We start from the raw sequence: 55,479 nt of genomic DNA on the forward strand, positions 1-55,479 counted from the left end.
AACAGCGTCGTGACGCCCGGCACCGCGCCGGGCGCGGCCGTCAGCACGGTCGGCAGCGTGAGCCCGAAGCCCTGCAGCAGCGACTGCAGGTAGCCCGACCAGCCGACCGACACGGCCGACGACGCAAGGCCGTACTCGAGCATCAGATCCCAGCCGATGATCCACGCGACGAGTTCGCCGAGCGTCGCGTACGAATACGTGTAGATCGACCCCGCAACCGGAATCGTCGACGCGAACTCGGCATACGACAGCGCTGCGAGCCCGCATGCGATCGCGGCGATCACGAACGACAGCATCAGCGCGGGACCGGCCTGCACGGCGCCGGTGCCGGTCAGCACGAAGATGCCGGTGCCGATGATCGCGCCGATGCCGAGGAAGGTCAGGTCGATCGCGCCGAGCGCTTTCTTGAGCCCGGCGCTGTGCGCGCCGGCGATCATGCGATCGACGTTTTTCTTGCGGAAGAGGGACATTGCGATGGATCGATCGCCAGCGCGCGCAAGCGCGGGACGCTGACTGAGTGAAAACCCGGAATTTTAGCCGATTTGGCGCGAAAGACTCGCTGCGGCGCAGCGGCGCGGCATGGAATCGTCAGATAAAACAAGCGCTTGCGCGCAACGCGCGGCGGCCGGGAACGGCGCGATGCCATTGCGGCGGCCAGGCGGGCGACATCGGGGCGATGTCGGGGCGATACGGGAGGCGTGCGGTTCGGCGAATCAGGCGCCCGATGCGGGCGCCATGTCGACGAGCTGGTTGCTCATCACGTAGAACGTGAGTTCCGCGTTGTTCGACAGCCGCATCTTCTCGAGCAGTCGCGACCGGTACACGCTGACCGTCTTCACCGACAGCGACAGCGTGTTCGCGATGTCGGTGAGCCGCTTGCCCGACGCGAGCATGCAGAGCGTCTGGTATTCGCGGTCGGACAGCTTCTCGTGCGGCAGCGGCTCGTTCTCGAACGACACGTATTCGGCGAGCGCCTCGGCCATCGCCGGGCTCACGTACTTGCGGCCAGCCGCGACCTGCTGGATCGCGCCGATCATCTGCGCGGCGTTCACCGTCTTCGACAGGTAGCCGGCCGCGCCGGCCTTCAGCGCGCGCACCGCGTACTGATCCTCGCGGTACATCGAGAACATCAGCACCGGCGTGCCCGGCAGCTTGCGCTTGATGCGCTTGAGCACCTCGATGCCGTTCGTGTCGGGCAGCGAGATGTCGAGCAGGATCACGTCGAACGTCTGCCGGTCGACGGCGGCCACCGCGTCGCTGCCGTTCTCGGCCTCGGTCACGTCGCGGGCGACGCCGCGGTCGATCAGCAGGTGGCGGATGCCTTGCCGGACGATCGCATGATCGTCCACGAGCAGAATGTTCAGGCTCATGACGACCTCACGAACGCGACGCGTGGCGCGCCGCGGCGGGCACCGCGAACAGCGAGTCCCACGCCAGCCGCGCGGCGACGCGCGTGCCGCGGCCGGATGCCGGCGCGGCCGCTTCGAAGCTGCCGCCGAACGCTTCGCAGCGTGCACGCATGCCGGCGAGGCCGTAGCCGGTGCGACGGCCGCGGGCGAAACCGGTCCCATCGTCGGTTACGATCAGCGCCAGATGCGTGCGGTTCGTCTCGATCCGCACGTCGACGGACGTGGCGCGCGCGTGCTTCGCGACGTTCGACAGCGCTTCCTGCGCGACGCGGAAGATCGCGAGCGCGCTGGCGCCGGCGAGTTGCGTGAGCCGCGCATCGGCCGCGCACACGAAGCTCGTGCGCAGGCCGGTGCGGGCCGCGTGGCTGTCGACCCAGGCCGACAGCGCGCCGACGAGCCCGCCGTCGAGCGCGGGCGTGTCGCGTTCGTCGATCAGCCGGCGATTCGCATCGGTCGCGGAGTCGAGCGCGCGCTGCGCCAGCTCGAGCGCGCGCAGGCAGCCTTCCGGCGCGTCGGCCGGCAACCACGTGTGGATATTGGCGAGCGCGAAACGCGCAGCGGTGAGTTCGGCGCCGAGGCCGTCGTGCAGTTCGCCGGCCAGATGGCGGCGGGCCGCTTCGTCGGCGACCATCAGTTGCGCGGACAGCGCCGCGACGCGTGCGTCGCACGCATCGGGTTCGGGCAGGGCGTCGGCCATGGGCACAGTCGCGGCGCAACCGTGCGCGAGCTGTCGCGACGGGAACGGGGCGTGGGCGCCCGGGGGCGCGTTGAGCGACGTATCCATGACTCTCCCTGCTGTCAGAAAGCGGTTCAGGCACCGGCCGGCTGCGCGGGTCGGCTGCCGTTTCGACGACGGCACCGCCGGAGAATCGTCGCGACCCGAGGTAACAAAAGTTACATCTTGTAACGACTAATTCCGACCCTTAAATGGTCGTTCCGGTCACGACCGCGCGGGCCGAATAATATCTCAAAAATGCGGAAAAGGTCATGTCAGGCGGACATTTAAGGGTAAATGTGAATAATCGGAATGAAGATTCTGTAGGAAAAACACCGACATGAAAGCGCCGCCCGGCGCGTATCCAAATGTAACTATTTGAGATGACATGGTCCCAGTTTGTTACGAATTCGCCAAGCAGGGACGAAAAAAAACCGGAGCTTTTGCTCCGGTTCTTGATGCGGCACAAATAGGGCCTGTTCCCGCTAATAACGGGCTTGCGAACGTGCCTTGCCGGCTGTAGTGCAAGGAGTGAGGAGCGCCGTTTGGCCGAGCCAAACAAGCGACGAACGACGCCGCAATACGGCCGGCAAGGCGCGTTCCCCTGTTGGAAAATTCATTCGTGGGGCTGGCCGTCAGAAGGGCCGATCGCTGCGTCATGCTCCTCGCGAATACGTCGAGTATTCGCTTCGTCGCAATCCTGGCGCTCGGCCCTTCTGACGGCCAGCGCAAGCCCGTTATTAGCGGGAACAGGCCCTTAGGGAACGATCAGTCCACGAAGGCGCGCTCGATCACGTAGTGACCCGGCGCGCTGTTCTTGCCTTCAACCAGGCCGGCCTGCTTCAGCAGATCGGTCGTGTCCTTCAGCATCGCGGTGCTGCCGCACAGCATCACGCGGTCGTTTTCCGGCGAGAACGGCGGCACGTCGAGATCCGTGAACAGCTTGCCCGTCGCGATCAGGTCGGTGATCCGGCCCTCGTTGTCGAACGCTTCGCGCGTGACGGTCGGGTAGTAGACGAGCTTTTCCTTGATGATGTCACCCAGGTACTCGTGGCCCGGCAGGTCGTGCTTGATGAAGTCCATGTACGCCAGCTCGCCCTTCAGGCGGCAGGTGTGCGTCAGGATCACCTTGTCGAAGCGTTCGTAGATGTCCGGGTCGCGGATGATCGACATGAACGGCGCGAGGCCGGTGCCGGTCGACAGCATCCACAGCGTCTTGCCGGGCAGCAGGTTGTCGGCGACGAGCGTGCCGGTCGGCTTCTTGCCGATCAGCACCGGGTCGCCCACCTTCAGATGCTGCAGGCGCGACGTCAGCGGGCCGTTCTGGACCTTGATGCTGAAGAATTCGAGATGCTCTTCGTAGTTCGGGCTGACGATCGAGTAGGCGCGCGCGAGCGGCTTGCCGTCGACTTCGAGCCCGACCATCGTGAATTCGCCGTTGTTGAAGCGCAGGCTCGGCTCACGGGTGCAGGTGAAGCTGAAAAGCGTGTCGGTCCAGTGATGGACGGATTGGACGGTGGCGGTGTCGTATTTGCTCATGGCTTTGAAAACGGACGCGCGTGGCGAACGCGTGTAACGGGCCCAAAAACGGGCAAAAAAAACCGAGTGCGTCGGCCCGATCACGGATCGGCCGGCCGGCGCGTCGGACACGCGCCTCTCGATGACAGACGTTTGAGGAACCCCTTATTTTACCCTGCTTGGGGCAGATGCGGGCTTGACCCGCGCGGCTGCGCGGATTTAGCGCAACGCATTATTTCAATCAGCTTTCAACGATCGGCCGCGAGCTTCGCGCCGAGGCCGACGAGCGCGGCGCCGCACAGTGCGTCGAGCGGGCGCCGCACGCGCCGGTAGCCGCGCTGCGCGCGCGGGCTCGCGAACAGGAATGCGACGCACGAATACCAGCCGGCCGACAGCACGCCGATCGTCACCAGCACCGCGCCGTTGAACCACAGCGGCACGTGCGCGGGCAGCATCGCCGCGAACACGCTGGTCCAGAACGCGCACGACTTCGGATTGGTCAGGCAGGTGACGAGGCCGCTGCGATACGCGCGCAGGTAGTCGCGCGCCTGCAGCGCGGCCAGCGGCGTACCGTCGTCCGGCGTGTCGGCCGGCGGCGGATCGCGACGCACGCCCGAGCGCAGCAGCTTGAAGCCGAAATACACGAGATACACGGCGCCGCCGATCCGGATCGTCTCGTACAGCCATTCGACCTGGTGCAGCACGGCCGCGAGGCCGAGCATCGCGAGCGTCGCCCACGCAACCGAGGCGGTGCCGACGCCGAGCGCCGAGGCGGCGCCCAGGCTGCGCCGCCCGGCGAGCGACAGCTGCGAGATCATGAAGAAGTTCGGGCCGGGCGTGATCGCCGCGACGAGATAGACGACGGCGATTTGCAGCAGGATCGGCAGGTAGGTCATGGCGGCGCGGCGACAAGGCGGGAAGACGACAAACCGTTACTGTAGCGCGCGTCGCGCGGCCGCGCTGCGCGTTACCGCGGATCGAGGCGCAGGCGCGCGATATACGGCAGGTGATCCGACAGCCACGCGGTTTCGCCGGACGGCGCCTGCCATTCGAGCGGCGTCAGCCCGCGCACGAACATCTTGTCGAGCGCGAGCGCCGGCGAGAACGCGGGGAAGGTGCGGCCCGACTGGCCGAGCAGCGTCGCGACTTCGGACATCCCGATTTCGCCGAACAGCGCGACCGAATCGTTGCGCCAGTCGTTGAAGTCGCCGGCGAGCACGAGCGGGCCGTCGCCTGCGTTGCGCACGATCCAGTGCGCGATCCAGTGCATCTGGCGCAGCCGCGCCGCGCGCGTGAGCGCGAGGTGTGCGCACAGCAGCGTGACGGGCCGCGAGCCGGCAAGCGTCGCGCGCGCGACCAGCAGCCCGCGCCGCTCGAAGCGGTGCGCGGAGATGTCCCAGCGGCCGCCGAGGTCGAGCGGGTGCGGCGACAGGATCGCATTGCCGTGCCGCCACGACGGCTTGAACACGTTCGGACCGAGTGCGATCTTCCAGTCGAGCGCGTGCGCGATCTCGGTGGCCTGGCAGTGCCACACGTCGTCGCCCGCGTCGTCCATCGGCGCGCCGAAGCCGGGCGCGAGCACCGGGCGCGGCATGCGGCGCGCCATCGCTTCCTGCAGAAAATACACGTCGGCGTGCGTCGACTGCATCCAGTTGCGCATCGCGTTCCACGCGGTGAAGCCGAGCGGCGAGCGGCCCTTGTGCAGGTTCCAGCTCACCGCGGTGATTTCGTCGGGCGCGCTGTGCGGTTCGGCGAACGGCAGGGACAAGGCGTCGGCGGACATGGCGTTCAGTCCTTCGCGACGTGCGCTCGCACGCGGTAGACGAGGTGCGGATGCTGCTCGACGAGGGTCCAGTCGGTCCACGCATCGCTGCCGACCGCGAGGCCCGGATGGCTCGCGACGATCTGCCGCGGCGACACGGGCAGGCACGGATCGCTGCGCGTCGCGGTTTCGTCGTCGAGCGTTTCCTGCACGTCGAGCGCGAGCGACACGGTATGCGCGGCGTCGTCGACCGACAGCGGCGCGACGGTCACCGAGCGCGAGCGCTCGGTCGGCACGACGCGCGCGGCATTGCCGCAGCCGACGGGCACGGCGGACGGATAGCGATGGGTGTCGGTGCGGGTCTGACCCACGGTGGTGCGCTGCTGGAACGTGTCGATCGTCTGACCGTCGCGCACCACCTGGATCTCCCACGCGACGACGGCCGGTGCGGGGCTCTGCGCATGGGCCGCGAGCGCGACGCTCGCGAGCAGGACGGCCAGGCCGTGTTTCAGCATGAAACTTCTCCGGAAACGCGGGGTAGCGGGGAACGGACGCACATCTTACGCCCGATCGATTTCGACGGTGGTGTGACCGGGCGCGTCGCGACAGGTTCGTCGCACGATCCGGTCCTGATCGAAAGGTCGGTGCGCGTCACGTGTTTTCAAGCCAGAAAGCGCGCGAACTCCGCAACGGGCGCGCGTTCGGTGACGAGGCGGTTCTCGATCGCGTCCGGATCCGCATGGCCGAGCGACATCCCGCAGACGAGCTGTTCGTTGGCCGGCATCCCGAGATGCTCGGCGACGATCCGGTGAAACGGCACGAACGCGGCCTGCGGGCAGGTGTCGAGGCTGCGGGCGCGCGCGGCCGTCATCACGCCCTGCAGGAACATGCCGCAGTCGAGCCATGCGCCGTGCGTCATCACGCGATCGAGCGCGAAGAACAGCGCGACCGGCGCATCGAAGAAGCGGAAGTTACGCGCGTGCTGCGCGTGCATGCGCGTCTTTTCGTCGCGGCCGATGTTCAATAACCCATACAGGTCCCAGCCGACCTTGCGGCGCCGGTCGATATACGGCGACACCCATTCACGCGGGTAGTAATCGTATTCGGCGACGTATTTCTCGTCGCGGGCCGGATCCTCGTAGGCCGTCGTGAGCGCGGCCGCGAGTGCGTCGCGGGTCGCGCCGGTCGCGACATAGACGCGCCACGGCTGGATGTTGGTGCCCGACGGCGCGCGGCTCGCGGCTTCGAGGATCGCCTCGAGCGTGTCGCGCGGCACGGGCGTCGGCAGGAACGCGCGAATCGCGCGGCGCGACTTGAGCGCGGCGTCGACCGGATGAGTGGCGTCGGTATCGACGTGCGGGGAGGCGGCGGGGACGGACATCGGCAACCCTTCGGAACGAGGCGCGCGGCGCCGCGCGGGCGCCGTCGGCGAAGCCGGCGCGAAGGCCGGTGAACTTTCGATCATACGCCGCGCCGCACGACGCTGCAGTGCGCACGCGGTGTTAGCAGCAGACTCGGTCGGCTGCTTGCTTGCACGCGGATGCGGGATCGCTACACTGAAATCGTAAGGGTCTGATGGTTGTGTGACGGCAGCGGTAGCGAGGTTGGTATGACGACGGCGATGGTGAAGCAGGAACTGGCGGTGGCGTCCTTCAGCACGGTGTACGACCTCGAACAGGTCGAGACGGCGCTGAGTGACCTGAACGAAAGCGCGAGCGACGCACTGCGCGCGACCTACGAGCGAATGCTCAAGACCGGCAATCTGCGCTTTTGCATGAAGCCGAACCGGATGCCGTCGTTCGACGAGCTGGAGGACGCGCTGCCCAATTTCGTCGAGCCGCTCGGCGACGTGCGCAAGCAGGTCGCGCTGTGTCTCGAGACGGAGGACCGGCTCGAACTGATGCCGATCCTGCTGCTCGGGCCGCCCGGCATCGGCAAGACGCATTTCGCGAAAGCGCTCGCGCAACTGCTCGGCACCGCGTACCACTACGTGCCGATGAGTTCGCTCACGGCCGGCTGGATCCTGTCGGGCGCCTCGTCGCAATGGAAGAACGCGAAGCCCGGCAAGGTGTTCGAGGCGCTCGTCAACGGCAGCTACGCGAACCCGGTGATCGCGGTCGACGAAATCGACAAGGCCGGCAGCGACGCGCAATACGATCCGCTCGGTGCGCTGTACGCGCTGCTCGAGCACGACACCGCACGCGCGTTCGTCGACGAATTCGCCGAAGTGCCGATCGATGCGGGCAACGTGATCTGGATCGCGACCGCGAACGATGCGCAGTCGATTCCCGAGCCGCTGCTGAACCGGATGAACGTGTACGAGATCGCGCCGCCCGACGCGGCCGGCGCGCGCCGGATCGCGCAGACGATCTACGACGAGATCCGCACGTCGCACGCGTGGGGGCGGCGCTTCCCCGCCACGCTCGACGACGACGCGCTCGACGTGCTGGCCGCGACGCCGCCGCGTACCATGCGCCGCGCGCTGCTGCATGCGTTCGGCGCCGCGCGGCTCGACGGCCGCGACGTGATCGCGCCGTCCGACATCCGCGCGGACGAGGGGGCGGCGAAGCGCCGGCCGATCGGATTCTGAGCCGGCGCCGCGCGTCGGCGGGGGACGCACCGGGGATCCCGGCGCGCCCGCGTGTGCCGATGCACATGCGTTCTGCAGGCGGGCTAACCGGGACGTACAATTCCTTTCTCTCCCCTCGACGCGTCAGCGACGCGAAACGCCATGGAGCAGACGGATTGTGTGGTGATCGGTGCGGGTGTCGTCGGTCTCGCGATTGCGCGGGAACTGGCCGCACGCGGGCGCGAGACGATCGTGCTCGAGGCGGCCGACGCGATCGGCACGGGCACGAGTTCGCGCAACAGCGAGGTGATCCATGCGGGGCTCTACTACCCGCGCGGTTCGCTGAAGGCGACGTCGTGCGTGCGCGGGCGCGATCTGCTGTACGAATTCTGCGACACGCATCATGTGCCGCATCGGCGCGTGGGCAAGCTGCTCGTCGCGACGAACGCGGCGCAGGTGAAGCAACTGAAGGCGATCGCCGCGCGCGCGGCGGAAAATGGCGTGTTCGACCTGCTGCCGCTCACGCGCACGGACGCGCAGGCACTCGAGCCCGCGCTCGAATGCGTGGAGGCGCTGTTCTCGCCCGCCACCGGCATCGTCGACAGCCATCAGCTGATGCTCGCGCTGCTCGGCGACGCGCAGCGCCACGGCGCGATGTGCGCGCTGAAATCCCCGGTCGAGTCGATCGACGTGCTGCGCGGCGGCCGTTTCGTCGTGCGCACCGGCGGCGATGCACCGACCGAAATCGAGGCGGCGTGCGTGATCAACAGCGCGGGCCTCGGCGCGCAGGCGCTCGCACGTCGCACGCGCGGGCTCGATCCGCGCTGGGTGCCGCCGCTCTATCTCGCGCGCGGCAACTACTTCAGCCTGTCCGGGCGCGCGCCGTTCTCGCATCTCGTCTACCCGATGCCCGACCGTGTGGGGCTCGGCGTGCACCTGACGCTCGACCTGGCCGGGCAGGCGCGCTTCGGCCCGGACGTCGAATGGGTCGACGCGCTGCGCTACGAAGTCGATCCGGCGCGCGCGCAGGCGTTCTACGCGTCGATCCGCGCGTACTGGCCGGCATTGCCCGACGACGCGCTGCGGCCGGCCTATGCGGGGATCCGGCCGAAGCTCGCGGGGCCCGGCGAGCCGCCGGCCGACTTCATCGTGCAGGGTGCGGCGCAGCACGGCGTGCGCGGGCTCGTGAACCTGTTCGGCATCGAGTCGCCGGGGCTGACCGCATCGCTCGCGCTCGCACAGCGAGTGGGCGACATGACGTCGCATGCATGACGCCGCGGCCCGCAGCCGTGTGAAGCCGGGCGTGCGAAATCCCGTGCGGCGCCCCGTGTGAAATCCCTTATCTCCGGCATTTCGGCGCGCACATTTGTGCGCTTGAGCGTTATTCTGTTGAACGGCCGTCGCCAGAGCGGCTTTCAAACCAATAACGTTGGAGCGAGTCCCCCATGAAAACAACCCGTCGGAGTTTCCTGATCACGAGCATTGGTGCCGTGTCCGCGCTGGCGCTGTCGCGTGAAGCGCTGGCCGATGCGCCGATGCTGTCGGAAACGGATCCGACCGCCGTGGCGCTCGGCTACAAGGCCGATGCCACGAAGGTCGACAAGGCGAAGTATCCGAAGTACGCAGCGGGCCAGGATTGCGCGGCCTGCATGCTGTACCAGGGCAAGAAGGGTTCGGCTTCGGGCCCGTGCGGCGCTTTCCCCGGCAAGCAGGTGTCGGCGAAGGGCTGGTGCAGCGCATTCTCGAAGATGGGCTGACGTCCGGCGGCATCGTGCGATGCCGCAATGTGGCGAAAACCGCAAAACGCCTGCCGTCGAAAGACGGCGGGCGTTTTTATTGCTTGAAAACGGTTCCGTCGCTTTCTACACTCGCTGCAAACCAGCGCGGCGCGGCCACCCCGCGGGCTGCGCCACTCGACATGGCGAATTCACGAGGACGAGGCACGCATGGCGACGATTGCGAATTCATCGAAAACGATCCGGCCTGAGCGTGCGCTGAACCGGCGCGCGGTGGCGGCGGCCGTGATCGGCAATGCGCTCGAATGGTACGACTTCACGGTGTTCGGCTTCATGACGGTCGTGATCGCCGAGCTGTTCTTCCCGACGTCCAGTGAATATTCATCGCTGTTGCTGACCACCGCGACGTTCGGCGTCGCGTTCTTCATGCGCCCGATCGGCGGCATCGTGTTCGGGCTGTACGCGGACCGTGCAGGCCGCAAGGCCGCGCTGTCGCTCGTGATCCTGCTGATGACGGCCGGCATCTTCCTGCTCGCCGTTGCGCCGCCGTATGCGGCGATCGGCATCGGCGGCCCGATCATGATCGTGCTCGGCCGCCTGCTGCAGGGCTTCTCCGCCGGCGGCGAATTCGGCAGTGCGACGGCATTGCTGATCGAGGCCGCCCCGTTCTCGAAACGCGGTTTCTACGGCAGCTGGCAGATGGCGAGCCAGGCTGCCGCGCTGCTGATCGGCGCGCTCGTCGGCGCGGCCGTCACGCGCGGGCTGTCGCCCGACGCGCTGCGCAGCTGGGGCTGGCGCGTGCCGTTCGTCCTCGGGCTCGTGATCGGCCCGATCGGTTTCTACATCCGCCGTCATCTCGCCGATTCCGAAGCGTTCCTGCACGCACAGCAAAGCGCGCGCCGCGCGACGCTCGGCGAGGTGTTCACGCGCCATCCGCGCGAAGTGCTGTGCGGGCTCGGCTCGGTGATCGCGCTGACCGTGACGATCTACGTGCTGATCAGCTATCTGCCGACCTTCGCGGTGAAGCAGCTGAAGCTGCCGTATGCGCAATCGTTCTACGCTGTGATCGTCGGCAACCTGCTGCTGATGGTGCTGTCGCCGATCGCCGGTGCATGGTCGGACCGCATCGGCCGCAAGGGGCTGTCGCTGTGGTCGCTCGTGCTGACGCTCGCACTGATGTATCCGCTCTTCGCATGGCTCGACGCGGCGCCGAGCATCGGCCGGCTGATCGCGGTGCAGGCCGTGCTGTCGGTCACGCTCGCGGGCTATTACGGGCCGTTCGGCGCGATGATCGCCGAGCTGTTTCCGGCGAACGTGCGCTCGACCGGGCTGTCGATCGCCTACAACGTCGCGGTGATGCTGTTCGGCGGCTTCGGCCAGTTCATCGTCACGTGGCTGATCAAGGTCACGGGCACGCCGCTCGCGCCGACCTATTACGTGATGGCGGGGCTCGCGCTGTCGATCGTCGCGGTCGCGTTCGTCCCCGCGCGCAGCGCGGATCTCGACGCGCCGGCGTGACGGTCGATTGCCGTTCCGCCATCGTTGCGAAAGCTGCAACGATGGGCGGCTGCGGCCGGGAAAATGCGTGGCGCGCGTTCGCGTACACGTATGAAATGTTTAGTTGTCGAAGGAAACATGCGCGGGATGAACGAAACGGTCGTTGGCGCGCGCAGAGGCACTTTTCGCGTGTGCAAAACATCCGCAAAAACCCGTGTGGGCGCGGCGAGAAGAGTTTTTTCTCCAGCTTGTTGCAGCATCGGTAGCTCAAGTAATATCCGCGTACCCGGCCCCCTGGGGGACCGGTTCCGATCTGGAGACCTGGAGGAAACATGGAATACAACCGTCTGTTGCACACCCTGCGTGTTACCGCCATTGCAGGCGTGGCAGCGGCATCGCTCGGCGTCGCGGGTTCTGCATTCGCACAGATCCCGAACAAAACGCTCGTCTACTGCTCAGAAGGCAGCCCGGCGGGTTTTGATTCCGCGCAATTCACGACCGGCGTCGATTTCACGGCGTCGACGTTCACGATCTACAACCGCCTCGTCGAATTCGAACGCGGCGGCACCAAGGTCGAGCCGGGCCTCGCCGAGAAGTGGGACGTGTCGCCGGACGGCAAGGTCTACACGTTCCATCTGCGTCATGGCGTGAAGTTCCACACGACCGACTTCTTCAAGCCGACGCGCGAATTCAACGCGGACGACGTCGTGTTCACGTTCGAGCGCATGCTCGATCCGAACCAGCCGTTCCGCAAGGCCTACCCGGTGTCGTTCCCGTACTTCACCGACATGGGCCTCGACAAGCTGATCACGAAGGTCGAGAAGGTCGATCCGTACACCGTGAAGTTCACGCTGGCCCAGCCGAATGCGCCGTTCATCCAGAACATGGCGATGGAATTCGCGTCGATCCTGTCGGCCGAATACGCGGATCAGCTGATGAAGGCAGGCAAGGCCGCCGACATCAACCAGAAGCCGATCGGCACGGGCCCGTTCATCTTCCGCAGCTACACGAAGGACGCGACGATCCGTTTCGACGGCAATCCTGATTACTGGAAGAAGGGCGCCGTGAAGATCTCGAAGCTGATCTTCTCGATCACGCCCGACCCGGGCGTGCGCGTGCAGAAGATCAAGCGCGACGAATGCCAGGTGATGAGCTACCCGCGTCCGGCCGACATCGCGACGCTGAAGGCCGACTCGGGCATCGACATGCCGTCGCAGCCGGGCTTCAACCTCGGCTACCTCGCGTACAACGTCGAGCACAAGCCGGTCGACAAGCTCGAAGTGCGTGAAGCGCTCGACATGGCGATCAACAAGAAGGCGATCCTCGAGTCCGTCTACCAGGGTGCAGGCCAGGCCGCGACCGCGCCGATGCCGCCGACCCAATGGTCGTACGACAAGAACCTGAAGATGCCCGCATACGACACCGCGAAGGCGAAGGCGCTGCTCGCGAAGGCCGGCTATCCGAACGGTTTCGACATCTCGCTGTGGGCGATGCCGGTGCAGCGCGCATACAACCCGAACGCGCGCCTGATGGCCGAGATGATCCAGGCCGACTGGGCGAAGATCGGCGTGAAGGCGAAGATCGTCACGTACGAGTGGGGTGAGTACATCAAGCGTGCGCACTCGGGCGAGCAGGACACGATGCTGATCGGCTGGACGGGCGACAACGGCGACCCCGACAACTGGCTCGGCACGCTGCTCGGCTGCGAAGCGATCAAGGGCAACAACTTCTCGCACTGGTGCTACAAGCCGTTCGACGACCTGATCCAGAAGGGGCGCACGACGACGGGCCAGGACGCGCGCACGAAGATCTACATGCAGGCTCAGCAGATCTTCGCGCAGCAGCTGCCGTTCTCGCCGATCGCGAACTCGACGGTCTACCAGCCGGTACGCAAGAACGTGGTCGACATGCGCATCGAGCCGCTCGGCTATGCCCGCTTCGACGGTGTCGGCGTGAAGTAATACGGCCCGTATAAGCTGTCTACGAAGACTGGCTAACTCATCCGGCGGCGGGAAGCCAAAAGCTTCCCGTCGCCGGTCGCACATTTCCCACGAGAAAATACGAGACGCATCATGTTCAGATTCGTGTTGCGCCGCGTGGGCATGGTGATCCCGACGTTCATCGGCATCACCATCCTGGCGTTTGCGCTGATTCACCTGATACCGGGCGACCCCATCGAAGTGATGATGGGCGAGCGCGGCGTCGATCCCGCGATGCATGCGGAGGCAATGAAACGCCTCGGGCTCGACCAGCCGCTGCCGATGCAGTATCTCCACTACATCGGCCGTGCGCTGCACGGCGATCTCGGCACGTCGATCATCACCAACACGAGCGTCGCGGGCGAATTCTTCGCACGCTTCCCGGCGACCGTCGAATTGTCGCTGTGCGCGCTCGTGTTCGCGCTTGCCGTCGGCCTGCCGGCCGGCGTGATCGCCGCGCTGCGGCGCGGCTCGATCGTCGATCACGGCGTGATGGGCACCGCGCTCACCGGCTACTCGATGCCGATCTTCTGGTGGGGGCTGATCCTCATCATGGTGTTTTCGTCGTACCTCGGCTGGACGCCCGTGTCGGGCCGTATCGCGGTCGAATACGACTTCCCGCACCCGACGGGCTTCATGCTGATCGACGCGTTGCTCGCGCCGGACGAAGGCTCGTTCAAGTCGGCGGTCAGCCACCTGATCCTGCCCGCGATCGTGCTCGGCACGATTCCGCTCGCGGTGATCGCGCGGATGACGCGCTCGTCGATGCTCGAAGTGCTGCGCGAGGACTACATCCGCACCGCCCGCGCGAAAGGGCTGTCGCCCGTGCGCGTGGTCGTCGTGCATGCGCTGCGCAATGCGCTGATCCCGGTCGTCACCGTGATCGGCCTGCAGGTCGGCACGCTGCTTGCTGGCGCGGTGCTGACCGAAACGCTCTTTTCGTGGCCCGGAGTCGGCAAGTGGCTGATCGATGCGATCAGCCGCCGCGACTATCCGGTCGTGCAGGGCGGCATCCTGTTGATCGCGACGCTCGTGATCGTCGTGAACCTGATCGTCGACCTGATGTACGGCGTGCTGAATCCGCGCATCCGCCACACGAGGTAATTCCATGAGCAATCTGCAAAATACCCTGCCGACCGAGTCCGCGCCGGCCGGCGGCCGTGCGCTCGCGCTGCGCGAGTTCTGGGCCAACTTCTCGCGCAACCGCGGCGCCGTCGGCGCCGGCGTCATCGTGCTCGTGCTGGTCCTGGTCGCGCTCCTCGCGCCGCTGATCGCGCCGCACAGCCCGATCGAGCAATACCGCGACTACGTGAAGATCCCGCCCGCATGGCTCGACGGCGGCAACTGGAAGTTCATCCTCGGCACCGACGAAGCGGGACGCGACATCCTTTCGCGGCTGATGTTCGGCGCACGGATGTCGTTCTGGATCGGCTTCGTATCGGTCGTGCTCGCGCTGATTCCCGGCATCGTGCTCGGGCTGGTCGCCGCGTTCTTCCAGAAGTGGGCCGACACGGCGGTGATGCGCATCATGGACGTGCTGCTCGCGCTGCCGTCGCTGCTGCTCGCGGTCGCGGTCGTCGCGATCATCGGCCCGGGCCTCACCAACACGATGTTCGCGATCGCGATCGTCGCGCTGCCGGCCTACGTGCGCCTCACGCGCGCATCGGCGCTCGGCGAACTGCAGAAGGAGTACGTGACGGCGTCGCGCGTGGCCGGTGCCGGCACGCTGCGCCTGATGTTCTCGCAGGTGCTGCCCAACTGCACGGCGCCGCTGATCGTGCAGGCGACGCTCGGCTTCTCGTCGGCGATTCTGGATGCGGCCGCACTCGGCTTCCTCGGCCTCGGCGTACAGCCGCCGACCGCCGAGTGGGGCGCGATGCTGGCCTCCGCACGCGACTACATCGACAACGCGTGGTGGATCGTGACGATGCCCGGCCTGTCGATCCTGATTTCGGTGCTCGCGATCAACCTGCTCGGCGACGGGCTGCGCGACGCGCTCGATCCCAAACTGAAGCGGATGGCCTGACCATGAGCCAAGATCTACTGACTATCCGCAATCTCGCGGTGAACTTCAACGGCCTGCCTGCTGTCGACCGGATCAACCTGTCGATCGCGCCGGGCGAGGTGGTGGGCGTCGTCGGCGAATCGGGCTCGGGCAAGAGCGTGACGATGATGGCGTTGATGGGCCTGATCGACGCGCCGGGCAAGGTGACGGCCGACGAGGTGTCGTTCAACGGTGTCGACCTGCTGAAGGCGTCGCCGAAGGCGCGCCGCAAGATCGTCGGCAAGGACATCGCGATGGTGTTCCAGGACGCGCTGACGAGCCTGAACCCGAGCTACACGGTCGGCTACCAGATCAAGGAGGTGCTGAAGCTGCACGAAGGCCTGCGCGGCGACGCGCTGCACCGGCGCGCGCTCGAACTGCTCGACCAGGTCGGCATTCCGGACGCGAAGAACCGCATTGCGTCGTTTCCGCACCAGATGTCGGGCGGGATGAACCAGCGCGTGATGATCGCGATGGCGGTCGCGTGCAACCCGAAGCTGCTGATCGCCGACGAGCCGACCACCGCGCTCGACGTGACGATCCAGGCGCAGATCATGGATCTGCTCGTGAAGCTGCAGAAGGAGCGCGGGATGGCGCTCGTGCTGATCTCGCACGATCTGGCCGTGGTGTCGGAGGTCGCGCAGCGCGTCGCGGTGATGTACGCGGGCGAGATCATCGAGACCAACAGCGTGCCGGACATCTTCCGTGCGCCGCATCATCCGTACACCGAAGCGCTGCTTGCCGCGATTCCCGAGCACAATAAAGGGGCGCGTCGCCTTGCCGCATTGCCCGGCATGGTGCCGGGCCGCGATGATCGCCCGTCCGGGTGCCTGTTCGCGCCGCGCTGCAAGTACGTCGTCGACGACTGCCGCAAGGCGCGTCCGGCGCTCGATGCGCTCGCGCCGGGCAACGACGCGATGCGTGCGCGCTGCATCAAGCCGCTCAATGTTTCCAACCTCGACCTGACGGGAGGCGCACGATGAATGCAGTCCATGAAACGCGTGCCACGCCGCACGACGAGGACGTCCTGGTGGCCGACGGCCTCGCGAAGCACTACACGGTCAAGCGCGGGATGTTCGGGCAGGGCACGGTGAAGGCGCTGAACGGCGTGTCGTTTTCGCTCAAGCGCGGCAAGACGCTCGCCGTCGTCGGCGAGTCGGGCTGCGGGAAATCGACGCTCGCGCGCCAGCTCACGATGATCGAGACGCCCACCGCGGGCAGTCTCGTGATCGACGGCAAGAACGTCGCCGGCGCGAACCGCGAGACGGTCGCCGACCTGCGCCGCCGCGTGCAGATGGTGTTCCAGAACCCGTTCGCGTCGCTGAACCCGCGCAAGACCGTCGAACAGACGCTGTCCGAGCCGCTCGAGATCAACGCGAACCAGACGGCCGCCGAGCGCGCGCAGCGCGTCGCGCAGATCATGCGCACGGTCGGCCTGCGGCCCGAGCACGCGAAGCGCTATCCGCACATGTTCTCGGGCGGCCAGCGCCAGCGCGTCGCGATCGCGCGCGCGATGATCCTCGATCCGCGCATCGTCGTCGCCGACGAGCCGGTGTCCGCGCTCGACGTGTCGATCCAGGCGCAGATCCTGAACCTGTTCATGGATCTGCAGGAGCAGTTCAAGACGAGCTACGTGTTCATCTCGCATAATCTGTCGGTGGTCGAACACGTTGCGGACGACGTGATGGTGATGTACTTCGGCAGCGTCGCCGAGCTCGGCGACAAGGCGACGATCTACGCACGGCCGCGCCATCCGTACACGCGTGCGCTGATGTCGGCGACGCCGGCGATCTTCGAGGAAGACCGCCGCGTCCAGATCAAGCTGCAGGGCGAGCTGCCGTCGCCGCTCAATCCGCCGTCGGGCTGCGCGTTTCACCAGCGCTGCCCGTACGCGGTCGAGCGTTGCCGCGTCGAGGAACCGCAGCTGCGCGACGTCGACGGACGCCGCGTGGCCTGCCATCGCGCCGAGGAGGTGGGGGAGGCGAATGCCTGATGTTTTGGCGGCGCGCGCGCCTGGCGTGCGCCGTTCGGGGGCTGGCAGCGCGCGCGTGATGCGCGCATGCCGCAACGCACGGCGCTGGAGCGTGCGCACGGTCACGGGCGCGGCGCTGGCTGGCGCGTGCGTGGCCGCCAGCGTGCTGGTTCCCGTCGACGCCGCGCATGCCGAAGGGCGTGCGCCGGCGAGTTCGCCGATTCGTCCGTCGCAGGTTCCGCCGCCCGGCATGAACCTGCCGGGCTTTCATGGCCCGTCCGTGTCGAACGGGACGGTCGCGCGCGGCACCGTGCGCGTGCAGCCGGCGCGCATGCCGTTCTACGTCGCGACCAAGGGCAACGTCACGCTGTACGTGCTCGGCACGCTGCACACCGGCGACCCGGTCGACTATCCGAGCCAGCAGCCGTTCCGGCCGCGCATCCTCGCGGCGCTCGCCGCGTCGCCGACGCTCGCGCTCGAACTGTCGCCGGACGATCTGCTCGAGTCGCAGGACGATGTGTCGAAGTACGGCGTGTGCCGCTACCCGTGCCTGCAGCGGCTGCTGCCCGAGCCGCTGTGGCAGCGGCTCGCGGCGCGCCTGCATGGCAATCCGGCCGCGCTCGCCGAGATCCGCCGGATGCGGCCGTGGCTCGCGGCGCTGGTCGTCGAGACCTACGATTCGCTGTCGGCCGGCCTGCAGACCGAGTTCGGCACCGAGGCGCAGTTGCAGAACGTGTACCTGAAGAAGAAGGGTGGCCGTGTGATCGGGCTCGAGACGCTCGCCGAGCAGATGCGCGCGTTCACCGGGCTGACGCTGGCCGAGCAGCGCGAAATGCTCGCGCAGGACATGGTGCAGACTCCGGCTCAGAACGCCGACGACATCAAGTCGCTGCACCGACTGTGGCAAATTGGCGACGCCGACGCGATCTCCGCGTGGGCGGTCGCGAAGAGCGAACGGCTGGCCCGTTCGAAGGCGCTGTCGGCGTCGATCGACAACAAGATCCTGTACGAGCGCAACCGGCGCTTCGTTGCACGGATGACGGCAATCGCCGCGCCGAACCGGCCGCTGTTCGTCGCGATCGGCGCGCTGCATTTGGGCGGCCCGCGCGGCGTGCTCGAATTGTTGCGCCAGCAAGGATACCGGGTCGACGCGAACTGATCGCGCCGGTCGGTCGGCGCCGATCCTCCCCTGTTTGATTGGACGTGCGCACGCGGTGTGAGAGGCCTGCGCGGCCGTGCGGGCCGATAAGGAAAACCCTTGAAGCCTCAGAAAATAGCGTTTAAAACGATTGACATCCCGTTCTGCCAATATCTATTCTTCACCCCACAAGTTGAAAAAATGAAAAGAATAGAAAAAGTTCTACGGGGTAGCAGAAATAAAGCGCGGGGTTAGCGCGTTGCCGGCACGTGATGTACGTGCCGGCCGCGGAGTGTCTGCATGTACGGCGGGGCCACCATCGTCGGACAACAAGAATGCATGCAGGCTGACTTGCGAATAAGCGACGTTCCGTCGTCCAACCGGGGTGAAGTCAATCGGGCGGCGGCGGACGTTTTTTAATCCGGAATAGTGTTCCGGTCTCCGTCGAAAGACGGTTTCGGGGGGCTGAATCGACAGACGGCGAAGCCGCAGCGATCAAGCCAACAGAAAAGCGCCACGAGGGCGCTTTTTTCTTTGGTGCAGTGGTTTTGCGACGACGCGTGGCGTCATGCGTCTTCGTCGGCCTGCAGCGCGCCGGGCGCAACCAGCTCGACGCCGGCCGCTTCGAGCGCCGTGCGGATCCGCTTCGCGAATGCGAGCGCATGCGGGCCGTCGCCGTGCAGGCAGACGGTCTGCGCATTGAGCGGCACCCACTCGCCGCTCACCGCGCGCACCTGCCGGTTGCGCACCATGTCGAGCGTGCGCGCGAGCACCGCATCTTCGTCGTCGATCAGTGCGCCGGGCTGGCTGCGCGGCACGAGCGAGCCGTCCGCGCGGTAGCCGCGATCGGCGAACACTTCCTCCACCGCGGCCAGGCCCGCATGCCGCGCGGCCGCGACGAACACGCTGTTCGCGAGCCCGAACACGGCGAGCGACGGATCGAAGTCGTGGATCGCGGACACCACTGCATCGGCGATCATCGGATCGCGCGCGGCCTGGTTGTACAGCGCGCCGTGCGGCTTTACGTGCGCGATGCGGCCGCCTTCGGCCTGCGCGATCGCCGACAGCGCGCCGAGCTGATACAGCACGCCCGCGTAGATATCACCGGCCGGCAGCTGCATTTCCTTGCGGCCGAAGTTCTCCGGATCGTGAAAGCTCGGGTGCGCGCCGATCGACACGCCTTTCTGCACGGCCCAGCGCACGCAGTCGCGCATCGCATTGGCGCCGCCTGCATGCCAGCCGCACGCGATGTTGGCCGACGTGACGAGGTCGAGCAGCGCCTCGTCCGATCCGCATCCTTCGCCGAGATCGGCATTGAGATCGATTTCCATTGATGTTCCTCGTCCACGGATTGCGTGGCACGTCCTCTGCCCAGCTCCCGCCATTGTCACGCCGCGCGCGATTGCGTGCGGCGGCGCGTTTCCTCGCGCATCTCGATCGCGACGTCGATCTGACGCAGATAGGCACGTTCTGCGGTCAGCGCGGCGCGCGCGACGTCGGGTGTCGTCCGCACGAAGCGGATCGGCAGGTTGAGCCGCGCCTGTGCGAGTTTCCATAGATCCGCGCGGATCACCGTGCCGATCTTCGGATAGCCGCCGGTGGTCTGCGCGTCGTGCATCAGCACGATCGGCTGGCCGTTCGGCGGTACCTGGATCGTGCCGGGCAGCACCGCGTGCGACAGCAGCTCGGCCGGCCGCTCGCGCACGAGCTCGGTGCCGGCGAGGCGATAGCCCATCCGGTTGCTGTTCGCGGTGACGAGCCATTCCTCGTCCCAGAACGCCTGCTGCGCATCGGCGGCGAACGACGCGTAGTCGGGGCCCGGCAGCACGCGCACGGGCATCGCCCATGGCGCATGTGCGGGGCGGTGGCGGCGCGGCGGTTCGTCGACGCGCACGAACGCGCACCACGCGGGCGCTTTCACGCCGAATTCGGGCGCGTCGGCCGCGAGGCAGCCGGCGCCGGCCGGCGGCACGCCGACCGGGAGCCGGTCGCCGTCGCGCAGCGCGCGGCCGCCGAGGCCGCCGAAGCGCGATGCGAGATCGGTGCTGCGCGAGCCGAGCATCGGCAGCACGTCGATGCCCCCCGCGATGCACAGGTAGCCGCGCATGCCGCGCTTCGCGGCCGGCAGCACGAGTGTCTGCCCGGCTTCGACCGGCAGGCTCCACCACGAATACACGGGCTTGCCGTCGAGCGTTGCGCCGAATTCGGTGCCGGTGATCGCGATGCGCGTCGCGCGCGTGAAGCGGAACGTGGCCGGGCCGATGGTGATTTCGACGGCGGCCGCGTCGGCGCGGTTGCCGACGAGCCGGTTGCCGACTTCGAGCGCGAGGCCGTCGAGCGCGCCGCCCTGCGCGACGCCGAGATGGCGCGTGCCGCGGCGGCCGAGATCCTGCACGGTCGACAGCGGGCCGGCCCGCAGCACCTCGACGGTGCCCGGTGCGGTGTTCTGGCTCATGTCGCGTCGACTCCCGCAATGGTGAAGCGCACGCGATCGCCGGGCAGCAGCAGCGTCGGCTGTTGCCGCGCCGGATCGAACAGCACGTGCGACGTGCGGCCGATCAGTTGCCAGCCGCCGGGCGAGGTGGTCGGGTAGATGCCGGTTTGCGCGCCGCCGATGCCGACCGAGCCGGCCGGCACTTCGAGCCGCGGCGCCGCGCGGCGCGGCGTGTGCAGCGACGCATCGAGGCCGCCGAGATACGCGAAACCCGGCTGGAAGCCGAGGAAGAACACGACGTATTCGCCGGCCGCGTGACGCGCGACGACCTCGTCGACCGACAGCCCCGTGTGCGCGGCGACGGCCGGCAGGTCGGGGCCGGCGGCACCGCCGTATTCGACCGGGATCTCGACCGTCTGGCCGTCGGCGTGCTCGACGTCGGCCGTCTCCCACGCGTCGTGCAGCGCCGGCGTGAACGAGTCGGCCGTCGCGGCGAGCGCGTCGAACACGATCGTCAGATTGTTCATGCCGGGCACGACGTCGATCACGTCGGGCCACGCGCGCGCGACCTCGGCGACGGCCCAGACGCGGCGCTGGCAATCGAGCGTGGCGGGCGGCGGCACTTCGCAGACAAGGGCGGCGTCGCCGAGCGGATAAATGCGGGGTAGCGTCATCGGACTGGCACGGTTCGGACGGCAATGTTAGCGCACATTGTCAATAAAATATTGATAACTTACCAATAAGCGTTTTTGCCTAGCTCGTATCCCGATGCTTCTGGCGTACACTCGGCACACCCTGACATCCTGCTTGCGCCGCCTTTCCATGAAGCGTCCTCCGACCAAGATCGTGTCATCCGAACACCTCGTTTCCGATTCGAGTGCGGAGCTGTCGGAACTCGAATACGGGCTCATCATGGCCGGCAACGCGTTCAACCGATGGATGGTGCGCTGCATGTCGGCCGCCGGTGCGAAGGACATGACGGCGGTCGAAGTGTCGCTGCTGCATCACGTCAGCCATCGCGAACGCAAGAAGAAACTCGCCGACATCTGCTTCGTGCTCAATATCGAGGATACGCACGTCGCGACCTATGCGCTGAAAAAACTGATCGCGCGCGGCTATGTGAAGAGCGAGAAGAACGGCAAGGAGGTGTTCTTCTTCGCGACCGACGCGGGCCGCGATCTGTGCCTGAAGTATCGGGAGGTGCGCGAGCACTGCCTGATCGAGACGCTGAAGGACAGCGGCCTCACCAACCAGCAGATCGGCGATGCGGCGCAGTTGCTGCGCCATGCATCGGGGCTCTACGACACGGCCGCGCGGGCGGCGGCATCGCTGTAAACGATTGCGAACGGAGCGGCGCATGGCGTGCGGCTGACGCGCGTGCGGCAGCGGCCGCGGCGCCGTGCACCACGTCATCCGGCGGCCGGGTAGAGCGCGCCGTCGGTCACGATCCAGCGCATCGCGAGATCGTGCGCTTCGGCCGGCAACGCATCGACGCGACATGCTTCATACGCAATGCCGACCGTCACCGGCAGCGTGTCGCCCGGCCACACGGCGAGCGTGCGGTCGTAATAGCCGCCGCCATAGCCGAGCCGGTAGCGCTGCAGGTCGAATCCCACACACGGAATCAGTAATAGATCGGGCACGACGACGATCCCCGACGCCGGTTCCGGAATCCGGTGATGGCCTTCGCGCATCGGCGTCGCCGCATCCCACGCGTGGAACGCGAGCGGCGTATGGCGTTCGCCGATCACCGGCAGCGCGGCGCGGCGGCCCGCGCCTGCCGCGGACCACGCGAGCACGGCATCACGGGCGTCGAACTCGCCCGGCAGCGGCCAGTAGAAGCCGACGGTGCGCGGCGCGAGCCGCTCGAGCAACGCGCGCAGCCGCGCATCGAGCGCGGCATTCGCGGCGGGCTGCGACGCGGCGTCGCGACGCGCGCCGGACAGCGTTTTGCGCAGCGCAACCTTCGGGTTCGGCACAGGGTTGCATGCTATGCTTTCGCTCACTTCGTGCTCCATTCAAAACGATGTCGAACAGCCTTTTTCGAGTATATCGCGCGGTCGCGCTGACGCTTTCGGCCGCCGCGCTCGTGGCGGGCACGGCGGCGTGCGCCGCACCGAGCGACGACACGCTCGCCGGGGATGACCAGATCTTCGTCCAGCTTCGTGAAGCCGCGCGCCGCAATGACGCCGCGAAGGCCGCGCAGCTCGCGTCGATGATCCCGAACTATCCGGTCCCGTCCTACGTCGAGTATTTCCAGATCAAGCCGCAGCTGTTCGATTCGACGGGCCGCGCGCGTGTCGACGCGCCCGACGCGCCCGTGCAGTCGTTCCTGCAGCGCTACGACGGCCAGGCGATCGCCGACCGCCTGCGCAACGACTATCTGCTCGTGCTCGGCGCGCGCCACGACTGGCGCAGCTTCGACGACCAGTACAAGCGTTTCGTGCTCGACGACGACACGCAGGTCAAGTGCTACGCGCTCGAATCGCGTGCGGCGCGCGGCGAGAACGTCGCCGATGCGGCGCGTGCGCTGCTCGTCGAGCCGAAATACTACGGCGACGCCTGTGTCGACCTGATTACGGCACTCACCGTCAATCAGCAGTTCACGAGCGACGACGTGTGGCAGCAGGCACGCCTCGCGTTCGAGCAGAACTACACGACGCTCGGCGGCAAGATCGTCGACGCGCTCGGCCCGCGCCCGGTCGGCTTCGACCAGGCGACCAGCGCGCCGCCGCTGTACCTCGCGCGCGGCGTCGGCCCCGACGCCGCCTCGCACCAGCTCGCGCTGATCGCGCTCGGCCGCATGGCGCGCAACGATCCGGATGCGGCGGCGGGGATGCTGACGACGGTCGCCGCCTCGCTGACGAAGCAGGAGCAGGCGATCGCGTGGGGCGCGATCGGCTACCAGGGTGCGATCAAGCGCTCGCCGCTCGCGTCGGTCTGGTATGCGAAATCCGCGAACGCGCCGCTGTCGAACCCGGGCTACGAATGGCGCACGCGCGCCGCGCTGCTCGCCGGCAACTGGCCGATGGTGCGCTGGTCGATCGAGCAGATGCCGCCGTCGCTGCGCGACGATCAGGCCTGGATCTACTGGCATGCCCGCGCGCTCAAGCAGAGCGGCGACACGCTGCAGGCGAACCAGGAATTCGAGCAGGTCGCCGGCCAGTTCAACTTCTACGGGCAGCTTGCCGGCGAAGAGCTCGGCCAGCGCACGACGATCCCGCCGCGCACCAAGGTGAGCGACGCCGACGTCGACGCGATGAGCAAGATCCCGGGCTTCGCGCTCGCGCAGCGCTTCTATGCGCTGAACCTGCGTCTCGAAGGCAACCGCGAATGGAACTGGCCGCTGCGCGGGATGACCGATCGCCAGCTGCTCGCGGCCGCCGAATACGGCAAGCGCATCGACCTGCTCGACCGCACGGTCAACACCGCCGACCGCACGAAGGCCGAGCACGACTTCACGCTGCGCTACCCGTCGCCGTACCGCGACATCGTCGAGCGCTATGCGCAGTCGACCGGCCTCGACATCGAATGGGCGTACGGGCTGATCCGCCAGGAATCGCGCTTCATCACGACCGCGCGCTCGTCGGTCGGTGCGGGCGGCCTGATGCAGCTGATGCCGGCCACCGCGCAGATGGTCGCGAAGAAGCTCGGCATGGGCACGATCTCGCGCGCGCAGATGCACGACATCGATACCAACATCCAGCTCGGCACCTGGTATCTGGCGGACATCTACAACACCTTCGACAGCTCGCCGGTGCTCGCCACCGCCGGCTACAACGCGGGCCCGGGCCGGCCGCGCCAGTGGCGCCAGGTGTTGACGCAGCCGGTCGAAGGCGCGATTTTCGCGGAGACGATTCCGTTCAACGAGACGCGCGACTACGTGAAGAACGTCCTGTCGAACACCGTCTATTACGCGGCGCTCTTCGAGGGCAAACCGCAGTCGTTGAAGAAACGTCTCGGCATGATCTCGCCCTGATCCGCAATCTTCACACTGCCGCGCGAGACGCGGCAGTGTTTATTCAGGGGCGGTTCACGCGCATGACGGGCAGGGCGCGTTCCCCTGACCGGAAAAATCATCAACGGGGCTGGCCGCCAGGCGGGTCGATCGCTGCGTCATGCGCGTTGCGCCCGGCTTTTCCGGCGGCCCGCGCCCGCCCGTCATGCGCGTGAACAGCCCCTCGGAGGTCCACACATGGATGGCCAGACCGTCGCGCTGCTGGGCGGCACCGGCTTCATCGGCAGCCGGCTCGTCAATGCCCTGATCGACGCCGGCAAGCAGGTACGCATCGGCACGCGGAGACGCGAGCACGCGCGCCACCTGCAGATGCTGCCGGTGGAAATCGTTGAACTCGACGCACTCGACACGCGCACGCTGGCCCGGTTCGTGGCCGGCGCGCACGCGGCAATCAATCTGGTCGGCGTGCTGCACGGTGGCCGAGGCACGCCTTACGGGCCTGGCTTCGAGCGCGCCCACGTCGCGCTGCCGGCTGCGCTGGCCGCCGCATGCATCGAGGTTGGCGTGCGACGCGTGCTGCACATGAGCGCGCTCGGCGCGGATTCGCACGGCGCGAGCATGTACCAGCGCTCGAAGGGCGATGGCGAGGCCGCGCTGCATGCGGTCGCAGCGACCGATTCGCTCGCGCTGACGATCTTCCGGCCGTCGGTTGTGTTCGGCCCCGGCGACGCGTTCCTCAACACGTTCGCGAAGCTGCAGCGCACGGTGCCCGTGCTGCCGCTCGCGATGCCCGATGCGCGCTTCCAGCCGGTATTCGTCGGCGACGTCGTGCGCGCGTTCGTCAACACGCTCGACCTCGCGGCCGCGCACGGCAAGACCTACGAACTCGGCGGCCCGACCGTCTACACGCTCGAGCAACTGGTGCGCTATTGCGGCACGCTGGTCGGCCGGCAGGCCCGCATCGTGCGCCTGCCCGACGCGCTCGCGCGGCTGCAGGCGCGCGTGTTCGAAAGCCTGCCCGGCGAGCCGGTGCTCACGCGCGACAATCTCGCGTCGATGTCGGTGCCGAACGTGCTGTCCGGGCCGCTCGCGCCGGAACTCGGGCTGTCGCCCGCGAGTCTCGAAAGCATCGCGCCCGCGTATCTCGGCAACGCCGCGCAGCGCTCGCGCTTCGACTGGTTCCGCTCGCGCCGCTAGGGCGCCGCACGTGGCCGCTTTCGTCCTTCATTTTTGCGCTTTTCGGAACACCGCCATGAAACTCGTCATTGGAGACAAGAACTACTCGTCGTGGTCGATGCGGCCGTGGCTGCTGCTCACGCACTTCGGCATCCCGTTCGACGAGATCGCGATCGAGCTGCGCCGCGACGACACCGCCGCGCGCATCCGCGAGTATTCGCCGAGCGGCAAGGTGCCGTGCCTGCTCGACGCGCAGGGCGCCGCGATCTGGGATTCGCTCGCGATCGCCGAGACGCTCGCCGAGCGCTATCCGCAGTTGCCGATGTGGCCGGCAGATCCGGCGCGGCGCGCGCAGGCACGCTGCATCTCGGCCGAGATGCATTCGGGCTTCGCCGCGCTGCGCACGCAGATGGGGATGAACGTGCGCGCGTCGATGCCCGGGCGCGGCGCGACGCCCGACGCGCTCGCCGACGTGGCGCGCATCGACGCGCTGTGGAGCGCGTGCATCGAGGCATCGGGCGGGCCGTTCCTGTTCGGGGAATTCGGGATCGCCGACGCGATGTATGCGCCCGTCGTGATGCGCTTCAACACGTATGCGCCGGCGCTGTCGCCGGAGGCGGCAGGCTACGCGGCGCGCGTGACGGCGCTGCCGGCGGTGCAGCAGTGGATGGAGGCCGCGCGCCGCGAAACCAACGTGATTGCCGAATACGAACCCCAGCCATGAACATCTACGCAGTAGGCGGAGCGATCCGTGACGAATTGCTCGGCGTGCCGGTTCAGGACCGCGACTACGTGGTGGTGGGCGCGACGCCCGAGCAGATGGCCGCGCAGGGCTTCCGGCCGGTCGGCAAGGATTTCCCCGTGTTCCTGCATCCGGACACGCAGGAGGAATATGCGCTGGCGCGCACCGAGCGCAAGACGGCGGCCGGCTATCGCGGCTTCCAGTTCTACTACGCGCCGGACGTGACGCTCGAAGAGGATCTCGCGCGGCGCGACCTGACGATCAACGCGATGGCGCGCGAGGTGAGCCCGGAGGGCGCGCTGGTCGGCCCCGTGATCGACCCGTTCGACGGGCAGGCCGACGTGCGCGCACGCGTGTTCCGGCACGTGAGCGACGCGTTCGTCGAGGATCCGGTGCGGATCCTGCGGATCGCGCGCTTCGCCGCGCGCTTCACGGATTTCACGATCGCGGACGAAACGCTCGCGCTGATGCGGCGGATGGTCGACGCGGGCGAGGTCGATGCGCTGGTGCCTGAGCGCGTGTGGCAGGAGATCGCGCGCGGGCTGATGGAAGCGAGGCCGTCGCGGATGTTCGCGGTGCTGCGCGAGTGCGGCGCGCTCGCGCGCATCGTGCCGGAGGTCGACGCGTTGTGGGGCGTGCCGCAGCGCGCCGACTACCACCCGGAAGTCGACACGGGCGTGCACGTGATGATGGTCGTCGACTATGCGGCGAAGCAGGGCTATTCGCTGCCAGTGCGCTTTGCGGCGCTCACGCACGATCTGGGCAAGGCGACGACGCCCGCGGACGTGCTGCCGCGCCACGTCGGCCACGAGGGCCGCAGCGTCGACCTGATCAAGCCGTTGTGCGAGCGGCTGCGTGTGCCGAACGAATGCCGCGATCTCGCGCTGGTGGTCGCGCGCGAGCACGGCAACCTGCATCGCGTGATGGAGATGGGCGCAGCCGCGCTGGTGCGGTTCTTCGAGCGCAGCGACGCGCTGCGCAAGCCGGCGCGCTTCGCCGAGCTGCTGCAGGCGTGTGAATCGGATGCGCGCGGCCGGCTCGGGCTCGAGGCCCAGCCGTATCCGCAGGCCGAGCGGCTGCGCGTGGCGCTGGTGGCGGCGCGCAGCGTCGATGCGGGCGCGATCGCACGCGGGGTCGGCAACGACGCGATGCAGATCAAGGACGCAGTGCATCGCGCGCGCGTCGAGGCCGTCAAGCAGGCGCTCGCGATCGCCGAATAGGGTGGACGGGCCGGCGCGCGGCCCGGCTGCACGGCGTTATTTCTGCTTCGTGCGGGATGCGGTGCGGCGGGCCGGCGTGGCGGCAGCCGGGCGTTTGCCGGCCGGCGTGCGCGGTTTCGCGGCAGGCGGTTTTTCCGCGGTGCGGGCCGGTTGGCCGGCGGGTGCCGCGGCCTGCGCGTCGCGCTCGCGTTTGGCCGCCGGTTCGCGCCGGCTCACGCGCGGCTCGCCGGGCACCGCGTCGGCATCGTGTCCGGCCGGCCGGATGCCCAGCGTCGCCGAAACGAGTTCGGCGCAGCGGTCGTCGAAGAGCGGCAGCGTGCCGACCGCGATCAGCTCGGCGGGCCCGTCGCCGACGTTCGCGACGCGATGGCGCTTGCGTGCGTCGAAGTGCAGCGAATCGCCGGGCGCGAGCGGGTAGTCCTGCTTGCCGATCGTGTAGCAGAGCCGGCCGGTTAGCACGTACACGAACTCGTCGCCGCCGTGCGCGACCCATTCCGACCGGTAGCCTTCCATCATCCGGACCTTCAGCGCGTTGATCTGGCTGCCGTCGAACGTGGTGGACAGCCGCTCGTACCATTGCGACATCGCGTCGACCGCGTACGGTTCGCGGCTGCCTTCGTGCGAGTCGGGCTGCGCCTGGCGCGGCTGGTCGATCAGCGCGCCGAGCGGCACGTTCAGCGCCTTCGCGACGTTGACGAGCGACGACAGGGAGATGCCCGTGAGATGGCGCTCGACCTGGGACAGGAATCCGACCGACAGATTCGCTTCGGTCGCGACTTCCAGCAGCGTCTTCTTCGCTTCCCGGCGCAGGCGCCGAATGCGCTGGCCGATACGCATGATGTCTGAATCCATGAATCTCTTTCGTGGCAACGAGTCGGAAGGCGAGCGGAGGGGCAGTGCAGTCGCCGGGCCGTTGTTTTGACGCGAATCGCACGAAACATGGCCGTCCGGCCGACGATGCGCGCGCATTGTACCGTCGGCATCGACCGCGCGGCGTACCGTGCCGGCAATTTTAGCTACACCAAAATTTTAGCTTGACCTCAATTTCGGCGTGCTCTAGATTCTGTCGCGCTGCATCAGGAATTTTAGTGAGACAAAAATTCCGAGCCTTGCCGCGCGACCGACGCGGCGGGCGGCCCGACGGTGCGCCGGACGCACGCTACGCCACGCTGCGTGGCGGCCGCGTATCGCATGGCGCCGCGGGCGGCCGATAACAACGAATCACGCGAGCATCCGATGATCGATCGACTGAAATACACCTTCTCCGGCCTTCCCCCGTACGATGCCTCCGTCGCCGACGCGCAGGCGGGCCTGTCGCACGTGCTCGACGCGCTGCGACTCGACGCCGTGGTCGTTACGTCGCAGGACGAATACATCACCGAATACCTGCCGCGCCGCAACAACCCGCGCTATGCGCTGTCGGGCTTCGACGGTTCGGCCGGCTGCGGGCTGTTCCTGAGCGACGCGGCCGCGCGTGCGCTCGGCGTGCCGCGCTTCGTGCTGTTCGTCGACGGCCGCTATCACCTGCAGGCCGACCAGCAGTGCGATCCGGCACGCGTGCAGATCGAGAAGCTCGGCATGAACGTGACGATCTGGCAGGCGCTGGCCGACTGGCTGGTCGCGCGTGCGGGCCGGCTCGAACGGATCGGCTACGACGCGCTGCGGATCAGCGTCGGGCAGCGCGACCGGCTGGTCGAGCAGACCCGGGCCGCGCGGCTGGAATGGGCGAGCCTCGTCGAGCGCGAGATCGACCGCGCAATCGCGCTGCCGGGCTGGGTGGTCGAGCGGCCGATCTTCGAGCTGCCGGAAGCCATGACCGGCGCGAGCGTCGCGCAGAACCTCGCCACGCTGAACGGGCGGCTTGCCGCGCACACCGGCGCCGCGCACGGGACGACCGCATTCTTCACCTGTGCATCGGACGACCTCGCGTATCTGCTGAACAGCCGCGGTTATCACATCCCGAATGCGTCGTCGCACCTGGGCTTCCTGTTCGCGATCGGCGAGCAGGTCGCGCTGTTCCTGCCGGAAGGCTGCGACCGGTGCCCGGTCGAGCTGGCGTCGTATCCGGCACTGCACGTGATCCGGCGCGACTTCGCCGAACTCGAACGCTTCCTCGCGCAATTCGCGGTCGACCACGTGTGCTACGGCTTCGAATCGGTCAACTGCGCGCTCGTCGAGTCGGTGAGCCGCGTATGGCCGCAGGCGCGCCACGCCGATTTCAATCCGGTCGAGGCGATGCGCGCCAGCAAGACGCCGGCCGTGCTCGAGCGCTTCCGCGATGCGTTCGCTCGCAGTTCGGCGGCGATCGCCGAGACGATGCGCTGGGCGAAGGCCGGCGAGCCGGGGCGAAACCCGACCGAATACGATCTCGCGCGTACGATCAACGATGCCTACGGCGCACGCTCGGCGCTCGCGCTGACGTTCCCGTCGATCGCCGCGAACGGTGCGAACAGCGCGTTCGCCCACTACACGGCGGCGAGCGCCGAGGTCGAGCTGACCGAAGGCGAACTGGTGCTGCTCGACAGCGGTGCGTACTACGACGCCGGCTTCGCGACGGACTGCACGCGCGTCGTGCTGCGCCGCACGCGGGCGGAGACGGTGGCGCAGCCGTGGCAGCGCGAGATCTACACCGTCGCGCTGAAGGCCTGCATCAAGGGGCTCGTCACGCGCTTCCCGAAAGCGGCGACGGGCGGCGACGTCGATGCGACCGTGCGGCAGGTGTGCCGCGACCACGGCTACGATTTCGGCCACGGTACCGGGCACGGTGTCGGGATCCACGTGCACGAAGGCGGTGTGCGGTTCGCGCCGGGCGCGAAGTACGGGCTGGTGCCGAATGCGGTGATTTCGGTCGAGCCGGGCATCTACGTGCCGGGCAAGGGCGGCGTGCGGATCGAGAACATCGTGATCGTGCACGCGGACGACGCGTCGGATACCGTCGCGTTCGAGAACATCGTGACGGTCGGCTACGACTGGGACCTGATCGATCTGGCGCTGCTGGACGACGACGAGCGCGCGTATCTGCGCGACTACGAACGGCTTTGCGTGGAACGCGGCACGCAGGTCACGGCATGTCCGCTGCTGTGAGGGGGTGAGTCAGGCGGGAGGCGGCGCGCGGCGACTGGCGCGCCGCGCGGTGCGTTTGCGCATCAGCGCATCAGCGCCGACACGCGCCCGTCGGGCCCGTAGACGCCGCTCGGCGCGGGCGCCGAGCGCAGCACCGCGAGCGCGCGCTCGTTGTAGTCCATCCGGATCCGGATCAGCATCCCGTTGTTCGCGTTGGCCTGGCGCGCGCGTTCGGCGGCCTGCAGCAGCAACTGCCAGCGGCCGGCGAGGCGTGCATCACGCTCGGCGGCCTGATCCATCCCTTTCTTGCCGGCCGGAAAGCCGAGCGCGGACAACTGCGTGTCGCGCGTGCGTTCGAGCAGCGCGAGCCGGTCGAGCAGCGCGGTTTTCTTCTCGACAATGCCGGGCAGCATGTCCAGCGGCTCGGGGGTCGTCAGCGCCTTTTCCTCGTAGGCGAGCAGCGACGCGAACGCCTCGACCGTCGCGTGTTCGTCGTTGACCGTGGCCAGCAGCTCTTCTCTCATCGCGTCATGCTCGTCGCGCCGGCGCGCGCGTGGGCGCACCGGCAAACCGGGGGACCGGCCGGGGCGTGACAGGCCCCAATCCGGCTCAGTTGCCCTGCGGACGCTGCTGTTGCAGCAGGTCGCGGGCGGTATTCAATACACCGTCGGCAATCTTGTTCACGTCGACCGTCAGCGTGCCGTTGTTCAGCGCGTCCTTGATCGACTGGACGAGTGCCGTGTCGATGTCGGCGTCGCCCGATGCCGACGCCGAGCGCAGCTGGCCGGACAGACCCGACAGGTTCACGGTCGTGTCGCCGCCGGTCGATCCTGCGTCGGCCGCCTGCGCGGACGTCGACGAAGCCGCGCCGGATTGCGCGCGGGTCGCGCCGTTGCCGGTCGGCGCAAGTGGGCTCGGGTTCGGAGTGGAATCGATCTTCACGATGGGTTTCCTGTACGGTTTGACCCAGATAACGGCCGGGCCGGCCCGAACTTTAGCATCGCGAGCCCGAAATTCTTCGAATAAACAATTCTTTGCAATCTTGCGGGGTCATCCGTCCCTACAACGGAATCTCCACGGTGCCGGCGTCCTTGACGATTGCCGTGACGATCTGGCCCGCGGCCATCCTGACCCGCACCGACTGGCCCGGCGCCGCATTCGCGAGCACGCTGCCCTCGGCCGAGATCGTGAAGCCGGGCCCGGCTGCCACCACCCGCACGGTCTGGCCGGCCGACACGGATGCCGCGCTCTTCAGCATGTCCTGGCGCAGCGGCAGCCCGGCCGAGATGCGGGCGAGCGCGGTTGCGCCGACCGCCTGCGCGGGATCGGTGATCACCGCGAGCGGCAGCACCGTCAGGTCGCCGTCGCGCGCGACGAGGTCGGCCGCGGTGAGCGGCTCGCCGGGCGTGATCTGCCGCGCGGCGACGTAGTAGGTGGCCTGTACCGTGACCTTCGCCTGCAGATAGACGGTCCACGGCCGTTCGCCCGCGCAGCGCACGCCCACCGTCGTGCGGCCCCACAGGCGCGCGCCGGTCGGCAGGAACGGCTCGAGCGTCGTGCACGCGACGAGCCCGCGCGGAAACGCGGTCGCGACGGTTGCGGTGGTCTTGCCCGGCAGGCCGGCGATCTGCTGCTGCAGGAATGCGAGCGCCGTGCGCCGGATCGCTTCGGGGTCTTGCTGGCCCGGCAGCGGGGCGGGATGAGGCGCGGCGGCGGGCGCCGCTGCGTTGGCGGAAATCGCCGGCGCGCGCGGCGCCGTGGCGGCGCGTGCGTCGATCGCCGGCTGTCGCGCGAGCCGCGCCGCGTTCGACGCGGGCTCGGCCGTGCCGGCCACGACCGTCGCGACGCCAGCGGGATCGACGGCGCGCGGCGGCGTGTTGGCATAACCGGCGTTCGCGCGGGCCGCCGCGTAGGTTGAGGCCGGCGGCGGATTCGTCGCGACCGTCGCGACGCCCGGTTGTACCGCGTAGCCGGCTCCGGCCGCCCCGGCCGTGCCGGGCGCCGGCCGGTAGGCATTGCCTGCCGGGTCGGACGCGATGCCCGCTCCGGCGGCATTCACCGTATTTCCGCCGAACTGCCCGCCGCTCGCCGCGTTCGCATGCGCGAGGGCGGTTTCGGCCGTCTCGCCGCGTCCGGGAATCACGATCATCCCGTCGTCCGCGCGCGCGGCCGGCACGGCGAGCCACAGCGCCGCGGCGAATGCGAACGCTAGCGGCACGCGTATGCCGCGCCGGTCGTTCCCGCGAAGTGCGCTGCCTGTCATCGCCGTGTCCTCGATCCGTTGATCCGATTCGCATTCTAGGGAGCGGGGCCGCCGCGCAAACGATGAATAGAGGGGGCCTTTGCCGCGTTATTCGCCCGATTGCCGGTTGCGCGCGCCGCCTACCATCGCTGTCATGGAAAAAAGCCCCTTGGGTCGCCATCCGGCCCGACGGGCGTGCAGCGCTTCATACGGAGAGACGCACACATGCTGGACAAACTCGATGCCGAATTCGCGTTCGGCCGGCAGGCGCTCGACGTGCGCGCCTACCGGCAGGAACTGCTGTCGTCGAACATCGCGAACGCCGACACGCCCGGCTACCAGGCCCGCGACGTCAATTTCGCGTCGACCCTCGCGCGCTCGCTGAAGCAGGCCGACGGCGGCGTCGCGCCGAGCAACGCCGCGCAGCTGCCGATGGCGCAGCCGGCCGGCGTGACGAGCGGGATGACGATGGTGTCCACGGCGCCCGGCCACATGGCCGGCGCCGCGAAGCTGATTCCGACCGGCGGCCCGGCCGACGACTACGGTCGCGCGCAGTACCGGATGCCGCTGCAGCCGTCGCTCGACGGCAACACGGTCGATCTCGACGTCGAGCGCGTGCAGTTCGCGGACAACGCGCTGCACTACGAAACCGGGATGACCGTGATGACCCAGCAGATCAAGGCGATGATCGCCGCGATCTCGACGAACTCGTAAGCGCGCGCCGCTTCCGAACCCGAGCACAAGGAGCCTCCATGCCCTCGTTGATGAACATCTTCGGCGTCGCCGGTTCGGCGCTGTCCGCGCAATCGCAGCGCCTGAACGTCACCGCGTCGAACCTCGCGAACGCCGACAGCGCGACCGGCCCCGACGGCAAGCCGTACAAGGCCAAGCAGGTCGTGTTTGAAACCGACCCGCTCGGCGGCGTGCGCACCGCGTCCGGCCAGGGCGTGGGCGGCGTGCGCGTGTCGAAGGTGGTGGACGACCCGTCGCCGATGAAGTCGACCTACGACCCGGCGAACCCGGCCGCCGATGCGAACGGCTACGTGCAGATGCCGAACGTCGACCCGGTGCAGGAAATGGTGAACATGATTTCGGCGTCGCGCTCGTACCAGGCGAACGTCGAGACGCTGAACACCGCGAAGACGCTGATGCTCAAGACGCTGACGATCGGCTCCTGAGCCGCGCGCGCGACCTTACAGACCCGACAGTTCCGACAGAAGGCCACCCAGGATGACATCCTCCAGCACGACGATCGGCGGCAACGGCACCAACGTGTCGACGTTGCCGACCGACACGATGAACACCAACAACGTGTCGAGCACCGGCACGTCGGCGAGCGACCTGCAGTCGACGTTCCTGAAGCTGCTCGTCACGCAGTTGCAGAACCAGGATCCGACGAGCCCCGTCGACAGTTCGCAGATGACGTCGCAGCTCGCGCAGATCAACACGGTGAGCGGCATCGCGCAGCTGAACACGTCGCTCACGTCGCTGTCGACGCAGCTCGCGGCCGGCCAGCAGACGCAGGCCGCGCTGCTGATCGGCACGAACGTGCTCGCGCCGGGCAACAGCGTCGCGGTGAAGGACGGCGCGTCGTCGCCGTTCGGCGTGTCGCTCGCGAACAACGTGTCGAACCTGACGATCACCGTGAAGAACAGCTCGGGCGCGGTCGTCAACACGATCAACGCGGGCGCGCAGTCGGCCGGCACGGTGCCGTTCAACTGGACGCCGACCGACGCGGCCGGCAACACGCTGCCCGACGGCGCGTATACGGTCAGCGCGACCTACACCGACAGCACCGGCACGCAGCAGACCGCGACGACGCTCGCGGCCGCGCAGGTGCAGAGCGTGATCAAGCAGGCGGACGGGACCGCCGGGCTCATGCTGTCGAACGGCACGACCGTGGGGCTTTCCCAGGTCGCGTCGATCTACCCGAACACCACGTCGTCTTCGTCGTCCACGTCGTCGTCCGGCGGCACCACTACCAACTGATCCAGATTTCTCGAAACGGAGACCGAAATGGGTTATCAACAGGGTCTGAGCGGCCTCGCCGGCGCATCGAACGCGCTGGACGTGATCGGCAACAACATCGCGAACGCGAACACGGTCGGCTTCAAGTCGAGCACCGCGCAGTTCGCCGACATGTACGCGAACTCGATCGCGACATCGGTCAACACGCAGATCGGGATCGGCACGTCGCTCGCATCGGTGCAGCAGCAGTTCAGCCAGGGCGCGATCAATACGACGAGCTCGTCGCTCGACGTCGCGATCAACGGCAACGGCTTCTTCCAGATGTCGAACAACGGCGTGACGACGTACACGCGCGACGGCACGTTCCAGCGCGACAAGAACGGCTACATCGTCAACGCGCAGGGCATGAACCTGATGGGCTATGCCGCTGACAAGAACGGCGTGATCAACACGTCGCAGACGGTGGCGCTGCAGGCGCCGACGACCAACATCGCGCCGACCGCGACGACCAGGATCTCGGCCCAGTTCAACCTGAACTCGCAGGACACGACGCCGACGAAATCGCCGATCGATCCGTCGGACAACACGACGTACAACTACTCGACGTCGATCCAGGTGTACGACTCGCTCGGCGGCTCGCAGGCCGTCAGCATGTATTTCGTGAAGTCGGGCGCCGGCACGTGGGAGGCGTACGCGGGCGTGCAGGGCAGCGGCACCCCGACGGATCTCGGTACGGTCACGTTCGATTCGTCGGGCGCGATCCAGGGCACGACGCTCGCGAACTCGGGCACGCCGGCCACGCCGACCGCATCGCTCGGCCAGTTCCAGTTCACCGTGCCGAACACGGACGGCTCGGCGACGCCGCAGACCATGACGCTCGACCTGACCGGCACCACGCAGTACGGCGGCAAGGACGGCGTGAACAACCTCGCGCAGGACGGCTACGCGAGCGGCACGCTGACGACCTACTCGATCGGCACCGACGGCAAGCTGACCGGCAACTACTCGAACGGCCAGACGGCGGTGCTCGGCCAGATCGCGCTCGCGAACTTCAACAACCCGAACGGGCTGATCAGCCTCGGCGGCAACCAGTATGCGGAAAGCGCCGATTCGGGCGTGCCGCAGATCTCCGCGCCGGGCACCACGAACCACGGTTCGCTGCAGGGCAGCGCGCTCGAGAACTCGAACGTCGACCTGACGTCGGAGCTGGTCAACCTGATCACCGCGCAGCGCAACTACCAGGCGAACGCGCAGACGATCAAGACGCAGCAGACCGTCGACCAGACGCTCATCAACCTGTAACGCGCGGATAACCGGCAGCCATGGACCGACTGATCTACACGGCGATGACGGGCGCGTCGCAGTCGCTCGACCAGCAGGCGATCGTCGCGAACAACCTCGCGAATGCATCGACGACGGGTTTTCGCGCGCAGCTCGCGACCTACCGCGCGGTGCCGATGAATTTCGGCGACGGCAGCAACGTCGACCCGACGACGACGCGGACCTACGTGCTCGCGTCGACGCCCGGCGCGGATTACACGCCGGGTCCGATCACGCGCACCGGCAACCCGCTCGACGTCGCCGTGCAGGGCCCCGGCTGGCTGTCGGTGCAGACGGCCGACGGCAGCGAGGCGTACACGCGCGCGGGCAACCTGCACGTCGATGAAAACGGCCAGCTCGTGAACGCGAGCAACCTGCCGGTGATCGGCAACGGCGGCCCGATCTCGGTGCCGCCGAACGCGGAAGTGACGATCGGCAAGGACGGCACGGTGTCCGCGCTGATGCCGGGCGACCCGCCGACGGCGGTCGCGATCGTCGACCAGATGAAGCTCGTCAATCCCGATCCGGCCACGCTCGCGCGCGGCAACGACGGGCTGTTCCGCACCGCCGACGGCAATCCGGCCGACGCCGACCCGAACGTGGTCGTCACGCCGAATTCGCTCGAAGGCAGCAACGTGAACCCGGTGACCGCGATGGTCGCGATGATCGACAACGCGCGGGCGTTCCAGCTGCAGTCCAAGCTGATCCAGACGGCCGACCAGAACGAGCAGTCGGCGAACCAGCTGCTCAACTTCAGCTGAGCGGCACGGTCCGCGCTACCAGGAGAAGATTCAACATGAACCGTTCGCTTTACATCGCCGCCACCGGCATGAATGCGCAGCAGGCGCAGATGGACGTGATCTCGAACAACCTCGCGAACACCAGCACGAACGGCTTCAAGGCGTCGCGCGCGGTGTTCGAGGATCTGCTGTACCAGACCATCCGCCAGCCGGGCGCGAACTCGACGCAGCAGACCGAACTGCCGTCGGGCCTGCAGCTCGGCACCGGCGTGCAGCAGGTCGCGACCGAGCGCCTGTACACGCAGGGCAGCCTCACGCAGACCGGCAACTCGAAGGACGTCGCGATCAACGGCGCGGGCTTCTTCCAGGTGCTGATGCCGGACGGCACGAACGCGTACACGCGCGACGGCTCGTTCCAGACCAACGCGCAGGGCCAGCTCGTCACGTCGAGCGGCTACCAGATCCTGCCGGCGATTACGGTGCCGCAGAACGCGACGTCGCTGACGATCGGCAAGGACGGCGTCGTGTCGATCACGCAGGCGGGGTCGACCAACGCGGTGCAGATCGGCTCGCTGCAGATCGCCACCTTCATCAACCCGGCCGGCCTCGAGGCGAAGGGCGAGAACCTGTTCGCGGAAACGACGTCGTCGGGCGCGCCGAACGTGTCGCAGCCGGGGCTGAACGGCGCGGGCGCGCTCAACCAGGGCTATGTCGAGGCGTCGAACGTGAACGTCGTGCAGGAGCTCGTCAACATGATCCAGACCCAGCGTGCATACGAGATCAACAGCAAGGCCGTGACGACGTCCGACCAGATGCTGCAGACCGTCACGCAGATGAAGAGCTAACCGGAAAGTCCCGTCGTTGCCATGAAGCAGGTTCGCCTCTCCCCGTCAGCCACCGTCCGCGCCGCGTGCGCGGTCGCGGTGGCCGCGCTCGCCGGCTGCGCGCAGATTCCGCACGATCCGATCATCCAGCAGCCGATGACCGCCCAGCCGCCGATGCCGATGTCGATGCAGGCGCCCGGCTCGATCTACAACCCGGGGTATGCGGGCCGGCCGCTGTTCGAGGATCAGCGCCCGCGCAACATCGGCGACATCCTGACGATCGTGATCGCCGAGAACATCAACGCGACCAAGTCGTCGGGCGCCAACACCAACCGGCAGGGCAATACCGACTTCAACGTGCCGACCGCCGGCTTCCTCGGCGGGCTGTTCTCGAAGGCGAACCTGTCGGCCAGCGGCGACAACAAGTTCGCGGCGACGGGCGGCGCGAGCGCGGCGAACACGTTCAACGGCACGATCACGGTGACCGTCACCAATGTGCTGCCGAACGGCAACCTCGTCGTGAGCGGCGAGAAGCAGATGCTGATCAACCAGGGCAACGAATTCGTGCGCTTCTCGGGCGTCGTGAACCCGAACACGATCTCGGGCGCGAACTCCGTGTACTCGACGCAGGTCGCCGACGCGCGGATCGAATACTCGGCGAAGGGCTACATCAACGAAGCCGAGACGATGGGCTGGCTGCAGCGCTTCTTCCTCAACATCGCACCGTGGTGATGACGATGCCGCCCACCGTATTTCATCGCCTGTCCGCCAGCCTGTCGCGCCGCGCGCCCGGCTTCGCGCGGATCGCCGCCGCATTCGCGCTGGTCGCGTGCGCGTTCGGCGCCGCGCCGGCGCACGCCGAGCGCCTGAAGGACCTCGTGCAGATCCAGGGCGTGCGCGACAACCCGCTGATCGGCTATGGCCTCGTCGTCGGTCTCGACGGCACGGGCGACCAGACGATGCAGACGCCGTTCACCACGCAGACGCTCGCGAACATGCTCGCGAACCTCGGCATCTCGATCAACAACGGTTCGGCGAACGGCGGTGCGTCGTCGCTGAACAACATGCAGCTGAAGAACGTCGCGGCCGTGATGGTGACGGCCACGCTGCCGCCGTTCGCGCGGCCGGGCGAGGCGCTCGACGTGACCGTGTCGTCGCTCGGCAACGCGAAGAGCCTGCGCGGCGGCACGCTGCTGCTCACGCCGCTGAAGGGCGCGGACGGGCAGGTGTATGCGCTCTCGCAGGGCAACATGGCGGTGGGCGGCGCGGGCGCGAGCGCCAACGGCAGCCGCGTGCAGGTGAACCAGCTCGCGGCCGGCCGGATCGTCGGCGGCGCGATCGTCGAGCGTGCGGTGCCGAATGCGATCGCGCAGATGCACGGCGCGCTGCAGCTGCAACTGAACGACATGGATTACGGCACCGCGGAGCGGATCGTGTCCGCGGTCAACGCGAACTTCGGCCCCGGCACCGCGACCGCGCTCGACGGTCGCACGATCCAGCTCGCGGCGCCGGTCGACTCCGCGCAGCAGGTCGCGTTCATGGCGCGCCTGCAGAATATCGACGTGAGCCCGGACCGGGCCGCCGCGAAGGTGATCCTGAACGCGCGCACCGGTTCGATCGTGATGAACCAGATGGTCACGCTGCAAAGCTGCGCGGTCGCGCACGGCAACCTGTCGGTGGTCGTCAACACGCAGCCGGTGGTGTCGCAGCCGGGGCCGTTCTCGAACGGGCAGACCGTGGTCGCGCAGCAGTCGCAGATCCAGTTGAAGCAGGACAACGGCTCGCTGAAGATGGTGACGGCCGGCGCGAACCTCGCCGACGTCGTGAAGGCGCTGAACACGCTCGGCGCGACGCCGGCCGACCTGATGTCGATCCTGCAGGCGATGAAGGCGGCCGGCGCGCTGCGCGCGGACCTGGAGGTCATCTAAATGTCAGCGAACCTTCCCGATGCAAACGACCTCACGCAGCGCTTCGCGCTCGACGTGCAGGGTTTCGACGCGCTGCGCGCGCAGGCGAAGCAGTCGCCGCAGGCCGGCGCGAAGGCGGTCGCCGGCCAGTTCGACGCGATGTTCACGCAGATGATGCTCAAGAGCATGCGCGATGCGACGCCCGACGGCGGGCTGCTCGATTCGCACACGTCGAAGATGTACACGTCGATGCTCGACCAGCAGCTCGCGCAGCAGATGTCGAAGCGCGGGATCGGCGTCGCCGACGCGCTGATGAAGCAACTGCTACGCAACGCGGGGCAGGGGGCGGGCAGCGACTCGGCGGCCGACGTCGGCGCGGCAGGGCTGGGCGCGGCCGGCTCAGGCGCGTCGGGCAACGAAGGCAGCCTCGCCGCGATGAGCGCGATGGCCCGCGCCTACGCGAGCGCGGCGAACAACGGCGCGCTCGCCGGCTCGCGCGGCTACTCGGCCGGCAGCGCGCTGACGCCGCCGCTGAAGGGCGCGAGCGGGGTGCAGGACGCCGACGCCTTCGTCGACCGGCTCGCCGCGCCGGCGCAGGCGGCGAGCGCGACCACCGGCATCCCGGCGCGCTTCATCGTCGGCCAGGCCGCGCTCGAATCGGGCTGGGGCAAGCGCGAGATCCGCGCGAGCGACGGCTCGACCAGCTACAACGTGTTCGGCATCAAGGCGAACAAGGGCTGGACGGGCCGCACGGTGTCGGCGCTGACGACCGAATACGTGAACGGCACGCCGCGCCGTGTGGTCGCGAAGTTCCGCGCGTACGATTCGTACGAGCATGCGATGACCGACTACGCGAACCTGCTGAAGAACAATCCGCGCTACGCGGGCGTGCTGAGCGCGAGCCGCAGCGTCGAGGGCTTTGCGCACGGGATGCAGAAGGCCGGTTATGCGACCGACCCGAATTATGCGAAGAAGCTGATCTCGATCATGCAGCAGATCGGCTGAGCGGGCGTGCCGGAACCGGCCTGCCGCCCACTCGCCGTCCTTTGGACCGCGCCCGGCTCCCCGCCGCGCGCGGTTTCAACGTTTGCGCAAAAAAAAGCGGCAATTCGATCTAAACTTTCGGTGAGCACTGCCGCTAAGTGTGTGAGACCAGTAACCGGGCCCATGTTCTGGCCCGGTTTTATTGCGCACCGGTTGCCCCGGGCGCCCAAGACTAGAAAACCGGCTAGCCATGAATATCGAAACGTCGTCCGCTCCGAGTCAGGATGCGGGCCATTCCGGGCCCGATTACGCCCGCCGCAATCCGCTGGAGATCGGCGTGCAGCTGCGCAACCTCGTGAACCGAGGCGATTTCCTGACCGTCCAGTATCCGGGCGGCCAGCTTGTCACGCGCCTGCTGGAGGTCGACGTCGGGGCGCGCACGTTCACGTTCGACTGGGGCGCGCTGTCCGAGCAGAACGCCGGCATTCTTGCCGCGTCACACTGCACGTTCTCGGCCGCGCCGGACGGCGTGCGTGTCGAATTCGCCACGAGCACGCCGCGCGAGACGCGCTACGAGGGGCTGCCCGCGTTCGTCGCCGATTTCCCCGATGTGCTCGTGTGCATCCAGCGTCGCGAGTATTTTCGTGTCGATGCACCGGTGATCGATCCGTTCCTGTGCCGCGGCAAGCTGCCGGACGGCGAGGGCTTCGTGTTCGAGGTGCACAACCTGTCGCTCGGCGGCATCGGCCTGCGCACGGCCGACGAGCGCGTGGAGGCGCTCGAGGTCGGCACGCTGCTGCCGGACGTCGAGCTCGAGCTGACCGGCCACGGCAAGCTGTCGCTCGACCTGTGCCTCGTGTCGCAGCGTTCGACCCAGATGCCGAACGGCTCGCGGCGCTACCAGCTCGGCTTTCGCTTCATGTCGTTGCCGGGCAGCGCGGAGAACACGCTGCAGCGCCTGATCACGCAGCTCGAAATGAAGCGCCGCTCGCTCGCGCGGGCCTGACGCCCGCGCTGCCGGCCCGCCGCGCGGGCCGCTTTCACACTGGGCGCCGCCAGGGCCCGCCAGTCTCCCCGAACGCGACGCGCGCCCGCGCGTCGCGCGTGCATTTTTTCCTCAATTTTTCCGCTCGGCAGCCGTTATACCGGGAGTTACGCAACCCGGCGGCCGCAGCTCGGCCGGCTCATCAGGATCGCGCATGTCCAACTCTCTCTTGAACCTCGGTGTCAGCGGCCTGAATGCCGCACTCTGGGGCCTCACGACGACCGGCCAGAACATCAGCAACGCCGCGACGCCGGGCTATTCGGTCGAGCGTCCCGTCTACGCCGAGGCGAGCGGCCAGTACACGTCGAGCGGCTACATGCCGCAGGGCGTGAACACCGTCACCGTGCAGCGGCAGTACAGCCAGTACCTGAACGACCAGCTGAACAGCGCGCAGTCGCAAAGCGGCGCGTTGTCGACCTGGTATTCGCTCGTCGCACAGCTGAACAACTACGTCGGCAGCCCGACGGCCGGGATCTCGACCGCGATCACCAACTACTTCACCGGGCTGCAGGGCGTCGCGAACAATGCGTCCGATCCGTCGGTGCGGCAGACCGCGATGAGCAACGCGCAGACGCTGGCCGACCAGATCACGGCGGCCGGCCAGCAGTACGACGCGCTGCGCCAGAGCGTGAATACGCAGCTCACCAGCACGGTGTCGCAAATCAACACGTACACCGCGCAGATCGCGCAGCTGAACCAGCAGATCTCGGCCGCGAACAGCCAGGGGCAGCCGCCGAACCAGCTGATGGACCAGCGCGACCTCGCGCTGTCGAACCTGTCGGGCCTCGCCGGCGTGCAGGTGGTGCGCAACGACAGCGGCTACAGCGTGTTCCTCGCGGGCGGCCAGCCGCTCGTCGTCGCCGACAAGAGCTACCAGCTCGCGACCGTGGCGTCGTCGTCCGATCCGAGCGAGCTGACGGTCGTGTCGCAGGGCATCGCCGGCGCGAATCCGCAGGGCCCGAACCAGACGCTGTCCGATTCGTCGCTGTCGGGCGGCACGCTCGGCGGCCTGCTCGCGTTCCGCAACCAGACGCTCGACCCGGCGCAGGCGCAGCTCGGCGCGATCGCGGCCAGCTTCGCCGCGCAGGTCAACGGGCAGAACGCACTCGGCGTCGACCTGTCGGGCATGCCGGGCGGCAAGCTGTTCACGATCCCGGATCCGGCCGTCTACGCGAACCAGGGCAATACGGGCAATGCGTCGCTGAGCGTGTCGTTCACCAACGCGTCGCAGCCGACCACGAGCGACTACACGCTGTCGTACGACGGCACGAACTACACGCTGACCGATCGCGCGAGCGGCACGGTGGTCGGCCAGTCGACGTCGATGCCGGCGTCGATCGGCGGCCTGGACTTCTCGTTCGGGGCCAACACGCAGATGAATGCCGGCGACCAGTTCACCGTGCTGCCGACGCGTGGCGCGCTGGACGGCTTCGCCCTCGCGACGTCGAGCGGCTCGGCGATCGCGGCCGCGTCGCCGGTGGTGGCATCGGCCGCCACGACGAACTCGGGTACCGCCACCATCACGCAGGGCGGGGTGAGCGCCGGCTACCAGGTGCCGTCGACCACGCTGACCTACGACGCGGCGAGCAAGTCGCTGTCGGGTTTCCCGGCCGGCACCACGGTGACGATCGGGAGCACGCCGCCGCAGACGGTGAAGATTACCGACGGGACGACGCAGGTGCCGTACGACCCGTCCGTGGGGGCGACGCTGACGATGTCGGGCACGGCGCAGGGCGCGATGAACGGCGTGACCGTGTCGCTGGCGGGCACGCCGGCGGACGGCGATGCGTTCAAGATCGGCCCGTACGCGGGCGGCACGAACGACGGCTCCAACGCGCTCGCGCTGTCGCAGCTCGTCAGCGCGAAATCGTTCGGCAACGGCTCGACCACGCTGACCGGCGCGTACGCCGGCTACGTGAACGGCATCGGCAACTCGGCGAGCCAGCTGAAGTCGTCGAGCGCCGCGCAGACGTCGCTCGTCGGCCAAATCACGACCGCGCAGCAGTCGGTGTCGGGCGTGAACCAGAACGAGGAAGCGGCGAACCTGATGCAGTACCAGCAGCTCTACCAGGCTAACGCGAAGGTCATCCAGACGGCCGCGACGCTGTTCCAGACCGTGCTCGGCCTGTTCAACTGATTCCGGGGATCGAAGCGATGCGGATTTCCACTTCCCAGTTTTACCAGCTCAACGTCGCGCAGATGAGCGACCAGCAGGCGCAGCTCGCGCAGCTGTACCAGCAGATTTCGAGCGGCGTGAGCCTGTCCACGGCCGCCGACAACCCGCTCGGCGCCGCGCAGGCGGTGCAGCTGTCGATGAGCTCGGCGACGCTGTCGCAGTACGCCACGAACCAGAACGTCGCGCTGTCGTCGCTCCAGAAGGAAGACCAGACGCTGACGAGCGTGAACAACCTGCTGAACAGCATCCATACGGTCGTCATGCAGGCCGGCGACGGCTCGCTGTCCGACAGCGACCGGGCGGCGCTCGGGACGCAGTTGCAGGGCTATCGCGACCAGCTGATGACGCTCGCGAATACCGCGGACGGCGCGGGCAACTATCTGTTCGCGGGCACGCAGTCGACTTCGGCGCCGTTCTCGAACGCGGCGGGCGGCGGCGCGGTGTACAGCGGCGACAGCGGCACGCGCGAGGTGCAGATCGCCGATACGCGCTCGATTTCGCAGGGCGACAGCGGGGCCAGCGTGTTCATGTCGGTGCCGATGCTCGGCAGCCAGCCGGTGCCGGCCGCCGGCACGGGCGCGACGGGCACGGGCAATACCGGCACCGCCACGATCGGCGCGGTGTCGATCACGAACCCGGCGGCGGCGACCAACGGCCACCAGTTCACGATCACGTTCGGCGGCACGGCGGATGCGCCGACCTACACGGTGACCGACAACACGATCGGGCCGTCGAGCGAGACCCAGCCGCAGCCGTATTCGGAAGGTGGCGCGATCGCGCTCGGCAACGGCCTGACGGTGCCGGTGTCGGGTACGCCGGCCACCGGCGACACGTTCACGGTCACGCCCGCGCCGCAGGCGGGCACCGACGTGTTCGCGACGCTCGACACGATGATCTCCGCGCTGAAGACGCCGGTCGGCAGCAGTACGTCCGCGGCGGCCGCGCTCGCGAACACGATGACGACCGGCACGACCAAGCTGAACAACACGATGACGAACATCCTCACCGTGCAGGCGTCGGTCGGCGGCCGCGAGCAGGAAATCCAGGCGATGCAGGCGGTGAACCAGAACAATTCGCTGCAGATCACCAACAACCTGTCGGATCTGACGAGCACCAACATGGTGTCGACGATCAGCCAGTTCCTGCAGATGCAGAACGCGCTGTCGGGCGCGCAAAAGGCCTACGCGCAACTGCAGAACCTGTCGCTGTTCCAGTACATCAATTCGTGATGCCCGCGATGACCGTCGCGATGTGAGCGTTCGCTTACGTCGCGCGGCGCATCGGCCGGCTGCTATCGGCCGCCATCGGCCGCCGCAAGCCCGCGGCTCCGCAGCGCACGCTTCGGCGGGCCCGACCGTCGCATCGACGGTTCGCGCTTGCCAGCCCCATTTCCGCTCCGTAAACTCGCGCCAGATTCCAGACCGGCGCACCGTCCGCAGCCGGCGACCGACAGGAGCCCTTTTCCCCATGTCCGATTCCTACTTCCCGCGCTGGCGGGTGCAATCGACCGGCGCGGCCTCGCGCGTGGTCGGCCCCGACGAGCGCCTGGCGTGGCCGCAGATGGTCGCGATGGGCGTGCAGCACGTCGTCGCGATGTTCGGCTCGACCGTGCTCGCACCGCTGCTGATGGGCTTCGACCCGAACCTGTGCATTTTCATGTCGGGGATCGGCACGCTGCTGTTCTTCGTGCTGGTCGGCGGCCGCGTGCCGAGCTATCTCGGCTCGAGCTTCGCGTTCATCGGCCTGGTGATCGCGGTGACAGGCTATGGCGGCAGCGGCCCGAACCCGAACATCCCGGTCGCGCTCGGCGGGATCATCGCGTGCGGCGTCGTGTACGTCGCGCTCGGCGCGCTGGTGCAGGCGATCGGCACGCGCTGGATCGAGACGCTGATGCCGCCCGTCGTCACCGGTGCGGTGGTCGCGGTGATCGGGCTGAACCTCGCGCCGATCGCGGTCAAGGGGGTGTCCGGGTCGACCTTCGAATCGGTGATGGCGCTCGTCACGGTGCTGTGCGTCGGCGGCGTCGCGGTGTTCGCGCGCGGGATGATGCAGCGCTTGCTGATCCTGGTCGGGCTCGTGATCGCCTACGTGATCTATGCGATCGCGACCAACGGGATGGGCCTCGGCAAGCCGGTCGACTTCTCGATCGTCGCGCATGCCGCGTGGTTCGGGATGCCGGCGTTCAAGGCGCCGGTGTTCGATCCGCACGCGATGCTGATGCTCGCGCCGGTCGCGGTGATCCTGGTTGCCGAGAACCTCGGCCACATCAAGGCCGTCAGCGCGATGACGGGCACCAACCTCGACCGCTACGTCGGCCGTGCGTTCATCGGCGACGGCCTTGCGACGATCGTGTCGGGCAGCGTCGGCGGCACGGGCGTCACGACGTACTCGGAGAACATCGGCGTGATGGCCGTCACGCGGATCTACTCGACGCTCGTGTTCGCGGTCGCCGCGGTGATCGCGATCGTGCTCGGCTTCTCGCCGAAGTTCGGCGCGGTGATCCAGACGATTCCGGGCCCGGTGCTCGGCGGCGTGTCGATCGTCGTGTTCGGGCTGATCGCGGTGACGGGCGCGCGGATCTGGGTCGTCAACAAGGTCGACTTCTCCGACAACCGCAACCTGATCGTCGCGGCCGTCACGCTCGTGCTCGGCGCGGGCGACTTTTCGCTGAAGATCGGCGGTTTCGGGCTTGGCGGGATCGGCACCGCGACGTTCGGCGCGATCATCCTGTACGCGATCCTGCGCAAGGAGCAGGAACCGGGCCCCGTGGTCTGAACGAAAGCGGGCGGTGCAACGCCGCCCGCTGCTTTACGCCGCGCTTACGCGCCCGTATTCGACTGCCCCTGCAGCCACGCGCAGAACTGCGCGACGAGCGGATCGTCGGCCGGCGCGCGCGGCGCGATCCACCAGTAGCTGCGCGTCGCGATGCGCGGCCCGTCGAGCGGCATCACCAGCCGCCCGCTCGCGAGCTCGTCGTCGATCAGCGGCAGCGGGCCGAGCGCGACGCCCAGCCCGTCGACGGCCGCCTGCAGCGCCAGGTAGAAGTGGTCGAACGACTGCCGCTTGCGCCCCTTCATCGTCACGCCGGCCGCCGCGAACCAGTCGCGCCAGCCTTCCGGCCGTGTATCCGAATGCAGCAGCACGTGCCGCGCGAGATCGTCCGCGCGGGCAATCGGCGCGCGCCTGAGCAGCGCGGGGCTGCAGACCGGGATCACGCTTTCGTCGAGAAAGTGACCGCTCGTGCAGTTCGGCCAGTGGCCGGGGCCGCGGCGGATCGCGACGTCGAAGCCGTCGAGCGTGTCGAGCGGCGCGTTCGACGTGGACAGCTTCAGTTCGACGTTCGGCACGTCGCGCTGGAACCGCGACAGCCGCGGCAGCAGCCATTTCATCGCGAAGGTCGGCAGCGCGTTGATGCGCAGCACGCGCGCCGCGCCCGTATTGCGCAGCTGCTCGGTGGCGAGCGCGATGCTGTCGAACGCGGCGCGCACGGTGTCGAGATAGCGACGGCCTTCGTCGGTGAGCTTCACGCGTTTGCCGTAGCGGTGGAACACCGGCTTGCCGAGCCAGGCCTCGAACCCGGCGATTTGCCGGCTGATGGCACCATGAGTCACATGCAGCTCGTCGCCGGCAGCGCTGAAACTTTCGTGTCGTGCCGCTGCTTCAAAGGCCCGAAGCGCGGAAAAGGGCGGGAGATCGCGTGCCATGCTTGTGATTCTAGATCACAAGGGCGCGCCGATAAAATCGTTTTGCCGGCATCCTGAACGGCGGTAACCTCGGGTCACCGTTTGATGAGGATCCCCATGCAATCCGTTTCTCCCCCACCTGCCGCCTTGCCGCGCCAGGTCGGCGTTGCCGAGCTGTTTACCGGTTTCCTGTCGCTGGGCCTGATGTCGTTCGGCGGCGCGCTGCCGTTCGCGCGGCGCACGATCGTCGAGCAGCGCAAGTGGCTTTCCGCCGACGAATTCACCGATCTGCTCGGCTTGTGCCAGTTCCTGCCGGGCGGCAACGTGATCAACCTGTCGGTCGCGGTCGGGATGCGCTTTCGCGGCGTCGCGGGCGCGTTCGCCAGCATTCTCGGGCTGATCGCGGGGCCGACGCTCGTGGTCGTCGCGCTCGGCGTGCTGTATGCGAAGACGCAGGGCGATCCGCGCGTGCAGCACCTGTTCGGCGGGCTTGCCGCCGCGGCCGCGGGGCTGCTGGTCGCGGTGACCGTGAAGGTCGCGAAGCCGCTGCTGACGGCGCCGCGCACGGCGGCCGGCATCGCGGTGCTCGCGTTCGTCGCGATCGCGGTGCTGCGCATCCCGCTGCTGACCACGATGCTGGTGCTGACGCCCGTCAGCATCTGGCTCGCGTCGCGGCGCCGCGACATGCCGGCGCCGCAGCGCGCCGCCGCACGCGACGGAGGCCGCTCGTGAACGACACGCTGATCGCCATCGCGACGATTTTCAGCCAGCTGTCGCTGCTCGCGTTCGGCGGCGGCAACACGATCCTGCCGGAGATGCAGCGGCAGGTCGTCGACGTGCATCACTGGATGAGCGCGCACGAATTCACCGCGCTGTTCGCGCTCGCGCAGGCGGCGCCGGGGCCGAACATGATGATTGTGTCGCTGGTCGGCTGGCATGTGGCCGGCTGGACCGGGCTGCTCGTCGCGTCGATCGCGAAGTTCGGGCCGTCGTCGCTCGTCACCGTGCTCGCGCTGCATGCGTGGGAGCGCTTTCGCGACCGGCCGTGGCGCCGCTACGTGCAGCAGGGGATGATGCCGGTCACGGCCGGGCTCGTCGCGGCCAGCGCGGTGCTGATCTCGGAAGCGTCGAACCGCACGGCGATCCAGTGGGGTATCACGGCCGCGTGCGCGGTGCTCGCGTGGCGCACGCGCATCCATCCGCTGTGGCTGCTCGCGGCCGGCGCACTGATCGGGCTCACCGGCATCGGCCAGTGAGCGGCGGGCGGCCGGTGCCGGCCGTTGCGGGCGCTTGGGCCTATACGGCCACTACGGCGACTCAGGCAGGTCGCTGTTCACGAGGCCGAGCAGCCGGCCGCGCTCGGCATTGACGTCGTCCGTCGGCGTCGGCCAGTCCACCACGTAACCGGCTTCGAGCGCATCGCGCATGATCGCGTCGTAGTCGGCCTTGCCCAGCCTGTCGCTGCCGCGCAATGCGTGCGCCACCTCGTGCTTGAGCTTCGGCGTGAACGACGGATAGGCCGCCACCAGCGCCGCATACTGGCGCGCATCGATCTCGCCCGATTCGCGGTTGAACGCCCAGACGGCCACCAGCACGATCGCGACGAACGGGATCACGGTGAAGCGCAGGAAAAACTTCGCGGGTGTCATGTCATTCGACGGCTGGTTGAGAGGGCGCGGGGGAGCCTGCTCGCGGTCGGCCGGTATACTCGGCCGGTCTTCCGGCGACGCCGGCCGGATGCCGGCCTCGTGCGCCTGCCTGCGTGCGGCTGATGCGCGCCCGACGCCGAACATTATATTGGCGCGGCGCGCGGGCCTGCGCCGTGGCCGTGCGGGGCGGGGCGGGCAACGCCCGGTGCCGGCCGGGATCGATGACGGAATCGGTGAATGATGCGCCGCCCGCCGCGTGCGGCCGGGCGGTGCGCCACACGGGAGAAACGATGGATCTCGACGGCGCGAGCCGCAACCTCACTGTCGCCGCGCTGCTGACGCTGTCCGGCGGCTCTCTCGATGCATACACGTACGTCGGCCACGGCCACGTGTTCGCGAACACGATGACCGGCAACGTCGCGCTGCTCGGCATCAACCTGTCGGCTGGCGAATGGGCGGCCGCACTCCATCATGTGCCGCCGCTCGGCGGCTTCGTGGTCGCGGTGTTCGTCGCGCACCTGCTCGGCCTGGCCGCGCAGCGCGGCTGGATGCGGCACACGGCGTTCGCGAGCCTGATCGTCGAGATCGCGTTTCTCGGCCTTGCCGCGAGCGGGCTCGTCGGCGCGTCGAGCGCGTGGCTGATTCCGGGTATCTCGTTCGTCGCGACGCTGCAGACGTTGTCGTTCACCCATCTCGAAGCGCTGTCGTACACGTCGGTGATGACGACCGGCAACCTGCGCCGCGCCGCGCAGAAGCTGTTCGTCGGACTGATCCCGCGCTACGACGCGGGCGCGCTGCACGACTCGGCGCTGCTCGCGACGATCAGCTTCTGCTTCCTGGCCGGTGCGGTGGTCGGCGGCCTCGTGACGCGGCTCGTGCCGGAAATCGCGTTGTGGGGCGCCGTGTCGCTGCTCGTCGGCGCGTTCGCGGAAATCGTGCGGCGTGCGCGGCGGCGCGCGGGCGATGGCGGCGGCAACAGTAGCAGCGGGGACGGCAGCAGCGATAAAAGCGGTGGCGGCAAGGCCGACGGCGGGGCGCCGCAAGCCGCTTGACGACGTGTGGTCGGGCCGCCGCGCGCGGCCGGCCGCCGGTGTGCCGCGCGACGGATTCGCGGGCGACGCGTGCCGCCGTTTCGTCCACGCGCGTCGCCCCCAACACGCCACGCCCGATACCACGCGATCGGGCGTATCACCGGTCAGCTTCCGATCGCTCCGGCTCCGCCGGCACCCGCCGGTTTCATCGCCGACCCCCGCCCGATCCTTACAACGCAGACCCTCATTTCGAGACTGCCGCGCGCCGCTTCATCGGCGCGAGACGCACGTGCGGCGCGGGAACCGTTGTTCCAGGGCGACAATCGCGCATTACCGGGCATTTCAATTTCTTTCAGCGTGTGCACTCGTCTTATGATTCTGCCCACATCGCGCGCGCCATGAACGCCCGCGATCGCCACCCGGCTGCGCACGCGGCCGGTCATGAATGGAGACACCTACAAAAAGGAAAGCTCATGAAGCAGACCACTCGACTCGCAGCCATCGCAGGGGGCGCGGCCCTGGCCTTCGCCAGCCAGTACGCAGCAGCACAAAGCTCGGTCACGCTGTGGGGCGTCGCCGACGCCAGCATCCGTTACCTGACCAACGCAAACGCCAAGAACGACGGCCTGCTGTCGATGACCAACGGTGCGATCACCAACAGCCGCTTCGGCATCTACGGTACGGAAGACCTCGGCGGCGGCCTGAAGGCCCTGTTCAACCTCGAGAGCGGCGTGAACCTGCAGAACGGCGCATTCGCCGACAGCGGCCGCCTGTTCAACCGCGCAGCGTACGTCGGCCTGCAGAGCCCGTACGGCACGGTGACCCTCGGTCGCCAGAAGACCCCGCTGTTCGACCTGCTGTCGGACACCTACGATCCTCTGACGGTCGGTAACTACCTCGAAAACGCGTGGCTGCCGGTCGCACTGGGCGGCGGTCTGTATGCGGACAACCAGATCAAGTACACCGGCAAGTTCGCGGGCCTGACCGCGAAGGTGATGTACTCGACGGGCACCAACTACGAATCGACCGGCGCGGGCGGCTTCTCGGGCCAGATCCCGGGCTCGCTCGGCAAGGGCAATGCGTGGGGCGTGTCGGTGTCGTACGTGACGGGTCCGCTCAGCATCGCGGCCGGCGCGCAGCAGAACAGCGACAACTCCGCACGCAAGCAGACGATCTACCACGCGAACGTCGTGTACGCGTTCAGCAAGGCGAAGGTCTATGCGGGCTACCTGCGCTCGAAGGACGACACCGGTTTCGTCGACAGCCTGCTCGCGCAGCAGTCGATTCCGGTCTCGAAGGGCACGGGCCGGATCGACGATGGTCCGTTCGCGGGCGTGAGCTGGCAGGTCAGCACGCCGCTGACGCTGACGGGCGCGTTCTACTACGACCATATGCGCAATGCGATGACCGCGAACGGCACGCTCGCGAGCGGCAACCGCTACGCGATCGTCGGCATCGCCGAATACGCGCTGAGCAAGCGCACGGAAGTCTACGGCACCGTCGACTTCAACAAGACGAACGGCGCGGCGAACGTCGAACTGCCGGGCCGCAGCAACCAGACCGGCATCGCGATCGGCCTGCGCAATATCTTCTGACGAACGTCGGCATTCGTGTGCGGGCGTCGGCCCGGCGCACCTCGAAGAGGCTCCTGCGGGAGCCTCTTTTTTTTCGTCACGCGAGCTTCATGCGCGGGGGCGACTATTCAGCGATCGCTCCATCGGGAAAGGCTCGCCCGTAAGGCATCCGTCGGGATTCCAGAACATACTTTGACAGTGCGCGCGAAGTGTTTCCGCTACGCTGCGTGCATGATCCGCCGCGTGCCGCAACGCGCGCGCGGACGTCGTTCCGGAGCGCGCGTCGCGTGCGGCCGGCCTGGTGCGTAACTTGTGTATCCGGTGATGACAAACACGGTCTGCCGGTTTTTTTCGTGGGACGATGCGCTCACGATTTTCTTGAAAGGGGATGACGATGGGTATCCTGAACACCGTGGGTGAAATCGCAGGCGCAATGGCAGCCGTCGAAGGCGCGGAAAAGCTGGATCCGGATGCGGGCCTGCTGACCAAGGCGGCGGCAGCGGTTGCCGGCTTCAAGGGTGCCGAAGCACTCGAAGGCCTGGTCGAAAAGAAGGATGAGCAGCCCGAACAGGCTGCGGACGATACGCAGGCGACGGACGGCAGCGACACGTCGCAGGCATGAGCATGGCGGCTGGTCCCGCCGAGGGTGCGCGATTCGCGCGCCCGGCGGACCGGTGCCGCGCGGCCGGCAGGCCGGGCATGTGGTCGATCGGTGACGCATGGCACACCCGGCAGCTGGTTTGACCGGCGAGAGGCAACGTCTCTCGCCGTTTTTTATGGAGCGTGCGCCGTGCCGCGCCACGTTCCGCACGAATTCCGGAATCTTGCTATCGTGCCGTCATCCGAACTGCGATGAGGGCTTGCAATGGATTTCGACTACGACCTGTTCGTCATCGGGGCCGGCTCCGGCGGCGTGAGGCTCGCCCGGATGTCGGCGTCATACGGCGCGCGCGTCGGCATCGCGGAAGAAGAGCAGATCGGCGGCACCTGCGTGCTGCGCGGCTGCATTCCGAAGAAGCTGCTGGTCTACGCATCGCATTACCCGCACGAGCTCGAGGACGCGAAGGGCTTCGGCTGGACCTTCGGCGCCGGCACGCTCGACTGGCCCGCGCTGATCGCCGCGAAGGATCGCGAGATCAACCGGCTCAGCGATATCTACATCAACCTGCTGCGGCAATCGGGCGTCGACATGCACGCGGGGCGCGCGACGCTCGTCGACGCGCATACGGTTGCCGTCGGCGACCGCACGATCCGCGCCCGCCACATCGCGATCGCGACCGGCTCGCGCCCGTCGCTGCCGCCGCGGCCCGGCATCGAGCACGTGATCACGTCGCGCGAGGCGTTGTCGCTCGCGACGCTGCCCGCACGCATCGCGGTGGTCGGCGGCGGCTATATCGCGGTCGAGTTCGCGGGCATCTTCAACGGCTTCGGCAGCCAGGTCGATTTGTTCTATCGCGGTGAAAAGATCCTGCGCGGCTTCGACGACGACGTGCGGCACTTCCTGAGCGACGAAATGACGAAGCAGGGCGTCACGATCCACGCGCGCGCGGTGGTCGAATCGATCGCACGCGCGGACGACGGCACGCTTTCGGTGCGCGTCGGCGATGCGCAGCACGGGCCGTACGACGCGGTGCTCTATGCGACCGGCCGCGTGCCGAACGTCGACGGGCTCGGGCTCGAACGCGCGGGCGTGCTGCTCGATGCGCGCGGCGCGATCGCGGTCGATGCGTATTCGGCGACGTCGGTCGCGTCGATCCATGCGATCGGCGACGTGACGTCGCGGCCGCAGCTCACGCCGGTGGCGACGCGCGACGGCGCGCTGCTCGCGCGCACGCTGTTTGGCGGGGCGCGTGTCGCGGCCGACCACGACTACGTGCCGTCGGCCGTGTTCAGCCAGCCCGAGGTCGCGACGGTCGGCCTGAGCGAGGCCGATGCGCGTCGCGTGTACGACGGCATCGACATCTACCGCACGTCGTTCAAGGCGCTGCGTCACACGCTGTCGGGGCGCGACGAGCGCACGCTGATGAAGCTCGTCGTCGCGCGCGACAGCCAGCGCGTGATCGGTGCGCACATGGTCGGCCGCGATGCGGGCGAGATCATCCAGGGCATCGCGATCGCGATTCGCGCGGGTGCGACGAAAGCGCAGTTCGACGACACGATCGGCATCCACCCGACCGCGGCCGAGGAGTTCGTGACGATGCGGCAGAAGGTGGCGGACTAGCGTGGTCGTGGCGGCGCGCCGCCGCGACGTCACGCTCAATGCATGCCGAACGCGTCGAGCAGCCGATACCAGCTCATCGCGAGCACCAGCGCCGGCGTGCGCAGTGCCGCGCCACCCGGAAAATCGCGATGCCGGATCTTGTCGAACAGGTCGAAGCGGCTCGCCTGTCCGTTGATCGCCTCGGCGATCAGCTTGCCCGCGAGCGCGGTCGTGTTCACGCCGTGCCCCGAGAAGCCCTGCGCGAAATACATCGTTGGCGCGACGCGCCCGAAGTGCGGCGCGCGGTTCATCGTGATGTCGACGAAGCCGCCCCATGCGTAATCGACCTTCACGTCCGCGAGTTGCGGGAACGTCTTGAGCATGTCCTGCCGCATCGCTTCGGCGAGATTGCGCGGCGGCAGTGTCGAATAGCTGACCTTGCCGCCCCACACGAGCCGCGTGTCGGGCGCCGGCCGGAAATAGTCGAGCACGAAGCGGCTGTCGCAGACGGCCGCGCGCGCGGGCATCAGCGTGGCGGCGCGCGCTTCGCCGAGCGGCTCGGTCGCGATCACGTAGGTGCCGACCGGCATGATCTTCTTCGATAGCGCGGGGGCGAGCGTGCCGACATAGGTGTTGCACGCGAGCACGACGAAGCGCGCGCGCACGTGTCCTTGATCGGTCTCGACGACGTGGCCGCCCGCGACGTCGCGCACGCGCGTCACGCAGCTGTCCTCGTGGATGCGCACGCCGGCGCCAGCCGCCGCGCGCGCAAGGCCGAGCGTGTAGTTCAGCGGATGCAGGTGGCCGCTGTCGGGGTCGTACAGGCCGCCGCGATAGCGCGCCGACTGCACGTAGTCGCCGATGGCATCGGCTTCGACGAAATGGAACCGGTCGTAGCCGAAGCGCTTCGCGGCCTCGTCGCGCCAGCGCTTGAGTGCATCCGCGTCGCGCTCGGTGTTCGCGGCGGTCAGGTAGCCGGGCACGAGCGCGCAGTCGATGTCGTGCTGCGCGATGCGCGACTTCACGAGCGACAGCGTTTCGAGCCCCATGTCCCAGATCCGCTTCACGTCGCCTTCCGGCATGAAATTGCCGAACGTGTCGATGTCGCACGCGAAGCCGCCGATCAGCTGGCCGCCGTTGCGCCCGCTTGCCGCCCATCCGACCCGCGACGCCTCGAGCACGGTCACCGAGTGGCCGCGCTCGG

Annotated in this window: 55 protein-coding genes (2 of these 55 running past the window's edge); 36 read left to right on the top strand and 19 right to left on the bottom strand. The window is 68.0% G+C overall.

The window, feature by feature from the left end:
• The 8 genes from BX604_RS08355 to BX604_RS08390 form a co-directional block, all read right to left on the bottom strand.
• Nucleotides 1-470, bottom strand: the 5' portion of a protein-coding gene (locus BX604_RS08355; RefSeq protein WP_098550333.1) for an amino acid permease. Its footprint begins 931 nt before the window's first position; 470 of the gene's 1,401 nt are visible here — the first part of the coding sequence; the start codon lies at nt 468-470; its stop codon lies beyond the left edge, outside the window.
• Between the two features lie 243 nt (nt 471-713).
• Complete coding sequence (gene rqpR, locus BX604_RS08360; protein ID WP_098550334.1) at nt 714-1,370, bottom strand: response regulator transcription factor RqpR; 657 nt, start codon at nt 1,368-1,370, stop codon at nt 714-716.
• Between the two features lie 7 nt (nt 1,371-1,377).
• Nucleotides 1,378-2,193, bottom strand: a complete 816-nt coding sequence (gene rqpS, locus BX604_RS08365; RefSeq protein ID WP_098550335.1) for a quorum system sensor histidine kinase RqpS — start codon at nt 2,191-2,193, stop codon at nt 1,378-1,380.
• Nucleotides 2,194-2,892: 699 nt separating this feature from the next.
• A complete protein-coding gene (locus BX604_RS08370; RefSeq protein WP_098550336.1) occupies nt 2,893-3,663 on the bottom strand; it encodes a ferredoxin--NADP reductase in 771 nt (256 codons plus the stop codon).
• A gap of 227 nt (nt 3,664-3,890) precedes the next feature.
• Nucleotides 3,891-4,538: a LysE family translocator gene (locus BX604_RS08375; protein WP_098550337.1), complete on the bottom strand. Its 648-nt coding sequence runs from the start codon at nt 4,536-4,538 to the stop codon at nt 3,891-3,893.
• Nucleotides 4,539-4,609: 71 nt separating this feature from the next.
• Nucleotides 4,610-5,425, bottom strand: coding sequence for an endonuclease/exonuclease/phosphatase family protein (locus BX604_RS08380; protein WP_098550338.1), 816 nt, complete (start codon nt 5,423-5,425; stop codon nt 4,610-4,612).
• Between the two features lie 5 nt (nt 5,426-5,430).
• Nucleotides 5,431-5,919, bottom strand: coding sequence for a hypothetical protein (locus tag BX604_RS08385; protein WP_098550339.1), 489 nt, complete (start codon nt 5,917-5,919; stop codon nt 5,431-5,433).
• Between the two features lie 146 nt (nt 5,920-6,065).
• Nucleotides 6,066-6,785, bottom strand: a complete 720-nt coding sequence (locus BX604_RS08390; RefSeq protein WP_098552756.1) for a nitroreductase — start codon at nt 6,783-6,785, stop codon at nt 6,066-6,068.
• Nucleotides 6,786-7,013: 228 nt separating this feature from the next.
• Here BX604_RS08390 and BX604_RS08395 point away from each other — a divergent pair, with 228 nt between their 5' ends.
• From BX604_RS08395 to BX604_RS08440, 11 genes are all read left to right on the top strand, one after another.
• Nucleotides 7,014-7,994: an AAA family ATPase gene (locus tag BX604_RS08395; protein ID WP_098550340.1), complete on the top strand. Its 981-nt coding sequence runs from the start codon at nt 7,014-7,016 to the stop codon at nt 7,992-7,994.
• Nucleotides 7,995-8,135: 141 nt separating this feature from the next.
• On the top strand, nt 8,136-9,245 hold the full coding sequence (locus BX604_RS08400; RefSeq protein WP_098550341.1) for an NAD(P)/FAD-dependent oxidoreductase: 1,110 nt from the start codon (nt 8,136-8,138) through the stop codon (nt 9,243-9,245).
• Nucleotides 9,246-9,418: 173 nt separating this feature from the next.
• The gene (locus tag BX604_RS08405) at nt 9,419-9,730 is read left to right on the top strand and encodes a high-potential iron-sulfur protein (protein WP_096508481.1); all 312 of its coding nucleotides are present in this window, start codon (nt 9,419-9,421) and stop codon (nt 9,728-9,730) included.
• Nucleotides 9,703-9,960 (top strand): hypothetical protein, encoded by a 258-nt coding sequence (locus BX604_RS38300; RefSeq protein ID WP_143748013.1) that lies wholly within the window; start codon nt 9,703-9,705, stop codon nt 9,958-9,960. The genes BX604_RS08405 and BX604_RS38300 overlap by 28 nt, the downstream gene beginning before the upstream one ends.
• Nucleotides 9,920-11,227 carry an MFS transporter gene (locus BX604_RS08410; RefSeq protein ID WP_098550342.1) on the top strand — a complete coding sequence of 436 codons (1,308 nt, stop codon included), beginning with the start codon at nt 9,920-9,922 and terminating at the stop codon, nt 11,225-11,227. The genes BX604_RS38300 and BX604_RS08410 overlap by 41 nt, the downstream gene beginning before the upstream one ends.
• Before the next feature lie 311 nt (nt 11,228-11,538).
• Complete coding sequence (locus BX604_RS08415; protein ID WP_098550343.1) at nt 11,539-13,167, top strand: ABC transporter substrate-binding protein; 1,629 nt, start codon at nt 11,539-11,541, stop codon at nt 13,165-13,167.
• Between the two features lie 111 nt (nt 13,168-13,278).
• Nucleotides 13,279-14,289, top strand: coding sequence for an ABC transporter permease subunit (locus BX604_RS08420; RefSeq protein ID WP_098550344.1), 1,011 nt, complete (start codon nt 13,279-13,281; stop codon nt 14,287-14,289).
• Between the two features lie 4 nt (nt 14,290-14,293).
• On the top strand, nt 14,294-15,211 hold the full coding sequence (locus BX604_RS08425; RefSeq protein WP_098550345.1) for an ABC transporter permease subunit: 918 nt from the start codon (nt 14,294-14,296) through the stop codon (nt 15,209-15,211).
• A 2-nt stretch (nt 15,212-15,213) separates the two neighbouring features.
• Entirely contained in the window at nt 15,214-16,212 is a 999-nt protein-coding gene (locus BX604_RS08430; RefSeq protein WP_098550346.1) for an ABC transporter ATP-binding protein, read from the top strand.
• Nucleotides 16,209-17,222, top strand: a complete 1,014-nt coding sequence (locus tag BX604_RS08435; RefSeq protein ID WP_098550347.1) for a peptide ABC transporter ATP-binding protein — start codon at nt 16,209-16,211, stop codon at nt 17,220-17,222. The genes BX604_RS08430 and BX604_RS08435 overlap by 4 nt, the downstream gene beginning before the upstream one ends.
• Nucleotides 17,215-18,360 (top strand): TraB/GumN family protein, encoded by a 1,146-nt coding sequence (locus BX604_RS08440; RefSeq protein WP_098550348.1) that lies wholly within the window; start codon nt 17,215-17,217, stop codon nt 18,358-18,360. Before BX604_RS08435 ends, BX604_RS08440 begins: the two co-directional genes overlap by 8 nt.
• A 545-nt stretch (nt 18,361-18,905) precedes the next feature.
• Here BX604_RS08440 and pxpA read toward each other — a convergent pair.
• The 3 genes from pxpA to pxpB are packed head-to-tail and all read right to left on the bottom strand — an operon-like array spanning nt 18,906 to nt 21,447.
• A complete protein-coding gene (gene pxpA, locus BX604_RS08445; RefSeq protein WP_098550349.1) occupies nt 18,906-19,670 on the bottom strand; it encodes a 5-oxoprolinase subunit PxpA in 765 nt (254 codons plus the stop codon).
• Nucleotides 19,671-19,726: 56 nt separating this feature from the next.
• Nucleotides 19,727-20,794 carry a biotin-dependent carboxyltransferase family protein gene (locus BX604_RS08450; RefSeq protein ID WP_098550350.1) on the bottom strand — a complete coding sequence of 356 codons (1,068 nt, stop codon included), beginning with the start codon at nt 20,792-20,794 and terminating at the stop codon, nt 19,727-19,729.
• Nucleotides 20,791-21,447: a 5-oxoprolinase subunit PxpB gene (gene pxpB, locus BX604_RS08455; protein WP_098550351.1), complete on the bottom strand. Its 657-nt coding sequence runs from the start codon at nt 21,445-21,447 to the stop codon at nt 20,791-20,793. The genes BX604_RS08450 and pxpB overlap by 4 nt, the downstream gene beginning before the upstream one ends.
• Nucleotides 21,448-21,595: 148 nt before the next feature.
• Here pxpB and BX604_RS08460 point away from each other — a divergent pair, with 148 nt between their 5' ends.
• Entirely contained in the window at nt 21,596-22,108 is a 513-nt protein-coding gene (locus BX604_RS08460; protein WP_096508492.1) for a winged helix DNA-binding protein, read from the top strand.
• Between the two features lie 74 nt (nt 22,109-22,182).
• Here BX604_RS08460 and BX604_RS08465 read toward each other — a convergent pair whose 3' ends face one another.
• Nucleotides 22,183-22,791 carry a 5-formyltetrahydrofolate cyclo-ligase gene (locus BX604_RS08465; protein ID WP_098550352.1) on the bottom strand — a complete coding sequence of 203 codons (609 nt, stop codon included), beginning with the start codon at nt 22,789-22,791 and terminating at the stop codon, nt 22,183-22,185.
• 8 nt (nt 22,792-22,799) lie between these two features.
• On the opposite strand from BX604_RS08465, the gene BX604_RS08470 reads away from it, so the two are divergent.
• From BX604_RS08470 to BX604_RS08485, 4 genes are all read left to right on the top strand, one after another.
• On the top strand, nt 22,800-24,752 hold the full coding sequence (locus BX604_RS08470) for a lytic transglycosylase domain-containing protein (RefSeq protein WP_098550353.1): 1,953 nt from the start codon (nt 22,800-22,802) through the stop codon (nt 24,750-24,752).
• A 216-nt stretch (nt 24,753-24,968) separates the two neighbouring features.
• The gene (locus tag BX604_RS08475; protein ID WP_098550354.1) at nt 24,969-25,928 is read left to right on the top strand and encodes a complex I NDUFA9 subunit family protein; all 960 of its coding nucleotides are present in this window, start codon (nt 24,969-24,971) and stop codon (nt 25,926-25,928) included.
• A gap of 55 nt (nt 25,929-25,983) precedes the next feature.
• Entirely contained in the window at nt 25,984-26,631 is a 648-nt protein-coding gene (locus tag BX604_RS08480) for a glutathione S-transferase family protein (RefSeq protein ID WP_098550355.1), read from the top strand.
• Complete coding sequence (locus BX604_RS08485; protein WP_098550356.1) at nt 26,628-27,869, top strand: multifunctional CCA addition/repair protein; 1,242 nt, start codon at nt 26,628-26,630, stop codon at nt 27,867-27,869. Before BX604_RS08480 ends, BX604_RS08485 begins: the two co-directional genes overlap by 4 nt.
• 36 nt (nt 27,870-27,905) lie before the next feature.
• On the opposite strand, the gene BX604_RS08490 is transcribed toward BX604_RS08485, so the two are convergent.
• On the bottom strand, nt 27,906-28,721 hold the full coding sequence (locus BX604_RS08490) for a helix-turn-helix domain-containing protein (RefSeq protein WP_098550357.1): 816 nt from the start codon (nt 28,719-28,721) through the stop codon (nt 27,906-27,908).
• A 384-nt stretch (nt 28,722-29,105) separates the two neighbouring features.
• Here BX604_RS08490 and BX604_RS08495 point away from each other — a divergent pair, with 384 nt between their 5' ends.
• Nucleotides 29,106-30,953, top strand: a complete 1,848-nt coding sequence (locus tag BX604_RS08495; protein WP_098552757.1) for a M24 family metallopeptidase — start codon at nt 29,106-29,108, stop codon at nt 30,951-30,953.
• Nucleotides 30,954-31,015: 62 nt separating this feature from the next.
• On the opposite strand, the gene BX604_RS08500 is transcribed toward BX604_RS08495, so the two are convergent.
• From BX604_RS08500 to flgA, 3 genes are all read right to left on the bottom strand, one after another.
• Nucleotides 31,016-31,456 (bottom strand): flagella synthesis protein FlgN, encoded by a 441-nt coding sequence (locus tag BX604_RS08500; RefSeq protein ID WP_098552760.1) that lies wholly within the window; start codon nt 31,454-31,456, stop codon nt 31,016-31,018.
• 85 nt (nt 31,457-31,541) lie between these two features.
• Nucleotides 31,542-31,874, bottom strand: a complete 333-nt coding sequence (gene flgM, locus BX604_RS08505; RefSeq protein WP_096508499.1) for a flagellar biosynthesis anti-sigma factor FlgM — start codon at nt 31,872-31,874, stop codon at nt 31,542-31,544.
• Between the two features lie 118 nt (nt 31,875-31,992).
• Nucleotides 31,993-33,195, bottom strand: a complete 1,203-nt coding sequence (flgA, locus tag BX604_RS08510; RefSeq protein WP_098550358.1) for a flagellar basal body P-ring formation chaperone FlgA — start codon at nt 33,193-33,195, stop codon at nt 31,993-31,995.
• A gap of 204 nt (nt 33,196-33,399) precedes the next feature.
• On the opposite strand from flgA, the gene flgB reads away from it, so the two are divergent.
• From flgB to BX604_RS08580, 13 genes are all read left to right on the top strand, one after another.
• Nucleotides 33,400-33,888, top strand: a complete 489-nt coding sequence (gene flgB / locus BX604_RS08515; protein ID WP_098550359.1) for a flagellar basal body rod protein FlgB — start codon at nt 33,400-33,402, stop codon at nt 33,886-33,888.
• 38 nt (nt 33,889-33,926) lie between these two features.
• The gene (gene flgC / locus BX604_RS08520) at nt 33,927-34,352 is read left to right on the top strand and encodes a flagellar basal body rod protein FlgC (RefSeq protein ID WP_096508502.1); all 426 of its coding nucleotides are present in this window, start codon (nt 33,927-33,929) and stop codon (nt 34,350-34,352) included.
• Between the two features lie 52 nt (nt 34,353-34,404).
• On the top strand, nt 34,405-35,163 hold the full coding sequence (locus BX604_RS08525) for a flagellar hook assembly protein FlgD (protein ID WP_098550360.1): 759 nt from the start codon (nt 34,405-34,407) through the stop codon (nt 35,161-35,163).
• Nucleotides 35,164-35,190: 27 nt separating this feature from the next.
• Nucleotides 35,191-36,444, top strand: a complete 1,254-nt coding sequence (flgE, locus tag BX604_RS08530; protein ID WP_098550361.1) for a flagellar hook protein FlgE — start codon at nt 35,191-35,193, stop codon at nt 36,442-36,444.
• A 20-nt stretch (nt 36,445-36,464) separates the two neighbouring features.
• Complete coding sequence (flgF, locus tag BX604_RS08535; protein WP_098550362.1) at nt 36,465-37,223, top strand: flagellar basal-body rod protein FlgF; 759 nt, start codon at nt 36,465-36,467, stop codon at nt 37,221-37,223.
• A 35-nt stretch (nt 37,224-37,258) separates the two neighbouring features.
• On the top strand, nt 37,259-38,047 hold the full coding sequence (flgG, locus tag BX604_RS08540) for a flagellar basal-body rod protein FlgG (RefSeq protein ID WP_096508506.1): 789 nt from the start codon (nt 37,259-37,261) through the stop codon (nt 38,045-38,047).
• Between the two features lie 21 nt (nt 38,048-38,068).
• The gene (gene flgH / locus BX604_RS08545) at nt 38,069-38,758 is read left to right on the top strand and encodes a flagellar basal body L-ring protein FlgH (RefSeq protein ID WP_098550363.1); all 690 of its coding nucleotides are present in this window, start codon (nt 38,069-38,071) and stop codon (nt 38,756-38,758) included.
• A gap of 5 nt (nt 38,759-38,763) precedes the next feature.
• Nucleotides 38,764-39,954: a flagellar basal body P-ring protein FlgI gene (locus tag BX604_RS08550; protein ID WP_373562415.1), complete on the top strand. Its 1,191-nt coding sequence runs from the start codon at nt 38,764-38,766 to the stop codon at nt 39,952-39,954.
• Complete coding sequence (flgJ, locus tag BX604_RS08555; protein WP_098550365.1) at nt 39,955-40,938, top strand: flagellar assembly peptidoglycan hydrolase FlgJ; 984 nt, start codon at nt 39,955-39,957, stop codon at nt 40,936-40,938.
• A gap of 229 nt (nt 40,939-41,167) precedes the next feature.
• A complete protein-coding gene (locus tag BX604_RS08565; protein ID WP_098550366.1) occupies nt 41,168-41,923 on the top strand; it encodes a flagellar brake protein in 756 nt (251 codons plus the stop codon).
• A gap of 193 nt (nt 41,924-42,116) precedes the next feature.
• A complete protein-coding gene (gene flgK, locus BX604_RS08570; RefSeq protein WP_098550367.1) occupies nt 42,117-44,099 on the top strand; it encodes a flagellar hook-associated protein FlgK in 1,983 nt (660 codons plus the stop codon).
• 17 nt (nt 44,100-44,116) lie between these two features.
• Nucleotides 44,117-45,367: a flagellar hook-associated protein FlgL gene (flgL, locus tag BX604_RS08575; RefSeq protein ID WP_098550368.1), complete on the top strand. Its 1,251-nt coding sequence runs from the start codon at nt 44,117-44,119 to the stop codon at nt 45,365-45,367.
• A gap of 238 nt (nt 45,368-45,605) precedes the next feature.
• Nucleotides 45,606-46,913, top strand: a complete 1,308-nt coding sequence (locus BX604_RS08580) for a solute carrier family 23 protein (RefSeq protein WP_098550369.1) — start codon at nt 45,606-45,608, stop codon at nt 46,911-46,913.
• Between the two features lie 44 nt (nt 46,914-46,957).
• Here the strand turns inward: BX604_RS08580 and BX604_RS08585 are convergent, their stop codons facing one another.
• The gene (locus BX604_RS08585; protein WP_098550370.1) at nt 46,958-47,842 is read right to left on the bottom strand and encodes a transcriptional regulator GcvA; all 885 of its coding nucleotides are present in this window, start codon (nt 47,840-47,842) and stop codon (nt 46,958-46,960) included.
• Nucleotides 47,843-47,938: 96 nt separating this feature from the next.
• On the opposite strand from BX604_RS08585, the gene BX604_RS08590 reads away from it, so the two are divergent.
• Together BX604_RS08590 and BX604_RS08595 are read left to right on the top strand one after the other, a co-directional pair.
• Nucleotides 47,939-48,553 (top strand): chromate transporter, encoded by a 615-nt coding sequence (locus tag BX604_RS08590; RefSeq protein WP_098550371.1) that lies wholly within the window; start codon nt 47,939-47,941, stop codon nt 48,551-48,553.
• Nucleotides 48,550-49,077: a chromate transporter gene (locus BX604_RS08595; RefSeq protein ID WP_098550372.1), complete on the top strand. Its 528-nt coding sequence runs from the start codon at nt 48,550-48,552 to the stop codon at nt 49,075-49,077. Before BX604_RS08590 ends, BX604_RS08595 begins: the two co-directional genes overlap by 4 nt.
• Before the next feature lie 51 nt (nt 49,078-49,128).
• Here the strand turns inward: BX604_RS08595 and BX604_RS08600 are convergent, their stop codons facing one another.
• Nucleotides 49,129-49,470 (bottom strand): hypothetical protein, encoded by a 342-nt coding sequence (locus BX604_RS08600; protein ID WP_098550373.1) that lies wholly within the window; start codon nt 49,468-49,470, stop codon nt 49,129-49,131.
• A gap of 290 nt (nt 49,471-49,760) precedes the next feature.
• Here BX604_RS08600 and BX604_RS08605 point away from each other — a divergent pair, with 290 nt between their 5' ends.
• From BX604_RS08605 to gor, 4 genes are all read left to right on the top strand, one after another.
• Nucleotides 49,761-50,522, top strand: coding sequence for a YoaK family protein (locus BX604_RS08605; protein WP_098552763.1), 762 nt, complete (start codon nt 49,761-49,763; stop codon nt 50,520-50,522).
• 452 nt (nt 50,523-50,974) lie between these two features.
• A complete protein-coding gene (locus BX604_RS08610; protein ID WP_096508518.1) occupies nt 50,975-52,096 on the top strand; it encodes a porin in 1,122 nt (373 codons plus the stop codon).
• 373 nt (nt 52,097-52,469) lie between these two features.
• Nucleotides 52,470-52,697, top strand: coding sequence for a hypothetical protein (locus tag BX604_RS08615; protein ID WP_098552766.1), 228 nt, complete (start codon nt 52,470-52,472; stop codon nt 52,695-52,697).
• A 243-nt stretch (nt 52,698-52,940) separates the two neighbouring features.
• Complete coding sequence (gene gor / locus BX604_RS08620) at nt 52,941-54,296, top strand: glutathione-disulfide reductase (RefSeq protein ID WP_098550374.1); 1,356 nt, start codon at nt 52,941-52,943, stop codon at nt 54,294-54,296.
• Nucleotides 54,297-54,331: 35 nt separating this feature from the next.
• Here gor and BX604_RS08625 read toward each other — a convergent pair whose 3' ends face one another.
• Nucleotides 54,332-55,479, bottom strand: the 3' portion of a protein-coding gene (locus BX604_RS08625) for an NAD(P)/FAD-dependent oxidoreductase (protein ID WP_098550375.1). Its footprint extends 154 nt past the window's final position; 1,148 of the gene's 1,302 nt are visible here — the last part of the coding sequence; its start codon lies beyond the right edge, outside the window; it ends in the stop codon at nt 54,332-54,334.

The organism is Burkholderia sp. JKS000303 (genome assembly GCF_002563755.1).
GTDB lineage: Bacteria > Pseudomonadota > Gammaproteobacteria > Burkholderiales > Burkholderiaceae > Burkholderia > Burkholderia anthina_B.

What these genes read in the sequence shown, in the direction of transcription:
- rqpR (WP_098550334.1), bottom strand. Translation starts at nt 1,370, where the DNA reads ATGAGCCTGAACATTCTGCTCGTGGACGATCATGCGATCGTCCGGCAA.
- rqpS (WP_098550335.1), bottom strand. Translation starts at nt 2,193, where the DNA reads ATGGATACGTCGCTCAACGCGCCCCCGGGCGCCCACGCCCCGTTCCCG.
- BX604_RS08370 (WP_098550336.1), bottom strand. Translation starts at nt 3,663, where the DNA reads ATGAGCAAATACGACACCGCCACCGTCCAATCCGTCCATCACTGGACC.
- BX604_RS08375 (WP_098550337.1), bottom strand. Translation starts at nt 4,538, where the DNA reads ATGACCTACCTGCCGATCCTGCTGCAAATCGCCGTCGTCTATCTCGTC.
- BX604_RS08380 (WP_098550338.1), bottom strand. Translation starts at nt 5,425, where the DNA reads ATGTCCGCCGACGCCTTGTCCCTGCCGTTCGCCGAACCGCACAGCGCG.
- BX604_RS08385 (WP_098550339.1), bottom strand. Translation starts at nt 5,919, where the DNA reads ATGCTGAAACACGGCCTGGCCGTCCTGCTCGCGAGCGTCGCGCTCGCG.
- BX604_RS08390 (WP_098552756.1), bottom strand. Translation starts at nt 6,785, where the DNA reads ATGTCCGTCCCCGCCGCCTCCCCGCACGTCGATACCGACGCCACTCAT.
- BX604_RS08395 (WP_098550340.1), top strand. Translation starts at nt 7,014, where the DNA reads ATGACGACGGCGATGGTGAAGCAGGAACTGGCGGTGGCGTCCTTCAGC.
- BX604_RS08400 (WP_098550341.1), top strand. Translation starts at nt 8,136, where the DNA reads ATGGAGCAGACGGATTGTGTGGTGATCGGTGCGGGTGTCGTCGGTCTC.
- BX604_RS08405 (WP_096508481.1), top strand. Translation starts at nt 9,419, where the DNA reads ATGAAAACAACCCGTCGGAGTTTCCTGATCACGAGCATTGGTGCCGTG.
- BX604_RS08410 (WP_098550342.1), top strand. Translation starts at nt 9,920, where the DNA reads ATGGCGACGATTGCGAATTCATCGAAAACGATCCGGCCTGAGCGTGCG.
- BX604_RS08415 (WP_098550343.1), top strand. Translation starts at nt 11,539, where the DNA reads ATGGAATACAACCGTCTGTTGCACACCCTGCGTGTTACCGCCATTGCA.
- BX604_RS08420 (WP_098550344.1), top strand. Translation starts at nt 13,279, where the DNA reads ATGTTCAGATTCGTGTTGCGCCGCGTGGGCATGGTGATCCCGACGTTC.
- BX604_RS08425 (WP_098550345.1), top strand. Translation starts at nt 14,294, where the DNA reads ATGAGCAATCTGCAAAATACCCTGCCGACCGAGTCCGCGCCGGCCGGC.
- BX604_RS08430 (WP_098550346.1), top strand. Translation starts at nt 15,214, where the DNA reads ATGAGCCAAGATCTACTGACTATCCGCAATCTCGCGGTGAACTTCAAC.
- BX604_RS08435 (WP_098550347.1), top strand. Translation starts at nt 16,209, where the DNA reads ATGAATGCAGTCCATGAAACGCGTGCCACGCCGCACGACGAGGACGTC.
- BX604_RS08440 (WP_098550348.1), top strand. Translation starts at nt 17,215, where the DNA reads ATGCCTGATGTTTTGGCGGCGCGCGCGCCTGGCGTGCGCCGTTCGGGG.
- pxpA (WP_098550349.1), bottom strand. Translation starts at nt 19,670, where the DNA reads ATGGAAATCGATCTCAATGCCGATCTCGGCGAAGGATGCGGATCGGAC.
- BX604_RS08450 (WP_098550350.1), bottom strand. Translation starts at nt 20,794, where the DNA reads ATGAGCCAGAACACCGCACCGGGCACCGTCGAGGTGCTGCGGGCCGGC.
- pxpB (WP_098550351.1), bottom strand. Translation starts at nt 21,447, where the DNA reads ATGACGCTACCCCGCATTTATCCGCTCGGCGACGCCGCCCTTGTCTGC.
- BX604_RS08460 (WP_096508492.1), top strand. Translation starts at nt 21,596, where the DNA reads ATGAAGCGTCCTCCGACCAAGATCGTGTCATCCGAACACCTCGTTTCC.
- BX604_RS08465 (WP_098550352.1), bottom strand. Translation starts at nt 22,791, where the DNA reads ATGGAGCACGAAGTGAGCGAAAGCATAGCATGCAACCCTGTGCCGAAC.
- BX604_RS08470 (WP_098550353.1), top strand. Translation starts at nt 22,800, where the DNA reads ATGTCGAACAGCCTTTTTCGAGTATATCGCGCGGTCGCGCTGACGCTT.
- BX604_RS08475 (WP_098550354.1), top strand. Translation starts at nt 24,969, where the DNA reads ATGGATGGCCAGACCGTCGCGCTGCTGGGCGGCACCGGCTTCATCGGC.
- BX604_RS08480 (WP_098550355.1), top strand. Translation starts at nt 25,984, where the DNA reads ATGAAACTCGTCATTGGAGACAAGAACTACTCGTCGTGGTCGATGCGG.
- BX604_RS08485 (WP_098550356.1), top strand. Translation starts at nt 26,628, where the DNA reads ATGAACATCTACGCAGTAGGCGGAGCGATCCGTGACGAATTGCTCGGC.
- BX604_RS08490 (WP_098550357.1), bottom strand. Translation starts at nt 28,721, where the DNA reads ATGGATTCAGACATCATGCGTATCGGCCAGCGCATTCGGCGCCTGCGC.
- BX604_RS08495 (WP_098552757.1), top strand. Translation starts at nt 29,106, where the DNA reads ATGATCGATCGACTGAAATACACCTTCTCCGGCCTTCCCCCGTACGAT.
- BX604_RS08500 (WP_098552760.1), bottom strand. Translation starts at nt 31,456, where the DNA reads ATGAGAGAAGAGCTGCTGGCCACGGTCAACGACGAACACGCGACGGTC.
- flgA (WP_098550358.1), bottom strand. Translation starts at nt 33,195, where the DNA reads ATGACAGGCAGCGCACTTCGCGGGAACGACCGGCGCGGCATACGCGTG.
- flgB (WP_098550359.1), top strand. Translation starts at nt 33,400, where the DNA reads ATGCTGGACAAACTCGATGCCGAATTCGCGTTCGGCCGGCAGGCGCTC.
- flgC (WP_096508502.1), top strand. Translation starts at nt 33,927, where the DNA reads ATGCCCTCGTTGATGAACATCTTCGGCGTCGCCGGTTCGGCGCTGTCC.
- BX604_RS08525 (WP_098550360.1), top strand. Translation starts at nt 34,405, where the DNA reads ATGACATCCTCCAGCACGACGATCGGCGGCAACGGCACCAACGTGTCG.
- flgE (WP_098550361.1), top strand. Translation starts at nt 35,191, where the DNA reads ATGGGTTATCAACAGGGTCTGAGCGGCCTCGCCGGCGCATCGAACGCG.
- flgF (WP_098550362.1), top strand. Translation starts at nt 36,465, where the DNA reads ATGGACCGACTGATCTACACGGCGATGACGGGCGCGTCGCAGTCGCTC.
- flgG (WP_096508506.1), top strand. Translation starts at nt 37,259, where the DNA reads ATGAACCGTTCGCTTTACATCGCCGCCACCGGCATGAATGCGCAGCAG.
- flgH (WP_098550363.1), top strand. Translation starts at nt 38,069, where the DNA reads ATGAAGCAGGTTCGCCTCTCCCCGTCAGCCACCGTCCGCGCCGCGTGC.
- BX604_RS08550 (WP_373562415.1), top strand. Translation starts at nt 38,764, where the DNA reads ATGCCGCCCACCGTATTTCATCGCCTGTCCGCCAGCCTGTCGCGCCGC.
- flgJ (WP_098550365.1), top strand. Translation starts at nt 39,955, where the DNA reads ATGTCAGCGAACCTTCCCGATGCAAACGACCTCACGCAGCGCTTCGCG.
- BX604_RS08565 (WP_098550366.1), top strand. Translation starts at nt 41,168, where the DNA reads ATGAATATCGAAACGTCGTCCGCTCCGAGTCAGGATGCGGGCCATTCC.
- flgK (WP_098550367.1), top strand. Translation starts at nt 42,117, where the DNA reads ATGTCCAACTCTCTCTTGAACCTCGGTGTCAGCGGCCTGAATGCCGCA.
- flgL (WP_098550368.1), top strand. Translation starts at nt 44,117, where the DNA reads ATGCGGATTTCCACTTCCCAGTTTTACCAGCTCAACGTCGCGCAGATG.
- BX604_RS08580 (WP_098550369.1), top strand. Translation starts at nt 45,606, where the DNA reads ATGTCCGATTCCTACTTCCCGCGCTGGCGGGTGCAATCGACCGGCGCG.
- BX604_RS08585 (WP_098550370.1), bottom strand. Translation starts at nt 47,842, where the DNA reads ATGGCACGCGATCTCCCGCCCTTTTCCGCGCTTCGGGCCTTTGAAGCA.
- BX604_RS08590 (WP_098550371.1), top strand. Translation starts at nt 47,939, where the DNA reads ATGCAATCCGTTTCTCCCCCACCTGCCGCCTTGCCGCGCCAGGTCGGC.
- BX604_RS08600 (WP_098550373.1), bottom strand. Translation starts at nt 49,470, where the DNA reads ATGACACCCGCGAAGTTTTTCCTGCGCTTCACCGTGATCCCGTTCGTC.
- BX604_RS08605 (WP_098552763.1), top strand. Translation starts at nt 49,761, where the DNA reads ATGGATCTCGACGGCGCGAGCCGCAACCTCACTGTCGCCGCGCTGCTG.
- BX604_RS08610 (WP_096508518.1), top strand. Translation starts at nt 50,975, where the DNA reads ATGAAGCAGACCACTCGACTCGCAGCCATCGCAGGGGGCGCGGCCCTG.
- BX604_RS08615 (WP_098552766.1), top strand. Translation starts at nt 52,470, where the DNA reads ATGGGTATCCTGAACACCGTGGGTGAAATCGCAGGCGCAATGGCAGCC.
- gor (WP_098550374.1), top strand. Translation starts at nt 52,941, where the DNA reads ATGGATTTCGACTACGACCTGTTCGTCATCGGGGCCGGCTCCGGCGGC.